At 74.3% G+C, this 56460-nt stretch carries 49 protein-coding genes and 1 pseudogene (2 of these 50 only partly in view); 33 read left to right on the top strand and 17 right to left on the bottom strand.

What is annotated here, in order from left to right; genetic code table 11:
• The 5 genes in view from CUT83_RS22050 to CUT83_RS22030 are tightly spaced (at most 50 nt apart) and all read left to right on the top strand, a layout consistent with a single transcriptional unit that may run on beyond the window.
• Nucleotides 1–643 carry the 3' portion of a S1 family peptidase gene (locus tag CUT83_RS22050; protein WP_101257552.1) on the top strand. The gene continues 1124 nt to the left of window position 1, outside the view, so 643 of the gene's 1767 nt are visible here — the last part of the coding sequence; its start codon lies beyond the left edge, outside the window; the stop codon is at nt 641–643.
• Entirely contained in the window at nt 640–3072 is a 2433-nt protein-coding gene (locus CUT83_RS22045; protein ID WP_158239045.1) for a serine/threonine-protein kinase, read from the top strand. Before CUT83_RS22050 ends, CUT83_RS22045 begins: the two co-directional genes overlap by 4 nt.
• On the top strand, nt 3069–4679 hold the full coding sequence (locus CUT83_RS22040; RefSeq protein WP_101257550.1) for a vWA domain-containing protein: 1611 nt from the start codon (nt 3069–3071) through the stop codon (nt 4677–4679). Before CUT83_RS22045 ends, CUT83_RS22040 begins: the two co-directional genes overlap by 4 nt.
• A complete protein-coding gene (locus CUT83_RS22035) occupies nt 4676–5659 on the top strand; it encodes a GlnX family signal transduction membrane protein (RefSeq protein WP_101257549.1) in 984 nt (327 codons plus the stop codon). Before CUT83_RS22040 ends, CUT83_RS22035 begins: the two co-directional genes overlap by 4 nt.
• Nucleotides 5660–5709: 50 nt before the next feature.
• Entirely contained in the window at nt 5710–7041 is a 1332-nt protein-coding gene (locus CUT83_RS22030) for an ABC transporter substrate-binding protein (RefSeq protein WP_194074728.1), read from the top strand.
• A gap of 39 nt (nt 7042–7080) precedes the next feature.
• On the opposite strand, the gene CUT83_RS22025 is transcribed toward CUT83_RS22030, so the two are convergent.
• Both CUT83_RS22025 and CUT83_RS22020 read right to left on the bottom strand, forming a co-directional pair.
• A complete protein-coding gene (locus tag CUT83_RS22025; RefSeq protein WP_101257610.1) occupies nt 7081–8286 on the bottom strand; it encodes an MAB_1171c family putative transporter in 1206 nt (401 codons plus the stop codon).
• Nucleotides 8283–8846 carry a hypothetical protein gene (locus CUT83_RS22020; RefSeq protein WP_101257609.1) on the bottom strand — a complete coding sequence of 188 codons (564 nt, stop codon included), beginning with the start codon at nt 8844–8846 and terminating at the stop codon, nt 8283–8285. Before CUT83_RS22020 ends, CUT83_RS22025 begins: the two co-directional genes overlap by 4 nt.
• Nucleotides 8847–9616: 770 nt before the next feature.
• Here CUT83_RS22020 and CUT83_RS22015 point away from each other — a divergent pair.
• The 8 genes from CUT83_RS22015 to CUT83_RS21980 all read left to right on the top strand — a co-directional run bounded on the left by CUT83_RS22015 (nt 9617) and on the right by CUT83_RS21980 (nt 19604).
• Nucleotides 9617–11890 (top strand): hypothetical protein, encoded by a 2274-nt coding sequence (locus CUT83_RS22015; protein WP_194074727.1) that lies wholly within the window; start codon nt 9617–9619, stop codon nt 11888–11890.
• Between the two features lie 57 nt (nt 11891–11947).
• Nucleotides 11948–13456, top strand: coding sequence for a GT4 family glycosyltransferase PelF (gene pelF, locus CUT83_RS22010; protein WP_101257548.1), 1509 nt, complete (start codon nt 11948–11950; stop codon nt 13454–13456).
• Nucleotides 13453–14979, top strand: a complete 1527-nt coding sequence (locus tag CUT83_RS22005) for a hypothetical protein (RefSeq protein WP_101257547.1) — start codon at nt 13453–13455, stop codon at nt 14977–14979. Before pelF ends, CUT83_RS22005 begins: the two co-directional genes overlap by 4 nt.
• A 59-nt stretch (nt 14980–15038) precedes the next feature.
• Complete coding sequence (locus CUT83_RS22000; RefSeq protein WP_101257546.1) at nt 15039–16094, top strand: SDR family NAD(P)-dependent oxidoreductase; 1056 nt, start codon at nt 15039–15041, stop codon at nt 16092–16094.
• 191 nt (nt 16095–16285) lie between these two features.
• Nucleotides 16286–16999, top strand: coding sequence for a nucleotidyltransferase family protein (locus tag CUT83_RS21995; RefSeq protein WP_101257545.1), 714 nt, complete (start codon nt 16286–16288; stop codon nt 16997–16999).
• A 9-nt stretch (nt 17000–17008) separates the two neighbouring features.
• Entirely contained in the window at nt 17009–17950 is a 942-nt protein-coding gene (locus CUT83_RS21990; protein ID WP_101257544.1) for an NAD-dependent epimerase/dehydratase family protein, read from the top strand.
• Nucleotides 17947–18708: a spherulation-specific family 4 protein gene (locus CUT83_RS21985; protein WP_101257608.1), complete on the top strand. Its 762-nt coding sequence runs from the start codon at nt 17947–17949 to the stop codon at nt 18706–18708. Before CUT83_RS21990 ends, CUT83_RS21985 begins: the two co-directional genes overlap by 4 nt.
• Complete coding sequence (locus CUT83_RS21980; RefSeq protein WP_240958253.1) at nt 18705–19604, top strand: endo alpha-1,4 polygalactosaminidase; 900 nt, start codon at nt 18705–18707, stop codon at nt 19602–19604. Before CUT83_RS21985 ends, CUT83_RS21980 begins: the two co-directional genes overlap by 4 nt.
• A gap of 32 nt (nt 19605–19636) precedes the next feature.
• Here the strand turns inward: CUT83_RS21980 and CUT83_RS21975 are convergent, their stop codons facing one another.
• On the bottom strand, nt 19637–21274 hold the full coding sequence (locus tag CUT83_RS21975; protein WP_101257543.1) for an acyl-CoA dehydrogenase family protein: 1638 nt from the start codon (nt 21272–21274) through the stop codon (nt 19637–19639).
• Between the two features lie 112 nt (nt 21275–21386).
• Between CUT83_RS21975 and CUT83_RS21970 the strand changes: the two genes are divergently transcribed.
• Complete coding sequence (locus tag CUT83_RS21970; RefSeq protein WP_101257542.1) at nt 21387–22196, top strand: PaaX family transcriptional regulator C-terminal domain-containing protein; 810 nt, start codon at nt 21387–21389, stop codon at nt 22194–22196.
• Between the two features lie 34 nt (nt 22197–22230).
• Here CUT83_RS21970 and CUT83_RS21965 read toward each other — a convergent pair whose 3' ends face one another.
• A complete protein-coding gene (locus CUT83_RS21965) occupies nt 22231–23178 on the bottom strand; it encodes a DUF3048 domain-containing protein (RefSeq protein WP_240958251.1) in 948 nt (315 codons plus the stop codon).
• Nucleotides 23179–23571: 393 nt separating this feature from the next.
• Here CUT83_RS21965 and CUT83_RS21960 point away from each other — a divergent pair, with 393 nt between their 5' ends.
• Together CUT83_RS21960 and CUT83_RS21955 are read left to right on the top strand one after the other, a co-directional pair.
• Nucleotides 23572–24456 carry a GNAT family N-acetyltransferase gene (locus CUT83_RS21960; protein WP_241524820.1) on the top strand — a complete coding sequence of 295 codons (885 nt, stop codon included), beginning with the start codon at nt 23572–23574 and terminating at the stop codon, nt 24454–24456.
• Between the two features lie 67 nt (nt 24457–24523).
• Nucleotides 24524–25474, top strand: a complete 951-nt coding sequence (locus CUT83_RS21955) for a lysophospholipid acyltransferase family protein (RefSeq protein WP_101257540.1) — start codon at nt 24524–24526, stop codon at nt 25472–25474.
• Here CUT83_RS21955 and CUT83_RS21950 read toward each other — a convergent pair.
• The 6 genes from CUT83_RS21950 to CUT83_RS21925 all read right to left on the bottom strand — a co-directional run bounded on the left by CUT83_RS21950 (nt 25456) and on the right by CUT83_RS21925 (nt 33041).
• Entirely contained in the window at nt 25456–26916 is a 1461-nt protein-coding gene (locus tag CUT83_RS21950; RefSeq protein WP_101257539.1) for a GH1 family beta-glucosidase, read from the bottom strand. The two genes, CUT83_RS21955 and CUT83_RS21950, sit on opposite strands and share 19 nt — an antisense overlap.
• Nucleotides 26913–27998: an ABC transporter ATP-binding protein gene (locus CUT83_RS21945; protein ID WP_101257538.1), complete on the bottom strand. Its 1086-nt coding sequence runs from the start codon at nt 27996–27998 to the stop codon at nt 26913–26915. The genes CUT83_RS21950 and CUT83_RS21945 overlap by 4 nt, the downstream gene beginning before the upstream one ends.
• The gene (locus CUT83_RS21940) at nt 27995–29020 is read right to left on the bottom strand and encodes an ABC transporter permease (RefSeq protein ID WP_101257537.1); all 1026 of its coding nucleotides are present in this window, start codon (nt 29018–29020) and stop codon (nt 27995–27997) included. Before CUT83_RS21940 ends, CUT83_RS21945 begins: the two co-directional genes overlap by 4 nt.
• A 3-nt stretch (nt 29021–29023) precedes the next feature.
• Nucleotides 29024–30004 carry an ABC transporter permease gene (locus tag CUT83_RS21935; protein ID WP_093849754.1) on the bottom strand — a complete coding sequence of 327 codons (981 nt, stop codon included), beginning with the start codon at nt 30002–30004 and terminating at the stop codon, nt 29024–29026.
• Nucleotides 30001–31197 (bottom strand): ABC transporter ATP-binding protein, encoded by a 1197-nt coding sequence (locus CUT83_RS21930; RefSeq protein WP_101257536.1) that lies wholly within the window; start codon nt 31195–31197, stop codon nt 30001–30003. Before CUT83_RS21930 ends, CUT83_RS21935 begins: the two co-directional genes overlap by 4 nt.
• 161 nt (nt 31198–31358) lie before the next feature.
• Nucleotides 31359–33041, bottom strand: coding sequence for an ABC transporter substrate-binding protein (locus CUT83_RS21925; protein ID WP_101257535.1), 1683 nt, complete (start codon nt 33039–33041; stop codon nt 31359–31361).
• Nucleotides 33042–33745: 704 nt separating this feature from the next.
• Here CUT83_RS21925 and CUT83_RS21920 point away from each other — a divergent pair.
• Nucleotides 33746–35008: a glycoside hydrolase family 16 protein gene (locus CUT83_RS21920; RefSeq protein WP_101257605.1), complete on the top strand. Its 1263-nt coding sequence runs from the start codon at nt 33746–33748 to the stop codon at nt 35006–35008.
• 52 nt (nt 35009–35060) lie between these two features.
• Here the strand turns inward: CUT83_RS21920 and CUT83_RS21915 are convergent, their stop codons facing one another.
• Nucleotides 35061–35393 (bottom strand): GNAT family N-acetyltransferase, encoded by a 333-nt coding sequence (locus tag CUT83_RS21915; protein ID WP_101257534.1) that lies wholly within the window; start codon nt 35391–35393, stop codon nt 35061–35063.
• Between the two features lie 173 nt (nt 35394–35566).
• Nucleotides 35567–35782, bottom strand: a complete 216-nt coding sequence (locus tag CUT83_RS21910; RefSeq protein WP_101257533.1) for a dodecin — start codon at nt 35780–35782, stop codon at nt 35567–35569.
• Between the two features lie 221 nt (nt 35783–36003).
• Here CUT83_RS21910 and CUT83_RS21905 point away from each other — a divergent pair, with 221 nt between their 5' ends.
• Both CUT83_RS21905 and CUT83_RS21900 read left to right on the top strand, forming a co-directional pair.
• Complete coding sequence (locus CUT83_RS21905; RefSeq protein ID WP_101257532.1) at nt 36004–37491, top strand: glycine hydroxymethyltransferase; 1488 nt, start codon at nt 36004–36006, stop codon at nt 37489–37491.
• Nucleotides 37492–37599: 108 nt separating this feature from the next.
• Nucleotides 37600–38313 (top strand): DUF1707 SHOCT-like domain-containing protein, encoded by a 714-nt coding sequence (locus tag CUT83_RS21900; RefSeq protein WP_101257531.1) that lies wholly within the window; start codon nt 37600–37602, stop codon nt 38311–38313.
• A 12-nt stretch (nt 38314–38325) separates the two neighbouring features.
• On the opposite strand, the gene CUT83_RS21895 is transcribed toward CUT83_RS21900, so the two are convergent.
• Nucleotides 38326–39780 carry a CoA transferase gene (locus CUT83_RS21895; protein WP_101257530.1) on the bottom strand — a complete coding sequence of 485 codons (1455 nt, stop codon included), beginning with the start codon at nt 39778–39780 and terminating at the stop codon, nt 38326–38328.
• Nucleotides 39781–39916: 136 nt separating this feature from the next.
• Here CUT83_RS21895 and mmpA point away from each other — a divergent pair, with 136 nt between their 5' ends.
• Complete coding sequence (mmpA, locus tag CUT83_RS30160) at nt 39917–40081, top strand: morphogenic membrane protein MmpA (RefSeq protein WP_158239044.1); 165 nt, start codon at nt 39917–39919, stop codon at nt 40079–40081.
• 37 nt (nt 40082–40118) lie between these two features.
• On the opposite strand, the gene CUT83_RS21890 is transcribed toward mmpA, so the two are convergent.
• Both CUT83_RS21890 and CUT83_RS21885 read right to left on the bottom strand, forming a co-directional pair.
• On the bottom strand, nt 40119–41309 hold the full coding sequence (locus CUT83_RS21890; protein WP_101257529.1) for a saccharopine dehydrogenase family protein: 1191 nt from the start codon (nt 41307–41309) through the stop codon (nt 40119–40121).
• Nucleotides 41310–41408: 99 nt separating this feature from the next.
• Complete coding sequence (locus CUT83_RS21885) at nt 41409–41903, bottom strand: DUF3515 family protein (protein WP_101257528.1); 495 nt, start codon at nt 41901–41903, stop codon at nt 41409–41411.
• Between the two features lie 95 nt (nt 41904–41998).
• Here CUT83_RS21885 and CUT83_RS21880 point away from each other — a divergent pair, with 95 nt between their 5' ends.
• The gene (locus tag CUT83_RS21880; RefSeq protein ID WP_101257527.1) at nt 41999–42415 is read left to right on the top strand and encodes an MmcQ/YjbR family DNA-binding protein; all 417 of its coding nucleotides are present in this window, start codon (nt 41999–42001) and stop codon (nt 42413–42415) included.
• A 75-nt stretch (nt 42416–42490) separates the two neighbouring features.
• Here CUT83_RS21880 and CUT83_RS31115 read toward each other — a convergent pair.
• Nucleotides 42491–42625: pseudogene (locus CUT83_RS31115) on the bottom strand (DUF397 domain-containing protein); the annotation flags it as partial.
• A gap of 114 nt (nt 42626–42739) precedes the next feature.
• On the opposite strand from CUT83_RS31115, the gene CUT83_RS29870 reads away from it, so the two are divergent.
• From CUT83_RS29870 to CUT83_RS21820, 12 genes are all read left to right on the top strand, one after another.
• Nucleotides 42740–42934, top strand: coding sequence for a hypothetical protein (locus CUT83_RS29870; protein ID WP_143688606.1), 195 nt, complete (start codon nt 42740–42742; stop codon nt 42932–42934).
• A 215-nt stretch (nt 42935–43149) separates the two neighbouring features.
• The gene (locus CUT83_RS21870) at nt 43150–44067 is read left to right on the top strand and encodes a ribokinase (RefSeq protein ID WP_101257525.1); all 918 of its coding nucleotides are present in this window, start codon (nt 43150–43152) and stop codon (nt 44065–44067) included.
• Entirely contained in the window at nt 44064–45065 is a 1002-nt protein-coding gene (locus tag CUT83_RS21865) for an ABC transporter permease (protein ID WP_101257524.1), read from the top strand. The genes CUT83_RS21870 and CUT83_RS21865 overlap by 4 nt, the downstream gene beginning before the upstream one ends.
• A gap of 102 nt (nt 45066–45167) precedes the next feature.
• Nucleotides 45168–46190 (top strand): sugar ABC transporter substrate-binding protein, encoded by a 1023-nt coding sequence (locus CUT83_RS21860; RefSeq protein WP_101257523.1) that lies wholly within the window; start codon nt 45168–45170, stop codon nt 46188–46190.
• Complete coding sequence (locus CUT83_RS21855) at nt 46190–47752, top strand: sugar ABC transporter ATP-binding protein (protein ID WP_101257522.1); 1563 nt, start codon at nt 46190–46192, stop codon at nt 47750–47752. The genes CUT83_RS21860 and CUT83_RS21855 overlap by 1 nt, the downstream gene beginning before the upstream one ends.
• A gap of 71 nt (nt 47753–47823) precedes the next feature.
• Entirely contained in the window at nt 47824–48279 is a 456-nt protein-coding gene (gene rbsD, locus CUT83_RS21850) for a D-ribose pyranase (protein WP_101257521.1), read from the top strand.
• A gap of 80 nt (nt 48280–48359) precedes the next feature.
• A complete protein-coding gene (gene deoC / locus CUT83_RS21845; RefSeq protein ID WP_101257520.1) occupies nt 48360–49076 on the top strand; it encodes a deoxyribose-phosphate aldolase in 717 nt (238 codons plus the stop codon).
• Between the two features lie 92 nt (nt 49077–49168).
• Entirely contained in the window at nt 49169–49927 is a 759-nt protein-coding gene (locus CUT83_RS21840) for a UTRA domain-containing protein (protein WP_101257604.1), read from the top strand.
• A gap of 243 nt (nt 49928–50170) precedes the next feature.
• Complete coding sequence (locus tag CUT83_RS21835; RefSeq protein WP_101257519.1) at nt 50171–51316, top strand: CaiB/BaiF CoA transferase family protein; 1146 nt, start codon at nt 50171–50173, stop codon at nt 51314–51316.
• Nucleotides 51313–52455 (top strand): acyl-CoA dehydrogenase family protein, encoded by a 1143-nt coding sequence (locus CUT83_RS21830; RefSeq protein ID WP_101257518.1) that lies wholly within the window; start codon nt 51313–51315, stop codon nt 52453–52455. The genes CUT83_RS21835 and CUT83_RS21830 overlap by 4 nt, the downstream gene beginning before the upstream one ends.
• A 46-nt stretch (nt 52456–52501) precedes the next feature.
• Nucleotides 52502–53728, top strand: coding sequence for an acetyl-CoA C-acetyltransferase (locus tag CUT83_RS21825; protein ID WP_101257517.1), 1227 nt, complete (start codon nt 52502–52504; stop codon nt 53726–53728).
• Nucleotides 53729–53818: 90 nt separating this feature from the next.
• Nucleotides 53819–56020 carry a 3-hydroxyacyl-CoA dehydrogenase NAD-binding domain-containing protein gene (locus tag CUT83_RS21820; protein WP_101257516.1) on the top strand — a complete coding sequence of 734 codons (2202 nt, stop codon included), beginning with the start codon at nt 53819–53821 and terminating at the stop codon, nt 56018–56020.
• Nucleotides 56021–56098: 78 nt separating this feature from the next.
• On the opposite strand, the gene CUT83_RS21815 is transcribed toward CUT83_RS21820, so the two are convergent.
• Nucleotides 56099–56460, bottom strand: partial view of a MerR family transcriptional regulator gene (locus tag CUT83_RS21815; RefSeq protein ID WP_101257515.1) — the 3' portion only. 361 nt of this gene lie beyond the right edge of the window; the window shows 362 of its 723 coding nt (coding positions 362–723); its start codon lies beyond the right edge, outside the window — the gene reads right to left on this strand; its stop codon occupies nt 56099–56101.

Below are 56460 nucleotides of genomic sequence, written 5' to 3'. Positions count from 1 at the left end.
GCTGCTGGTCTTCCACCGGACCGGCACCCGGATCGGCCGGCGGGCCGAGGAGGACCTGGCGCTGCGCCACCGCACGGGAGCCCTGGCGGGCCGGCTGGAGGCGCTCGACGCGCGCCTGCGGGACCTGGCCCGCGCCAGGGCGCGGCTGTCGGGGGTGGACTACCCCGGCCCGGCCGTGACCCGGCTGCACATGGACCTGGCCTGGCTGCGGCACGCCCACCGCACCGGCGCCGACCTGGACCGGTCCCGGCTTCCCGGGGCGCTGGAGGAGCTGCGGCACCGTACCGACCGGGCCGAGCGGGCGGTGGAGTCCGCGTGGGAGGCGGCCGAGCGGGGATACGGGCGGCGGGCGGAGCTGCGAGGGGAACTGCGGGCCTACCGGCGGCTGGCCGTCCAGCACGGCCGGATCGAGGACGTCGCGCTGGACCGGGAGTACCGGGCGGCCCACGACGCGCTGCACGCGGGCCCTTTCGAGGCGGAGATCGCGGCGCGGGCGGTGACCGGTTACACGGCCGCGGTCCGTCGTGCGCTGGGCTGGCCGCCGGAGGCGGGGGGCGCCGGGGCGGGCGGTGCCGAAACAGGCGGTGCCGAAGTGGACGGCCCGGAGGCGGGGGCCCGCGAGGCGGAGGGGGAGCGGCGGTGAGCGGGCGCGGCGCGGCGGGCCACCCGGGGCACCACACCGGCCACGGCACCGGCCACGGCGGACCGGCCGACGAGCGCCGCCGGCTGCTGGCCCTGCCCACGCTGCCGCCGCCCGGCGACCCGGCCTCCCTCGTCCTGACCGACCCCGTACCGCCCCTGGACGGCCGCCCCTGCGGCAAGTGCGGCAACCCGGTCGGTAGGCCCTACCGGGGCATGCCCGCCCGCCACGAGGGCTACTGCCCCCGCTGCGGCACCCGCTACTCGCTGCGCCCCCAGCTCGCGGAGGGGGAGCTGCTCGACGGCGGGCGCTACGAGGTGCGCGGCCCGCTGGCCCACGGCGGCCTGGGCTGGGTCTACCTGGCGGCCGACACCCGGCTGCGCGACCGCCCCATCGTCCTCAAGGGCGTGCTCAACCCGCACGACGACGAGGCGCGGGAGAGCATGCTGGAGGAACGCAACCAGATGATCGCCGTCGGCCACGAGTCCATCGTCCGCATCCTCGACTACGTGCACCACCGGCCCGGCGACGGCGGGATCGACGCCGACTACATCGTGATGGAGTACGTCGGAGGCAAGTCCCTCCAGGAGATCCTGGACGAGACCGCGCGGGGCCTGCGTCCGCTCGGCCCCGACGAGCCCCTGACCCTGGAACACGTCGCCCGCTACGGGTGCCAGATCCTGGACGCCCTGGCGGCACTGCACGAACAGGGCCTGGTGCACTGCGACATCAAGCCCGCCAACGTCATCCACCGCGGCACCCGCGTGGTCCTCATCGACCTGGGCGGCGCGCGGCGGCCGGACGGCTCCGCCCGCCGCGCCCCCGTCATCACCCCGGACTACGCGGCGCCGGAGGTGAGGGCCGGCGGCGGGCCCACCGTCGCGCACGACCTCCACACCGTCGGCCGGACCCTGGAGGAGCTGGCCGGGGCGGCCGTGGACGGTACCCCCGGCGCCCCCGGTACCCCCGGCGCCTCCGGCACTCCAAGTGGTCCCGGCACCGGGCTGGGGCACATCTCCTTCCACCGGCTGGTGGAGCGCGCCACCGACCGGGACCCCGCGCGCCGTTTCTCCTCCGCCGCCGAGATGTCCCTCCAACTGGAGGGAGTGCTGAGGGAGTTGCTGTCGCTGCGGACGGGACGTCCCCACAATCGGCCCTCCGATGTCTTCGAGCCCGCCCCCACCCTCCTGGACGCCGGCCTCGGCGCCGTGCCCGGACTGGAGAACTGGCTGGGCCGCCGGGCCAGGGACTACCGGCGTACCGTCACCGCACCCGCCCTGTGCCCGGGCCGGCCCACCCCCTCCGCCGTCGCCGCCGGACTGCCCGCCCCGCTGCCGCGCCCCGACGATCCGGCCGCGGTCCAGCTGCGCATGCCCGAACCGCCCGGTCCACGTGCGGTCGTACGGCAGCTGGAGAGGTTCCTGGGCGGGGACGGCCCGGGCACGAGCGCGGAGGTCCGGCTGCGGTTGTGCCGGGCCCATCTGGCGGCGCGGGAGGCCCTGCCACCAGAGCACACCAGGGACCGCGGCAGGGAACTGGACGGAGCGCGGCGGCATCTGCGCGAGGCGGAGGCGGCCCTGGGCGCGACGCCGGACGAGCGGCCCGCCCCGGACTGGCGCATCGCCTGGCACCGCGGCCTGCTCCACCTCGCAGGGGGCGAAGTGGAGCGGGCCGAGGGGCACTTCGCCGAGGTGTACGGCGCGCTGCCGGGCGAGTACGCCCCCAAGCTGGCGCTCGGCCACTGCGCCGAGCACCGCGGTGAACCGGAGCGGGCCGAACGCTTCTACCACGCGGTGTGGCGGCGCAACCCGCAGCAGGGCAGCGCCGCCTTCGGCCTGGCCCGGGTCCATCTGGCCCGGGGCGACCGCGAACGCGCCACCGAGGTGCTCGACGGGGTGACGCCCACCTCGCGGCACTACGAAGCCGCCCGGATCGCGGCGGTGCGCATCCGCGCCGCCCGGCTGGCGCCGGAGCCCGGGGGCCGGCCCGGCGGCCTGCCCGACTGGCGCGGCCTGGCCGCCGTACGGGAGGAGCTGCCCGCTCTGGAACTCGACGGCGGCGCGGGCGTCGGCCCCGAACGCACCCGGCTGACCGCCGAGATCCGCGAGTGGGCGCTGGACTGGATCCAGCGGGTCGCCGGCGGCGCGGGCGGCGGTGCGGACGACGAGGACGGCGGACGGGCGGAGGACCGCGCGCGCCTGGCGGAACTGACCGGCGAGCTGTTCGGCGGAGGCCCGGGCAGGCCGCCCACCGAGCGCGGACTGCGCACGCTGCTGTCGTGGTCCTTCCACGATATGGCCCGGCTGCCCGGCACCACCCCGGAGCAGCACGAACACCTCGAGGACTGCTCCAACGCGGTCTTCCCCCGCACCTGGTTCGTCCGCCCGTCCGGCCGGAAGAACCCCCGGACGAGCAGGGAGCCGGCCCGATGACCGACGCCGTGCGGGACCCCGCCACCGGGGCGGCGGGCGGAACGGTCCCCGGCCGCCCGCGCGTGGACATGACGGTGGAGACCGTCCACGAGCAGTACGTCCCCGGCCGAAGCGGCGCTCCCGGCGGCGGCCACGAGGTGCAGGTGATGGTGAGGATCCGGGTGCGGGGGCTGGAGGCCACCGCTCTGCGCCACCCCCCGGAGCGCTCCGAGGTGATCGTCATCGACTGCTCCGGCTCCATGGGACACCCTTCCGTGCAGAAGATCGCCGCCGCCCGCAGGGCGGCCGCGGCGGCGATCGAGATGCTCCCGGACGGCACCCACTTCGCCCTGGTCGCGGGCACGGACACGGCCCGCGTCGTCCACCCGCGGTGCGATCCGGCCTCGCCCGCCACCGTCGCGGCCTCGCCCGCCTCCCGGGCCGACGGAGCCCGCGCGGCCCTCACCCTGGAGGCCCACGGCGGTACCCGTATCTCCTCCTGGCTGTCGCTGGTCCACACACTGCTCACCGCGCGCCCCGGCACCGCCTTCCGGCACGCCCTGCTGCTGACCGACGGCGTGGACCAGCACGGCCGGGCCGGGGAGCTGCGGCGCGTCCTGGACGACTGCGCGGGCGAGTTCGAGTGCGACGCGCTCGGGATCGGCGAGGGCTGGGACGCCGAGCAGCTCAGGGAGATCGCCGACCGGCTGCGCGGGCGCGTCGAGGCGGTCGTCGACGACCCTCCGGACACCGACGGCCCCCGGGGCACCGGTGGCGGCGAGGGGCTCGGCGAGCAGCTCACCCGCCTCTTCCGGGAACTGGTCGGAGCCTCCACGCGCAGGAGGCTGTCCCGGCTCACCGTGGCCGTGCACACCGGCCCTCAGGCGTCGGTCGTCCTCTTCCGCCAGGTCAACCCGGCCGTGCTGGACCTGACCGGCACCGCCGTCCGCGACGGCGACCGGACGCTCCTGCCCACCGGGGCGTGGGGCGAGGAGACCCGCTGGTACGAACTGAGGCTGCGCGTGGACCCCGGCCACCCGTCCGTCCGCGAGACCGGGGAGGCACGGATAGCCTCCCTGGGGCTGGACGCCGACGCCGCCGCGGGCGTGGTGCTGCCGAGCGAGGAGCGGATCACCGTCCGGTGGGTCGGACAGGCGCCGCCGACCGATCTCGGCGTGGCCGGACGCCACTTCCGGCGCTACACCGAGCTGGAGGAGGCCACCCGCGCCGGCTGCGCCGCCCTGGGCCGGCACGACGTCCCCTCCGCCGAGCGGGAGCTGGGACGAGCGGTGCGCCTGGCGTACGAGCTGGGCGACGCCTCGCACCTGGCCCGGCTGCGCGCGCTGGTGACCGTGGAGAACGCCGCCGTCGGCCTGGTGCGCGTCCGCGACGCCGTCGACCCCGGCCATCTGCGGACGCTGATAGCCAGAAGCAGCCGCACCGCGCCCCCGCCCGGGGCGGGCGGCGGCGAGCCTCCGCCCCCGGGCGCACCCGGGGACGGCGCGCCCGGAGAGGCCGGCGCCGGGCACAGCGAGAAGCCGCCCGTGCGCTGCCCGCGGTGCGCCGCGTGGGTGCGCCCGGAGCGGTTCTGCGAGAGCTGCGGGCGCCCCCTGGGGGAGGACCGGTGATCGGCACCCGGTGGCTGCTGGTGCTCCAGCTGGTCTCGCTGGTGGTACTGGCCCTGCTCGCCGCGGCCGTGCTGTTCGCCGCGTACGACGACACCCACCGCCGCCCCGGCGCAGTCCGGGACCGGACGGCGCCGGCCGTGCTGGAGGTCGCCGCCGCCCGCGGCGCGCTGGTCAACGCCCACCTCGCCGCCCGCGACCACCTGGCCTCCGAGCTGGTCGACGGCACCGGCACCGACGAGGCGTACCGCACCTACATGGTGGCGGCCACCCAGAGCCTGTCGCAGATGGCCGACCGGCAGGTCGCGCAGGAGGAGGGCAAGCGGGAGCTGAGCACCGTCATCGCCCTGCTGATGGTCTACCAGGAGGCCATCGGCCGGGCGATCGAGCACGCGCAGGACGAGGCGCTGAGCCGGGCGTGGCGCGCGAGCGCCGACACCATCATCAACCGGGGGGAGACCGGCATCCTCGCGCGGCTCGACGGCCTCCAGCGCGACCAGCTCCGGCGGCTGGGGGAGCAGACGGAGTTCACCGAGGCCCGGCGGGAGCTGTGGTGGTGGGTGGAGAAGGCTCCGCTCGTGCCGCTGCTGGCGCTGGTCGTGGTGCAGTGGCAGCTCCAGCGGCGCTTCCCCCAGCGGCTGAACCCCTTCCTGCTGCTGGCCTGCGTCGTCCTGCTGGCCTCCTGGCTGCCGGTGCGGTGGGCCGCGGACACCCAGAAGGGTCTGGACGAGGCCCGCCGGGAGCTGGTGGCGGTCGCCGAGCCGCAGCAGGGGGCGAAGGCACGCGGTGAACTGCCCCGAGGGGAGCCGGAGGAGACCAGGGCCGCCATCACCGGCGCGCGCACCCGGGTCGAGGGGCTCCTGGACGAGACGTCCGGGAGCGGGCGGCGGGCCGGTCTCATACCGGCCGGGGGCGCCGCGGTCGCGCTGCTGTCCTGGGCCGGGCTGCAGCGGCACCTGAGCCAGTACAGGTTCCGGCCGTGAGGGGCGGGCGCGTGACGGGCGGACGTATGGGGCGCGCGTGTACGAGGAGCGTGCGCGGGGCGCGTACGGCCACGCTCGGCGCGCTGTCCCTGCTGCTGGCGCTGGCGGGCCCGGTGGGCTGCGCCGGGGACACCGCGGAGCCCCGCCGCACCCTGACCGTCCTCGGCCCGTGGACGGGGGCCGAGCAGCAGCCCTTCGAGGAACTGCTGGGCCTGTTCGAGGCCGAGCACGGGGTGTCCGTCGAGTACCAGGGCACCACGGCGAACCGCGAGGTCCTGCTCTCCGGCCTGCTGGCCGGCGACCCTCCCGACATCGCGGTCCTGCCCGTCCTCGGCGATCTGGTCGACTACGAGCGCGAGGGCTTCCTGGAGCCGCTGGAGAAGGGGGTCGTGGACGAGGAGGAGTACGACGGCGGGCCCTGGCTGGCACAGCCGGCCGGGATGGAGGAACGCCACTGGATTCCGGTGAAGGTCGATCTCAAGAGCATCGTCTGGTACCGCAAGGGCACGGAACCGGACCTCGTGCGCGCGGACGCGGACCGCTGGTGCGTCGGCATGGGCTCCGACGCCACCTCCGGCTGGCCCGGCAGCGACTGGATCGAGGACATCCTCCTCCAGAGGTCGGGCCCCGAGGTCTACGAGGACTGGGTGACCGGTGAGATGGCGTGGACGGACGGCCCCGTGGTGGAGGCGTGGGAGGTCTGGGGCGAGTTCATGTCCGGTGGCGGCGGAAGGGCGGCCCGCGAGGCGCTGGCCACCGACTACCGCGGCCCGGAGGGCGGCGACGGACTGCTCTTCGGCACGGGCCCGGGCGGCGGCTGCGACCTGGAGCACCAGGGCAGCTTCGCCCGCCACCTGTACGGCCCCAGGGCACCGGAGGCCGACTTCGTCCCCTCGCCCCGGCTGCTGCCCGGGGCCGCCGACCGCGACGGCCGCGACCGGGAGGTCTCCGCCGACTTCGCGGCGATGTTCCGCGAGAGCCCCGAGGCGCAGGACCTGATGCGCTTCCTGGCCTCCCGCAGGGCGCAGCGGGTCTGGGCGAAGGACGAACCGGCCTGGGCCAGGGGCGAGATCCCCTTCTTCTCCGCCCACGAGGACGTGGGTGAGGAGAGGTACCCCGCCGCCGGCGGCGGGGACACCGTCAGCCGCCGCATAGTGCGGGAACTGGAGGAAGCCCGGCGGCTCTGCCTGGACGCCTCGGACGTCATGCCGCCCATGATCCGCCGCGTCTTCCACGAGAAGGTCCTGGAATTCCTCGCCGACCCGGGGCAGGACCCCACCGGGCTGCTGGAGCGGATCCAGGAGGTCCAGGAGGAGTCCGGGCGGCAGTACGTCCAGCGGTTCCGGCGGAAGCCGGACCGGCTGGACCAGGTCTGCCGGTGACCGGCCGCCCCTTGTGCCGTCCACCTCGCCCCGGGCTCCTCACACCGCGCCCCGCCCGGCCTCCACCTCCCGCAGCGCCCGCGACAGCGCCAGCAGGCGCTCCACGTCGGCGTCCAGGTCGCCCTCGGCCGGTACGGCCACGGGCACCGCGCGGGTGGAGGCCGGACGGCCCGCGGCATGAGCCCTCAGCGCCTCTCGCAGCCGCCACGCGAGCCGTTCCTCCGGCGGCATCGCGCCACCGCCCCCGTCGCCGCCCCCTTCGCCGCCCCCGTAGCCTCCGCTGTCGCCGGGCGCGGCGAGGTAGGGGCTGATGCGGACCAGTCCGTCGCGGCACTCGATGACCCGCCGGTAGTAGCGGCGGTGCACCCCGCGCGGGCCCAGCGCGTCACGCCAGGGCCGCGCCGGCACCCGGTGCAGCGCGTCCTCGGGGAACCGCCGGTGCAGCGCCGTCCACAGCGGTTCCAGCCCGCGGTACGCCCGCAGGTGCCGCCACCACACGCGCAGTGCGGTCAGCCGCATCACCGCGGCCGGGTAGGTGACGCCGGCCAGGATCAGCACGATGCCCGGCAGCAGGAAGAACACCGCCGCGAACCAGCCCAGCGTCGTCTCCGCGGCGCCCGCGGTGTCCAGCGAGGCGGGCGCGCCGTCGCCCCCGGCCCAGCGCATCAGTACCGCCGGGACGAACAGGGCGTCGGCCACGACGATCGCGGCCATGCCGAGCGAGGTGATCCGCAGCCCGCGCGCCAGCCGGGGCTCGGCGACGCGCGCGTGGCGCCGGGACCACATCCAGCCCAGGGCGAAGCCGACGGCGAGATACAGGTCGGCCGTCACGAAGAACACCGCCACGCCGGTGACGGTGTGGTCCCGGGTGCGGGTGCCCTCGGGGGCGGCCGCCACCGCGGCGATGAGGACGGCCACCGCGCCCATCAGCGCCAGTGCGTACCAGCCGGCGCGTCTGCGGGCCCGTGCGGGCTCCAGCGCGGAGAAGAGGTAGAAGCAGACCATGCAGTTGACCGCGGTCAGCACCAGGATGTGCTGGATCAGCCGGGACGTCATGGGCGCCAGCCCCAGGAACACCTCCTCGCGGTCCGCGGCCAGCCCGAAGGGGTACGCCGCGGCCCAGCAGGCGATTAGCCCGGTCACCGCCCACAGCGGAACGTCGCGCGGCGCCCGCGCCAGCCGGCGGGCCATCCAGGCCAGCACCAGGAGCGAGCCCACTCCGTACAGGGTCAGCAGCAGGCTCACAGCCACCCCAGCCGGTCGCCGAGGGCGGCGCCGATACGCTCCGCGGCGGCTCCGGCGGACGACCGCGGGGCCACCTGGTCCAGCACCGAGGCCCACTCCAGGATGATCGTGGCCACCGTCTCGGCCTCCCGCTCCTGCGCGCTGTCGTAGGAGGTGCGCCGCAGCGCCCGCCGTACCGGGCCCGGGTCGAGGTCGAGGTCGGGGATCTCGCCGGGCGCGAGGTGCTCGGTGCCGCGGCGCAGCGCGGTCAGCAGCTCCTCCTCGTGGCGGTCGGGGCGGCCGCCGCCGTGGTCGGCCAGCATGTGGCCGAGTTCGTGCAGGACGATGTGGCGCTGGTGGGCGCCGCTGGTCTGCCGCTGGTAGACGATGTAGTCGGCCGCGGGGGCGCCGATCCACATGCCGAACGGGCCCGGAACGGGGATCGGGTGCGGCACGAGCCTCAGGGGCCTGCCGCGCCGCAGCTCCACGCGGCGGCAGAGTTCGGTCACGTCCAGGGGCGGCCGGATGCCCAGTTCGTTGAGCAGCCGTCTGCACCGCCGGCGCAGTTCCCGTTCCTTCACTGAGCGGTCCCCTCGTGCGTCGTGGGCGGTCGCGGCCGCGGCTCCGGTGGGGTGCGGGCCGTGCCGGAACCGGGCCGGAGTGGCGCCGGCCGTCCACCGGAAGTCCGGCACCGCATGCCGCCCACCCGTGCGCGATCCGGCCGGGACGGGCGACTGGCCGGCGGCAACGGCCGCTGCCGGCACAGAGGTTGGCAGGAAGAAGGGGGGAGAGTCCAGCGAAGGGGGTGATGCACCGTGCAGGTACCGGAGCCGGCCGGGCGAACCGGAATCAATGCCCCCATCGTCTCCGGAAGCGGACCGCTGGCATTCGGCCGACTTCCGGCGCCATGAATATCAGATACGCATATGCCCTATCGGGTGGGACGTCGCATCGACATTGGTCCACCCCAATGACGATGCAGCGTGCGGCACCGGCGCCGGGCTCCCGGGTGGCACCACGGGGGCGCACACGGACGATTGCGCTCCGGTGAATTCCGGTCACGGAAGGGCGAACGACGCCCGACGACTTGGCCCGGAGGCGTTCACACGGCCCGGGGATGGCGCACCATATCGGTGGGCGTCCGAAGCGCCGGGAAACTCCTGCGGGAGCCCGGCCGGGCCGGCCGCCCGCAGTGCCCGCCGTACGCCGTCCGGGGAGGGGAGCCCCGGGTACCGCGGCCACACCACAAGGGGAGTCAGTCCGCGCGGACACCGGCACCGCCGGGGCGTTCGCGCGCTTCGACACCGGGCGGCACCGCAGGCACGGGGCCGTCCTGGGGGGAGAACGTCCGATGAGGCATGCGATCCGTACCGCCGCGGCCTGCCTGGCCGCGGCCCTGCCGATGGTGCTCACGACGGCGCCGCCGGCCGCGGCGGAGGAACCCGCGCCCCGCATCGACCTGCGCGTCCTGGTCGTCGACGACGGCGGACCCGCCGTCGACGCGATCGCCGCGGCGCTGCGCGACGCGGGTACGCCCTACACCACCGTCGACCTCGCCGACGACGACCGGCCGACCGTGGACGAGGACTTCCTCGGCGACACCGTGGACGGCCGCCCGCGCGCCAGGTACCAGGGCGTGGTGCTGCCCAACGAGAACCCCTTCGGCGCCGGCTCGGCGGAGATGGCCGCACTCGCCGCGTACGAGGCGGAGTTCGGCATCCGGCAGGTGGACGCCTACACCTACGCCGGTCCCGCCGTGGGCCTGGACCCGGCGCAGGAGACGGGCTACGCCGGCCCCCTGGACGGCGAGACGGCGCAGGTCACGGAGGCGGGCAGGGACGGGCCGTTCGGCTACCTCGACGGGAAGGTGCCGTTCGAGGACAACGACCCGCAGGTGGACGAGAGTTACGGCTACCTGTCGGTGCCGCTCGCCGACCCGCCCGAGGGCGCCTCCTTCACCTCGTACGTCGACGCCCCCGTCCCGGGCGGTCAGGAGCGCGGCTCGCTGGTGGGCGAGTACACCCACGACGGCCGCAGCGAACTGGTCGTCACCTTCGTCTACAACCGCCACCAGCAGCAGTACCGGCTGCTGGCCCGCGGCATCGTCGCCTGGCTCACCCAGGGCGTCCACCTGGGCGTGGACCGCAACCACTTCGCCGTCCACGTCGACGACGTGTTCGCCGCCGACGACCGCTGGCACACCGAACTGAACTGCACCCCGGGCGACGTGGACTGCGGCGGGGCCGACGACGGGCTGGAGACCGACCCGATCCGGATGACCGAGGCGGACGCCGCGCACGCCGCCCAGTGGTCGGCCGACCGCGGCTTCACCCTGGACATGGCCTTCAACGGCGGCGGCAGCGACCTTCACCGCTCCGAGCACGGCTCCGATCCGCTCGCCGCCCGGATGCTCGCCGACCAGGCCTCGCACCGCTGGATCAACCACACCTACAACCACCTCTTCCTGGGCTGCGTCCAGGACGTGACCGTCGTGCCGTGGCGGTGCGCCACCGACGAGGAGGGGCAGACCCGCTGGGAGAGCCGGGCCCTGATCACCACCCAGATCGACAACAACCTCTCCTGGGCCGACCGCAACAACCTGGCCGTCGACGAGCGGGAACTGGTCACCGGCGAGCACTCCGGCCTGGTCACCCTGCCGCAGCAGCCGCAGGACAACCCCAACCTGGCCCCCTCGCTCACCACCACCGGGGTCACCTGGATCGCCTCCGACGCCTCCCGCGAGGCCGCCCAGCGCCCCCTCGGCCCCGCCCTGACCGTGCCCCGGTACCCGATGAACATCTTCTACAACGCCGGGCGCACCGCCGAGCAGGTCGACGAGTACAACTGGATCTACACCCGGCGCTCCGACGGCGGCAGCGGCCTGTGCGAGGACTCGCCGGCCACCACCACCTGCCTGGACGCCCCGCTGGACATCTCCACCGGCTACGAGTCCCACATCGTGCCCCTGGAGGCGCGGATCGCCCTGCGCCATGTGATGGGCAACGACCCGCGCCCGCACTTCATCCACCAGTCCAACCTCGCCGAGGACCGCATCGCCTACCCGGCCCTGGACCGGATCCTGGACGACTACGCGGACCTGTTCGCCGGGAACACCCCGATGGTCAGCCTGCCGATGAGGGACATCGGACAGGAGATGCGGCAGCGCGCGGCCTGGCGCGCGGCGCTGGACGCCGGGGAGATCACCGCCCACCGCACCGGCTCCACCGTGACCGTCGACGCCCCCGCCGGGCTGCACGTCCCCCTCACCGCACCGGAGGGGACCGTGCAGCGGCTCGACGGCCTCGACGACTCCGCCCCGGCCTTCGGCGAGCCCTACGCGGGCCTGCGCACCGGCTGGGCCGAGCCCGGCGGCGACGGGCGCACGGTCCTCGACCTGCCCGGCGCTCCCGGGGAACCCCAGGAGCCGGACGCCCCGCAGGAGCAGGACCCCCGCTGCCTTCCGGAACTGCTGAGCCTGCTGGACCTCCTCGGCCTCCTGGAGGAGGTCTGCGGACTGCTCACCCCGGACGCCCAGGGGTTCAGGGACCCCGCCGGGCAGACCGAGGTGCCCGCCGGAACCACGGACCCCGTGCCCTACGGCCCCGGGGACACCGCCGCGCGCTGACCCGCCCGTGACACCGGACCGCTCGTTTCCCCACCCTCCTGGAGACAACGAACCGCCATGCACAGGCAGCCGGCCGGACCGCGCTTCGGCACCCCCTCGGTGACCCTGCTCACCGAGGGCACCTATCCCCACAGCCACGGCGGAGTCAGCGTGTGGTGCGACCAGTTGGTCAACGGCATGCCCGACGTGGACTTCCGCGTCATCGCCGTCACCGGCACCGGGCGCGAACGCCCGGCCTGGCGGACGCCCGCCCACGTACGGCGGACGCACACCCTGCCGCTGTGGGGTCCGCCCCCGCCCGGCCGGGCCCCGCGCGGCCGGGAACTGCGCCGCTTCCTCACCGCACTGGAGGAATTCCTCCTCGCCCTCCTCGACCCCGAGTCCGAGGGACTGTTCCCCGCCGGACTCCACGCGATGGCCGGCTACGCCTCCCGGGGCGCCCTCTCGCCCGCCCTGCGCACCGAGGCCGCCGCCCGCGCCCTCGCCCGCCTGTGGAACCGGCCCCGCCTGACCACCGCCGCCGCCCGGCCGACCCTGCACGACGCGCTGACCGGCGTCGACCTGCTGGAGCACGCCCTGCGCCCGCTGGCCGCGCCCCCGGTCACCGACGGGGTCGCCCACGCGGTCAGCGGCGGACTGGCCACCCTGCCGGCCCTGGTGGCCCACCACCGCCACGGCGTACCGTTCCTGCTCACCGAGCACGGCGTCTACCTGCGCGAACGCTATCTGGGCAGCCGCGCCGAACCGTACCGCTGGCCGGTCAAGGCACTGCTGCTGGGCCTGTACCGGCTGCTGGCCGAGGAGGGCTACCGGTGCGCCGCGCTGGTCACCCCCGGCAACCGCTACAACCGGCGCTGGGAGGAGCACGGCGGCACCCCGCCGGAGCGAATACGCACCGTCTACAACGGCGTCGACCCCACCGCGTTCCCGCCCGCCGGACCCGAACCGGAGCAGCCGACGCTGAGCTGGGCCGGGCGCATCGACCCCATCAAGGACCTGGCCACCCTCATCCGGGCCTTCGCCCTGGTCAGAAAGGAGATCCCCGCCGCCCGGCTGCGGGTCTTCGGCGGCACCCCGCGCGGCGCGGAGGCGTACCGGGCGAGCATGGAGGCCCTCGCCGCCGAGCTGGGGGCGGCCGGGGGCGTGACCTTCGAAGGGCGCGTGGAGGACATCCGCGACGCCTACGCCGCCGGGAACGCGGTGATGCTCTCCAGCGTCAGCGAGGGCTTCCCCTTCACCCTGATCGAGGCCATGTCCTGCGGACGCGCCACCGTCTCCACGGACGTGGGCGGAGTGCGCGAGGCGGTGGGGGAGTGCGGGCTGGTCGTACCGCCGCGCGACCCGGAGGCCATGGCGCGTGCCGCGCTGCGGCTGCTGAGGGACCCCGGCGAGCGGGCGCGGATGGGCGAGGGCGCCCGGCTGCGGGTGATCGAGCAGTTCACCCTCCGGCAGACCATCAGCGCCTTCCGCGACATCTACCGCGAACTCGCCTTTCCCGGCAGGGAACCGGGAGCGCAGGCGCCGGCCATGGCACTGGCCGCGGGAGCCTCGGGAGGCGCCCGGTGAGCGGGACGCTCAGACTCGTCCCCGGCGCGCCCCCGCCACCGGGGTCACCCGGCCGCACCGCCCCGGCCGCCCGGAGCCGGCGGCGGCCGAGCTGGGCGGACGACCCGCTGGACACGCTGGCCGAGGAGCTGGCCGAGGTGTGCGCCGCGGCCGTCCACCCGGACGAGATCGCGGCCCATCTGGAGTCCGAGGGCCTGACCGGCGAGCAGATCCAGCGCCGCTACGGCCGCCGCGACACCTTCGAGGCCGCCGCCGAACTGTTCGCCCGGGTGCCGCGCGCCTTCCCCGAGCCCCCGCCCGCCCCCGACCCGTGGCGGGGAGATCCGGGCACCGCGCTGCTGCGCGGCCTGGTGTTCACCCTCCCCGGTCTCGGCTACGCGCTGGCCGCACCCTTCCTCACCGGGCCGCCGGACCGGCTCGGCCTCCCGGCCGGCACGGGCGCGCTGGCCGCCTCCGCGCTCGCGGCCTGGGCCTGGAACCAGGCGCTCGCCCACCGCGCGTACGCCGCCCTGGCGGCGGGCGGACGCGCGGCGGCGGGGCGGGTACTGCGGACGGGCGCACCGGCGGGGGTGCCCATCGCCCTGGCGGCGGCCCTGGCGGCCGCGGCGCCACTGCCGGCGCCCGGCGCCGCGCTGCTCTTCGCGGCGGGCCAGGCGGTCTACCTGGCGGCGGCCACCGTCCTGCTCGTCCTGGGCCGGGAACGGCTGCTGCTGCTCGCCCTGCTGCCCCTGGCACTCGGCGCGGCGGCGCTGCCGCTGCTGCCGCCGGAGGCCGTACCGGCGGCGGTGCAGGCGGTGGTGAGGGCCGCCCTGCCGGCCGTCGCCGTCTGCGCGGCGGTGGCGGCGGCGGCGCGCGAGACCGTACGGGCCGTACGCGAGGGGACGGGGGCGGGCGGCGCGGCGGCGGCCGGTGCGGCGGACGGCACGCTCCCCGCGCGGCGGGCGTCCGTGCCCTACGGACTCTTCGGCCTGGGCTGCGGGGTGCTGACCGCCCTGGCCGCCCTGGGCGGGACGCTGTGGCACGGCGCGGGCGCGGCTCCGGCCGGACCCGTGGTGGTCGCCCTCTCCCTCAGCATGGGCGCGGCCGAGTGGCTGCTGTACCGCTGCCGCTCCCTGGCGCTGGCCGCCCTCGCCCGCAGCTCCACCGCCGCCGGCCTGCGGTGGCGGGCAGCCGGGGCGCTGGGGCTGTGCCTGGCCGGCTACCTCGCCGCCCTGGCCGCCCTCGTCCTGGCCACCGCCGCGCTGTGGCCGGGCGGACCGCCCGCCGACCCCGCCCGGCTGCCGGCCGTCCTCGCCCTCGGCGCGGTGCTGTGGACCGGGCTGCTGCTCCAGGCCTTCGGCGCCGCCCGGACCCCGGCGGCGGTGACGGCGGCCGCCGCCGCGTTCTGCGCCGCCGCACCGCTGTGGCTCCACCCCGGACCGCCCGGGCCGGACACCGTCCTGGCGGCCGTCTGCGCCACCGCCGCCCTCGTCCTGCTCGCCACCGCCGCGGCACTGCTCGGCCGGATCACCACCCACCGCTGACCCGCCCGCACCACCGCTTCACAGCCGAACGTCGGCCCGGAAGGAAACGGAGCACGTCCATGAACACGCCCGCATCCGCAACCGCAACCACGCCCGAAACCACGCCCGCACCAGCCCCCGCCCCCCGGACGGCCGCGGTCACCGGCGCGGAGGGATTCATCGGATCGCACCTGGTCGAGGCGCTCGTCGCCGCCGGCCACCGGGTGCGCGCGATGGTCCAGTACAACTCCTTCTCCTCCTTCGGCTGGCTGGAGACCCTGCCGAAGGAGGTGCTGGAGGAGGTGGAGATCGTCCTCGGCGACGTCCGCGACCCCGGCTCGGTGAACGGACTGGTCAGGGGTGCCGAGGCCGTCTACCACCTGGCCGCTCTCATCGCGATCCCGTACTCCTACCGCGCCCCGCACAGCTATGTGGAGACCAACGTCACCGGCACCCTCAACGTGCTGGAGGCGGTGCGCCACCTGGAGATCCCGCGCCTGGTGCACACCTCCACCAGCGAGACCTACGGAACCGCGCGGACGGTGCCGATCACCGAGGACCATCCGATCAACACCCAGTCCCCGTACGCCGCGTCCAAGGCGGGCGGGGACCGGCTCGCCGACAGCTACCACGCCAGCTTCGGCACCCCCGTGGTCACCCTGCGGCCCTTCAACACCTACGGGCCGCGCCAGTCGATGCGCGCCGTCATCCCCACCGTGATCGGCCAGCTCGCCGCCGGGAAGCGCACCATCACCCTGGGCGACCTGCGCCCCACCCGCGACTTCACCTACGTGGAGGACACCGCCGCGGCCTTCCTGGCCGTCGGCACCGCACCCGCCGGGGCCGTCGTCGGGCGCACCCTCAACGCCGGTACCGGCGGCGAGATATCCGTCGGCGACCTGGTGGCTCTCATCGGCAAGCTCATGGACGCCGACGTCGAGGTCGCCCAGGACGAAAGCCGCGTGCGCCCCGCCGACTCCGAGGTGATGCGACTGGTCTGCGACGCCGGCCGGCTGCGGGCGGCCACCGGCTGGGCGCCGGCCCACAGCCTGGAGGAAGGACTGGCCCGCACGATCGAGTTCTTCCGCGACCCGGCCAACCTCGCCCGCTACAAGACCGACCTCTACAACGTCTGACCCGCCGCGGCGCCTGCCGCAGCACTCGCCGCAGCACTCGCCGCAGAGCCGCCGCACCCGTCACCGGGCCCGTCACCGCACCCGTCACCGGGCTCGTCACCGGGCTCCGCCACCCGTCACGTCCCGCCGTCCGTCGCACGCGATCCGTCACGCACGATCCGCCACCCGTCCCCACGGAGAGGACAGCACCGATGCACGCAGTCATCATGGCCGGAGGCAAGGGAGTCCGGCTCCGCCCGTACACCACGGCCCTGCCCAAGCCGCTGGTGCCCATCGGCGACCAGCACGCGATCCTGGAGATCGTGATGCGCCAGCTCGCCTCGGCCGGGTTCACCAGCTGCACCCTGGCCATCGGCCACCTGGGCCACATCATCCGCGCCTACGTCGGCGACGGCTCCCAGTGGGGCCTGCGCGTCGACTACACCACCGAGGACAGCCCGCTGGGCACCATGGGCCCGCTGCTGACGATGCTCGACCGGCTGCCCGAGCACTTCCTGGCGATGAACGGCGACATCCTCACCGACCTCGACTTCGGCGACGTGCTGCGCGGTCACCGGGACCGCGGGGCGCCGCTGACCATCGCCACCCATGTGCGCACCGTCTCCATCGACTTCGGCGTGCTGAGCACCGAGTCCGGGCGCGTCACCGGCTTCGCCGAGAAGCCCACCATGGACTACCGCGTCTCCATGGGCGTGTACGGCGTCTCGCGCGCAGCCCTGGCCCGCTACACGCCCGGACTGCCGCTGGGCTTCGACGAGGTGGTGCTCGACCTGCTGGCGGACGGCACCCCGCCGTACGCCTACGACTTCGGCGGCTACTGGCTCGACATCGGAAGACCCGACGACTACGACCGCGCCAACGCCGAGTTCACCGCCCGCCGCGGCCAGTTGATCAGGGGAGCGTGACCGGAGACCATGCGCGTACTCGTCCTGGGGGCCACCGGCTATCTGGGCGGGCACACCGCCGGGCACCTGCGCGCCCAGCCGGGCGTGCGGGTGCTCTGCGCGGGCCGCGCCGCGGGCGGGCCGGCCGGCCCACCCGCGGATCCGCCGGCCGGCCCGTCCGTGGCTCAGCCCGTGGACCTGACGGTGGACCTGGCCACCGCCGCCCCCGCCGAACTGGCCTCCCTGATCCGGCGGGCGCGCCCGGACGCCGTGGTCAACTGCGCGGGCGCCGTCGGCGGCGACGCCCTCCACCTCACCGGGGTCAACGCCCGCGGCCCGGCCGCGCTCTGCGCGGCCCTGCGCGAGGCCGCGCCGGGCGCCCGCCTGGTCCACCTCGGCTCGGCCGCCGAGTACGGGCCGGGAACCCCCGGCCACCCCCTGGCGGAGGACCACCCCACCCGCCCGGTGGGAATCTACGGCGCCGCCAAACTGGCCGGCACCCTGGCCGTCACCGGCTCCGGCCTGGACGCGGTGGTGCTGCGGGTGTTCAACCCCGTGGGCCCCGGCGCGCCGGCCGCCTCCCTGCCCGGGCGGCTCGCCGCCGAACTGCGCCGGGCCGGACCGGACGGGGTGGTGCGGGTCGGCGACCTCTCGGCGTACCGCGACTTCGTCGACCCCCGTGACATCGCCCGCGCCGCGACCGCCGCGGCCCTCGCCCCCGGGCCGCTGCCGCCGGTGCTCAACATCGCCGCGGGCGCCGCCCGCGCGGTGCGGGACGTGGCCGAGGGGCTGGCCGCGGCGGCCGGTTTCCGCGGCCGGATCGACGAGAAGGGCGCGGACTCGGCCCGCTCGGCCGCCGTCGCCTGGCAGCAGGCCGACATCACGGCCGCCGCCGGGACGCTGGGCTGGCGGCCCGGGTACACCCTGGAGGAGTCCCTGGCCGATCTGTGGGCGCGGGCGGCCGGCGCATGAGCGCGGGGCGCCCGGGGGGCACGGGGCGCCGGGGGAGTACCCCGGCGCCCGCCGCCGTACGGGGCTCACGGGACCGGGGCCGGGGCCGGGGCCATCTGCTCGTACCGCTGTACGTCCACCCGGCCGTCGACCCGGGGGCGTGGGAGGCGGCGGTCCGGGCCGCCGGGCGGCTGTACGCGGTGGTCGTCAACGCCGCCGACGGCCCCGGGCCGCGCCCCGACCCGGCCCTCGCCGCGGTGGCGGCCCGGCTGCGGGGCGCCGGGGTGCCGCTGCTGGGATACGTGGACACCGCCTACGGCGCGCGCCCGTGGCGCGCCGTGCTCCGCGACGTGCGCCGCCACCGCCGCTGGTACGGCACGGACGGGGCCTTCCTCGACCGCGCGGCGGCCGGCGCGGAGCACCTGCCACGCTACCGGCGCACGGTGCGGGCCGCCCGGCTGCTGGGTGCGTCCACCGTCGTCCTCAACCCCGGTGTCCACCCCGACCCCGGGTACGCGCACCTGGCCGACGTGCTGGTCACCTTCGAGGGGTGCTGGGAGGAGTACCGCCGCGCCGGTGCGCCCGCCTGGACCCGCGGCCATCCGCCGCACCGCTTCTGCCACCTGGTGTACGCCGTACCGGACCGCCTGGCCGCCGAGGCGGCCCGCACCGCCCACGAGCGCGGCGCGGCGGTGCACTGTGCGGTGCCGGGGGAGGGGGCCAACCCGTGGCGCTCGACGCCCCGGCCCGTGCTCGGCTGCGGGAGGATCACCCCGTGACCCGCTTCACGCCTCGCCGCACGATCCGCCGCCCGGCCGCCCGGCTGCTCTGTCTCCTCCTGCTGCTGTCCACGGCGGCCTGCTCGGACACCGCCGCACCGGACACCGCCGCACCGGACACCGCCGCACCGGACACCGCCGCACCGGACACCGCCGCGCCCGACCGGACACCGCCCGGCGACGCCTCACCGCAGCGGAACCGCTGGCGCCCGGCCCCCGGCACCACCTGGCAGTGGCAGCTCCAGGGCCGCATCGACCTCGACGTGGACGCCGAGGTCTTCGACATCGACGGCTTCGAGAACGGCGCGGACACCGTCGCCGCCCTCCACGCCCGCGGCCGGAAGGTGATCTGTTACCTCAACGCCGGCGCCTGGGAGGACTTCCGGCCCGACCGGGACGACTACCCGCCGCAGGCGCTGGGCCGGAACAACGGCTGGCCCGGCGAGCGCTGGGTGGACATCCGCCGCCTGGACGTCCTGCGCCCGATCCTGGCCGCCCGCGTCGACATGTGCGCCGAGAAGGGCTTCGACGCCGTCGAACCCGACCTCCTGGACGGCTACCGCAACGACACCGGCTTCCCCCTCACCGCCCGCGACCAGCTCGCGTTCAACCGCATGGTCGCCGGACTCGCCCACCGGCGCGGACTGTCGGTCGGCCTGAAGAACGACCTCGACCAGATCCCGCAGCTGGTCGACGACTTCGACTTCGCGGTCAACGAGGAGTGCGCCGAGTTCGGCGAGTGCGCGAAGCTGGCCCCGTTCACCGAGCGCGGCAAGGCCGTCTTCCACGCCGAATACGCGCTGAACACAGAGGAGTTCTGCGACACCTCGCGCCGCCTGGGCCTCAGCTCCATCCGCAAGCGCCTCCCCCTGGACACCTGGCGCCGCACCTGCTGACGAGCCGGCTCCCGGACGCGGCGGCCGCCCCGTCACCCGGTGCGGGCCCGGTCCAGGATCGCGCCCAGGTCCGCGCCCGCCGGGAGCGTGCCGAAGGCATGGCCCCACTGCCCGCCCAGCCGGGAGGCGCAGAACGCGTCGGCGACGGCCGGGTGGCTGTGGCGCACCAGCAGACTGCCCTGGAGGACGAGCGCCAGGCGCTCGGCGAAGGCGCGGGCGCGCAGCTGTGCGCCGACCGGGTCCTTCAGCTCCGGCAGCATGGCCCGCACTCCGGCGGCGGCCGCGTCCAGACGGGCGTCGGCGCCGGCGGCGGCGTCCACCTCCGCCAGGACGGCCTCCAGCCCGGCCGGCTCCCTGTCCAGCGCGCGCAGCACGTCCAGGGCGGCGACGTTGCCCGAGCCCTCCCAGATCGACAGCAGCGGCGCCTCGCGGTACAGGCGCGGCATGCCCGACTCCTCGACGTAGCCGTTGCCGCCCAGGCACTCCAGCGCCTCGGCGGCGTGCGCGCTGCCGCGCTTGCACACCCAGTACTTGGACACGGCCAGGGCCAGGCGGCGGAAGGCCGCCTCCCGCTCGTCCCCGGCGTGCGCGGCGTCCACGGCCGCCGCCAGCCGCAGCCCGAGGGTGGTGGCGGCCTCCGACTCGACCGCCAGGTCGGCCAGGACCGAGCGCATCAGCGGCTGCTCGGCCAGCCCGGCGCCGAAGGCCCGCCGGTGGGCGGTGTGGTGCAGAGCCTGCCGCAGCCCGGCGCGCATGCCGGCGGCCGTGCCCAGGACGCAGTCCAGGCGGGTCATGTTGACCATCTCCACGATGGTGCGCACCCCGCGGCCCGTCTCGCCGACCGGCCAGGCCACGGCCCGGTCGTACTCGACCTCGGAGGAGGCGTTGGAGCGGTTGCCCAGCTTGTCCTTCAGACGTTGCAGGTGCATGGCGTTGAGGGTGCCGTCGGGCAGCACGCGCGGCAGCAGGAAGCAGGTCAGGCCCTCGGGGGCCTGGGCCAGGACCAGGAAGACATCGCTCATCGGGGCGGAGGTGAACCACTTGTGGCCGGTGAGCCGGTAGGCGCCGTCGCCGTCGGGTACGGCCTCGGTGGTGTTGGCCCGCACGTCCGAGCCGCCCTGCTTCTCGGTCATCGACATGCCCGCGATCAGCCCGGACTTGCCCAGCGGGGGCCGCAGTCCGAAGTCGTAGGAGCGGGCGGTCAGCAGCGGTTCGTAGGCGGCGGCCAGCTCCGGCCGGGCGCGCAGCGCGGGGACGGCCGCGTACGTCATGGAGACCGGGCAGCCGTGCCCGGCCTCGGCCTGGGACCACAGGTAGAACTTGGCGGCGCGCACCAGATGGGCGCCGGGGCGGTCCTCGGCCCAGGGCGCGGCGTGCAGGCCGTGCTCGACGGCGGTGGCCATCAGACGGTGCCAGGCCGGGTGGAACTCCACCTCGTCCACGCGGTGGCCGTAGCGGTCGTGGGTGCGCAGGCGGGGCGGGACCTCCTCGGCCATCCGGGCCCAGTCCTGCACCTCCGGGGTGCCGGCCAGCGCGCCCAGCTCCCGCACCTGAGCCTCGCCCCACCGCGCGCCGTGGCGGCGCAGGGCCTCGAAAACGGCGGGATCGTCCGCGGCGGTGAAGCCGGTCAGCGGCGGGGGCTGGTTGATCACTTCATGGGTGGCGCTCACGGCGACCTCCGGCGGGGGCGGGGCGGGCGGCGGTGCCCGTACTCCGACATTACAGATCCTGTGCATGTGACGGAAGGCTGTAACAGCGGGGGAGGTTAGGATCGTACTGCCCATGAACAGCACAGACGCGACAGCCGGTCCGGACGAGACAGCCCGGACCGACGGAGCCGACGCCGTCCGGGAGCTCGCCCTGCGCCCCCTGACGGCCCGCTCGATCGTGCTCAGTACCCTGCTCGGCCACCACCCGCCCGCCCTGCCCGCCAGAGCCCTGGTGCGGGTCGGCGAACTCTTCGGGATCGCGGAGGGCACGGTACGGGTGGCGCTGTCGCGGATGGTCGCGGCCGGAGACCTGGCCCAGACCGCCGACGGCGCGTACGGCCTCACCGCGCGCCTGCTGGAGCGCCAGGCCCGCCAGGACGACAGCCGCGCGCCCCGCACCCGTAAGTGGCGCGGCGAATGGGAGATCGCCGTCGTCACCGCCGAACGCCGGGACGCGGCCGACCGGAGCGCCCTGCGCCGGGCCATGGCCGCCCTGCGCCTGGCCGAACTGCGCGAGGGCACCTGGCTGCGCCCCGCCAACCTGCTGCGGCCCCGGCCGCCCGTCGTCGCCGGGCAGTGCACCCTGCTGACCGGCGCCCCCGACGGGGACCCGGCCGAACTGGCCGCCGCGCTGTGGGACCTGGACGGCTGGGCGGCACGGGCCCGCGCCCTGGCCGCCGCCGCCGACGCCGCGGCGGAGGCCGGTGACCCGGCCCGGCGCTTCACGGTCTCGGCCGCCGTCCTGCGCCATCTGCTCGCCGACCCACTGCTCCCGGCCGCCCTGCTGCCCGGCGACTGGCCGGGCGCGGCGCTGCGCGCCCGCTACGACGCCTTCGAGGCCGACCTGCGCGCCGTCCTGCGGCGCCGCACCGCACCGGACTGACCGGCACGGCGGAGGCGGGGCCGGGCGGGGCGGCTCAGCGCGGGGCGAGCACCACCCACACCTGCCCCTCGGCGAAGTTCACCGGATCGCCCTCCGGCGTGGTGAACTCCGTGCCGCTCTCCGCCGACGGCCGCGACCAGCGCGCCTGGTACGCCCGGCCGCCGCGCAGCACCGTCGCCTCGCCGGAGCCGACCGTCTCCGAGTACGGGCTGACGCTGCCGCCGCTGTCCTTGAAACGGGAGTCGCGGACCACCACGCGCTGGACGACGACCGTGGGGGCCCCGAGCCGGTCGTTGTCGGCGGTGGTCGCCTCCTGACCGTCGATGGACACCAGCCAGCGGTCGTACTCGGCCGACCAGATGAAGTCGTACCGGACGCCCGGGAAGCGGACGGACTCCTCGGTGTCGGCCCGGCCGCCCCGGGGCGCCGCGCCGAAGCGGAAGCCGATGTCGGAGGCGCCGCTCACCCCGTCGGGGGCCTCGCGCAGGGCGGCCCGGGGGTCCAGGTACATGTTGTGCGGGGCGGAGCGGTCCGCGCTCCGCGAGTAGGCGCCGGGCGCCTCGCCGGGCGGCATCAGATGGAGCGGGGACGCCTCCAGCACCGGCACCAGCTTCGACTGCGCCCCGGAGTAGGCCAGCGCCGGCTCGCCGAACTGCCGCAGCAGTTCGATGTCGGACTCCCGGGCGCTGCGCACCGGGCCCACGGTGGGCGGCAGGTCGGAGGAGTACACGGCCAGCAGCCGGGTCAGTCCCGACTCGACCTGCTCCACATAGACGATGTCGGCCCGCCCCAGTCCCGTCTGGGGGCGTGCGGCCGCCACGTTGTCGATCTTCACGGCGAGCACCGGCGCCGAGGCGTCGGCCACGCTCTCACCGGTGAACGGGGAGCGGCCCTCCTGCTCCCCGTCGCCGTCTCCGGCTCCCGGGCAGCCCGTCAGCAGGGCGGCGCACGCGACCAGCGCCGCCAGTGCCCGGATCCGCACCCGTGCCCGTGCGGCCCGCCGCCCCGTGCTCCGTCCCGTACCCCGCCCCGTGCTCCGTCCGTTCTCCGCAGCCCCCGCCGCCCGCATCGTCCGCATCGCTCGCCGTCCCTCCGGCCGGGCGCCGCCGCGCCGCCTGGTGACCTCTCACTCCATCCCTTGACCGGGATGGGCGGTTTCATGTCCCCGCGCACCGCGAGGGTGACGGCGGCGCCGTCACCGGCCCGTACGCGCCGGGGGCGTGTGTTCAACCGGCGCACACCCCCGCTCCCCGGAGCGGACACGCGCAGTCCAGCCGGCCCGGCGAAGAAAGGGGGAGAGCCGGTCCCGCCGCACGGCGGGGCCGGTGATCCGCCGCCGCCCGGACCAGGAGGACCCGCCGTGTCCGCTTCCGCCGTGCCAGCCGTACCCGTGCCCGCCACCCTCCCCACCCTTCCCGGTGTCCCCGCCCAGCCCTCCGCACCCGCACCGGCCCCCGCACCGGCCCCAGCGCCGTCCTCCGCGCCCGGCGGCGACGGCTACACCGTCTCCCTCGCCCGGGACGAGGCGGACGTACGGGCCGCGCAGCGCCTGCGGTACGAGGTCTTCGCCGGGGAGCTGGGCGCCCGCCTGGCGGGCCCCGAACCGGGCCTGGACACCGACCCCTTCGACGCCTACTGCGACCACCTCCTGGTGCGGGAGCGGGCGACCGGGGAGGTGGTGGGCACCTACCGGCTGCTGCCGCCCGAGCGGGCGCGCGCGGCCGGACGGCTTTACGCCGAGGCCGAGTTCGAGCTGGACGGGCTGCTGGACGGCGCCGGCCTGCGCGGCGACCTGGTGGAGGCGGGCCGCTCCTGCGTCCACCCCGGCCACCGCGACGGCGCCGTCATCGCCCTGATGTGGGCGGGCATAGCCCGCTATCTGGAGCGCACCGGCCACAACTGGCTCGGCGGCTGCTGTTCCCTGCCGCTGGCCGACGGCGGGGCGACGGCCGCCGCCGTGTGGGCGGCGGTCGCCGAGCGGCACATGGCCCCCGCCGAGCACCGGGTGCGTCCCCGGCTGCCCTGGCGCGCCGGGAGCGCGCGGCCGGTGCCGGGCGCCACCGCCGGGACCGCCCCGCGCGCCGCCTCCCGCAGCGCGCTGCCGCCGCTGCTGCGCGGCTATCTGCGCCTGGGCGCCAAGGTCTGCGGGGAACCCGCCCACGACCCGGACTTCGGCGTCGCCGACCTGTACGTGCTGCTCTCGCTGCGCGACACCAACCCGCGCTATCTGCGCCACTTCCTCTCCCTTCTCCCGGCCTGACGGAACCGGCGGCGGAGAGGCCGGCGCAGGAGAGCGGGACAGGACGAGGAGAGGAGAGGGAGGAGCGATGGGCACACCGGACCGGGCGGACCCCGGGGCGGATCCGTGGTTCCCGTTCTCGCCGTGCACCGTGGCCGGCTGCCTGCCCCGCCGCCCGGCGGCCGCCGGGGCGGTGCGGCGGGCGGCGCGCTGGGCGGCCCTGGCCGCCGTCCTGCCGGCCGGGGTGGCGCTGTCACCGGTGGTGCGCCGCCTCGCCCCCGCCCGCCGCACGAGACTGCTGCGGTGGTGGTGCGGGGCGATCGCCGCCGCCCTGGGGGTGCGGGTCCGCGTCACGGGCCGGGCCGTCGCCGGGCCGGCGCTGGTGGTGGCCAACCACGTCTCCTGGCTGGACGTACCGCTGCTGGCCGCCGTGGCCCCCGGCCGGATGGTGGCCAAGCGGGAGGTCGGGCGGTATCCGCTGCTGGGACGGGCGGCCGCCCGCGGCGGCACCCTGTTCATCGACCGCGAGCGGTTGCGGTCCCTGCCGGGTACGGTCGCGGAGGTCGCCTCCGCCCTGCGCGCGGGCTCGACGGTGGTGGCCTTCCCCGAGGGCAGCACCCGGTGCGGCAGGGGGCGCGGGCCGTTCCGCGGGGCGCTGTTCCAGGCCGCGCTGGACGCCGGGGTCCCCGTGCAGCCGGTGGCGATCCGCTACCGGGCGCACGGCACGGCGCAGGGGGCGGGAGCCACGGACACGGCGGAGGCGGTGGACACGCGGGCCGCCTTCGTCGGCGACGACACACTGGCCGCCTCGCTGTACCGGGTGGCCGCCGCCCGGGGCCTGGTCGCCGAGGTGACCGTACTGCCGCCGCTGCCGCACGGCGCCCACCCAGACCGCCGCGCGCTGGCCGCCGCCGCGCGGGAGGCGGTGGAGGCGGTCCTGGGGGTGGAGACGGCCCCGGAGACGGGCGGGCGGGAGGTGGTGGCGGGCGCGGACCGCCGCCCGCCACCACCGCACGGACGTCAGCCCGCAGCGGCCTGACCCCCGTCGACCCGGTCCCCGTCGACCCGGCCCGCTGCCCGGCGGGTCAGCCGGATCGTGTCCCGGTACCACAGCCCGCTGTCCTTGACGGTCCGGCGCTGGGTTCCGTAGTCGACGTGGACCAGACCGAACCGCTTGGCGTACCCGTAGGCCCACTCGAAGTTGTCCATCAGCGACCAGGCGAAGTAGCCGCGCACATCCGCCCCGGCGCTCCGGGCCGCCGCCACCGCGCGGATGTGGCCGGCGAGATAGGCGGTGCGGTCGGCGTCGTGCACCGTGCCGTCGGCCTCCGGCTCGTCGTCGAAGGCGGCGCCGTTCTCGGTGATCACCGTCGGCAGCCCGTAGTCCTTCTGCAGCCGCACCAGCAGCTCGGTCAGGCGCTCGGGGACGATCTCCCAGTCCATCGCCGTGCGCGGCCGGCCCTGCGGGACGATCCGGGTCACCGGCAGCCCGTCCTGACCGGTCGTGGAGCCGTCCCCGGCGGTGCCGGAGAAGACGTGGCCGGTGTAGAAGTTGACGCCGAGCACGTCCAGCGGTGTGGAGATCACCTCCAGATCGCCGTCCTCCACGGGCAGGGTCACACCCCTGGCGGCCAGGTCCTCCACCACGTCCTGCGGATAGCGCCCGTGCACCAGCGGGTCCAGGTAGAGCCGGGTGCCCATCCCGTCGGCGCGGCGCGCGGCGGCCCGGTCGGCCTCGCCGTCGCTCGCCGGGGTGGCGGTGCCCAGGTTGAGGGTGATGCCCAGCTCCCCGGGGGCGTTCGCGGCGGCGCGCAGCCGCCGGGCTGCCAGACCGTGACCGAGCAGCAGATGGTGGACGGCCCGCATGGAGTCGCCGAAGTCGCGGCGGCCGGGCGCGTGCACCCCCTGGTCGTAGCCGAGCACCGCCGAGCACCACGGCTCGTTCAGCGTCGTCCAGTGCCGGACGCGGTCGCCGAGGGCGTCGTGGGCGATCTGGGCGTAGTCGGCGAACCGGTAGGCGGTGTCGCGCTCCGGCCAGCCGCCCGCGTCCTCCAGCTCCTGGGGCAGGTCCCAGTGGTAGAGGGTCACCCACGGGGTGACGCCGCGCTCCAGCAGCTCGTCGACCAGCCGGTCGTAGAAGGCGATGCCGCGCGGGTCGCCCTTCCCGCGCCCGCCCGGCTGGATGCGCGGCCACGCCAGCGAGAAGCGGTAGGTGTCCACACCCAGGGAGGCGATCAGCTCCACGTCCTGCGGCATCCGGTGGTAGTGGTCGCAGGCGGTGTCGCCGTTCTCGCCGCCGGCCACGGCTCCGGGCACACGGCAGAAGGTGTCCCAGATGGAGGGGGTGCGGCCGTCCTCGTCGACCGCGCCCTCGATCTGGTACGAGGAGGTGGCCACCCCCCAGCGGAAGTCCGCCGGCAGCCCGGCGACCGGCTCGGGCGCGGGGGTGGTCAGGGGGGATGTGGGAGTGGTGGCGGTCATGTTTCTCCGTCTCGGCGGTCGTCGTTCAGCCAGCAGGCGACGCTGCGGCCGGTGTCTGTGCCGTTACCGGCGTCGGTGGCGGTACCGGTGCCGGGCACGGGCGCGAGGTGGGGCGTTCGCAGGCCGCAGGGCTCGAAGGCCTTCGGGCAGCGCGGGTGGAAGGCGCAGCCGGACGGCATGGCCCTCAGGTCCGGCGGCGAGCCGGGTATGCCGGTCAGCTCACGGCGCGGGCCGTGCAGCGCGGGGAAGGAGTGCAGCAGCCCGTGGCTGTACGGGTGGCGGGGGTCGCGGTAGATCTCGGCGGCCCCGGCCTGCTCCACGACCCGGCCGCCGTACATGATGGCGATCCGGTCGGAGAACTCGATCAGCAGCGAGATGTCGTGGGTGATGAAGACGACCGAGAAGTCCAGCTCCTCGCGCAGCCGCACCAGCTGCCGCAGGATCTGGCGCTGCATCACCACGTCCAGCGCGGTGGTCGGTTCGTCCATGACGACGATCTCCGGCTCCAGGGCCAGCGCCATCGCGATCATCACCCGCTGCCGCATCCCGCCCGAGAGCTGGTGCGGGTAGGCGCCCAGCCGGTCGGGGGAGATGCCCACCAGCGACAAAAGCTCCCGCGCCCGCCCGGCGCGCTCGTCCCGGGACATCCGCGGCCGGTGGGCCTTCAGCACGTCGGTGAGCTGGGTGCGGACGGTGTGGACGGGGTTGAGGGAGTTCATCGCCCCCTGGAAGACGATGGAGACCTCCTGCCAGCGGAACGCCCGCAACTCCCGCGGGGCCATGGCCAGCACGTCCACCGGCTCCCCCTCGCGCGGGTGGTAGCGCACGTCCCCGCCGGTGATCACCCCGGGCGGGGAGAGCAGCCGGGTGACGGCGTAGGCCAGGGTGGATTTGCCCGAGCCGGACTCGCCGGCCAGGCCCAGCACCTCGCCGCGGCGCAGGGTCAGGTCCACGTCGTGCAGGGCCCGTACCGCGCCGTCCCCGACGCCGTAGTCGACGCACAGACCGCCGATCTCCAGCACGGGCGGCCGCGTCGCGGCGTGCGGCGGGGCGCTCACGGGGGAGGTGGCCGATGTGCTCATACGGTGGTCTCCTCGGTCTCGCGTGCCCCGCCCGCTTCCCTCGCGGACTTCGCCCCGCCGTGCGGGGCGCGGGCGACGGGGGTGAAGCCGACCCGCATCCGGGCCCCGCCGCGGACGCGGACGGCGGTGCGCAGCCTGGGGTTGACGAACTCGTCGATGCCGAAGTTGATCAGTGTCAGCGCCGTGCCCAGCAGCGCGATGCACAGTCCGGCGGGCACGAACCACCACCACGCGCCCTGGCCGAGGGCCTGGTTGCTCTGCGCCCAGAACAGGATGGTCCCCCAGTTCCAGTGGGAGATGTCGGCCACGCCGATGAAGGCCAGGGTGATCTCCGACAGCACCGCGAAGATCACCGTTCCGACGAATCCGGAGGCGATGACGGCGGTCAGGTTCGGCAGGATCTCGAAGACGATGATCCGCCAGGTCGACTCGCCCGTGGCCCGCGCGGCCTGTACGTAGTCCCGGGCGCGCAGCGACATGGTCTGCGCGCGCAGCACCCGCGCTCCCCAGGCCCACGCGGTGAGGCTGATGACCACGGCGATGATCACGTCGCCGGAGTCCGGCAGGAAGCTGGCGATGATGATGATCAGCGGCAGTCCGGGCAGGACGAGGAAGATGTTGGTGAGGGCTGAGAGCACCTCGTCGCCGATGCCGGACAGGAAGCCGGAGCTCACCCCGACCAGCACCGACAGCAGCGTCGCGAAGAAACCCGCGACGAAGCCCACCACGAGCACCCCGCGGGTGCCCACCAGCACCTGGGAGAAGATGTCCTGCCCGGTCTGCGTGGTGCCGAACGGATGTTCCAGGGAAGGCGGCTGGAGCACGTCGTCGCTCATCGCGGACGGGTCGTGGGGGGCCAGCCACTCGCCGGCGACGGCGAGCAGGACGAACAGGCCCAGGATCGCCAGCCCGGTGGCGGTCTTGCCGTTGCGCAGGAAGCGCAGCCGGTCGCGGCGGGCCGGGGGCGGGGCGGCGGGGACGGCGGTGGTGGCGGCAGCGCCTTCGGACGCCTGTACGGCCATGGGTCAGCCCTCCTTCCGGGTGCGCGGGTCGAGGATCATGTAGAGCAGGTCGGCCAGGAGGTTGGCGGCCAGCACGGCGAGGGTGATGATCAGGAAGACGCCCTGCATCAGCGGGTAGTCCTTGGCGCCGACGCCCTGGAAGAGGACGTAGCCGATGCCGGGATAGGAGAAGACCATCTCCACCAGCAGCGTGCCGCCGACGATGAAGCCCAGCGAGAGGGCGAAACCGGAGACGTTGGGCAGGATCGCGTTGCGGGCGGCGTAGGAGAACATCACCCGGCGCTCGGGCAGCCCCTTGGCCTGGGCGACCATCACGTAGTCCTCGGAGGAGACGGTCACCATCATGTTCCGCATCCCCAGCACCCAGCCGGCCATCGCGCTGAGCACGACCGTCACGCCCGGCAGCACCGCGTGGTACAGCGCGCTGGAGACGAACGCCCCGCTGAGGGAGGGCACCAGGGAGGCGTCGTAGCCGCCGGAGGCGGGGAAGAGCGGCCACTGCACGGCGAACACCGCGATGGCGATCAGCCCCAGCCAGAAGTAGGGGATGGCCGAGATGAAGGTGGTCACCGGCAGCAGCCCGTCCAGCCAGGAGCCGCGCTTCCAGCCGGCGAAGATGCCGATGCCGGTGCCGAGCAGGAAGCTGATCAGGGTCGTGGTGCCGACCAGGGCCAGTGTCCACGGCAGGCTCTGGGAGATGACCTCCGAGACGGGGGTGGGGAAGTAGGTGAACGACGTCCCCAGGTCCCCGCGGGCCAGGCCGGCCCAGTAGTCGGTGTACTGCTGCCACAGCGAGCGGTCCCGGTCGAGCCCGAAGAGGGCCTCCAGGGAGGCGATGGACTTGCTGGAGAGCTGACCCTGGTAGCGGGCGAGCAGCGACTGCACCGGATCGCCGGGCATCAGCCGGGGGATGAGGAAGTTGATGGTGATGGCCGCCCAGGCGGTCAGCAGGTAGAAGGCCAGGCGCTGGAGGACGAACTTCACGACGCGGCCCCCCGTCCGGTACCGGCGGCCGGGGCGTCACCGGTGGCCGGCGCGCTCCCGGTGGCCGGTACGTCCCCGGAGGTGTCGTACAGCCAGCAGGCCGCCCACTGGCCGCCGTCGAGGTCGAAGCGCGGCGGGGTCCGGTCGCGGCAGCGCTCCATCGCCAGCGGGCAGCGCGGGTGGAAGCGGCAGCCGGCGGGCGGCGAGATCAGGCTGGGCGGCTCGCTCGCCGAGGGGTCCGCGCCCTCCCCGCCGTCCCCGGTGACCGTACCGTCCTCACCGTCCCCGGTGACCCGGTCCGGGTCGGGGGCGGAGGCCAGCAGCAGCCGGGTGTAGGGGTGGGCGGGGCGCTGGGTGACGGTCTCGCTGTCGCCGCCCTCGACCATCCTCCCCGCGTACATCACCAGCGTCTCGTCCGCGAAGTAGCGGGCGGAGGCGATGTCGTGGGTGATGTAGAGGATGGCCAGGTCCAGCCGCTCCTTGAGGTCGCGCAGCAGGTTGAGCACGCCCAGGCGGATGGAGACGTCCAGCATGGAGACCGGCTCGTCGGCCAGCAGCACCCGCGGATCGGCGGCCATGGCGCGGGCGATGGCCACCCGCTGGCGCTGCCCGCCGGACAGCTCGTGCGGGAAGGCGTCCAGATAGCGGGAGGCCGGGGTGAGCTGCACCCGCTCCAGCAGCGCGGCCAGTGCCTCCTCCAGCTCCGCCGCGCCGCTGCCGGCCCGGCCGTGGATGCGCAGCGCGCGGGTGAGGTGGTAGCGCACGGTGTGCACCGGGTTGAGCGAGGCGAACGGGTCCTGGAAGATCAGCTGGACGTGCCGGCAGTACGCGCGGAACGCCCGCCCCCGCCCGGCCCGCGCCGCTCTGCCGTCCAGCCGTATCTCCCCGGCGGTCGCCGGATGGAGCTGGGCGAGCAGCCGGGCGACGGTGGACTTGCCCGACCCGGACTCGCCCACCAGCGCGGTCACCGAACCGCGGCGCAGCCGCAGCGACACGTCGTCCACCGCGTGGACGGCCCGGCGCTTCCCGCCCAGCAGCGCGCGGGCGCCGCGCCGCACGGGGAAGTGCTTGCTCACCCCCTCGGCCTCCAGCACCACGCGCCCGTCGTGTTCCGGGGCGGTGCCGGGCGCGGCGGTGCCGGGGGCTGGGCCGGGCGGTGGTGCGGCGTGTTCTTCGGAGCGTTCTTCGGGCATGGCTCTTCCTGTCGTCCCTGTGGTCGTGGCTGTCGGGCCGCCTGTGACGTGTACGCGGGGATGCCGGAGGCGCCGGACGGGGCCCGCCCCGCCGCGGTGCGGGGACGGGATGCGGTGTGCGGCGGGGCGGGGGTCGCCCGGCTTCCGGAGCCCGCGTGCCGTCAGGAGGCGGGGCGCAGATGCAGGACGACGTCCAGGGAGTTGGGCTGGGTGGGCTGCGGCGGCGCGTACGGGTCGGACTCCGAGGGCCAGCCGACCCAGTTGCGGGTGCTGTACTCGGCGCCGATGGGAGCGGCGGCGGTCGCGATGAGCGGCACTTCCTCGACCATGATCCGCTGGAGTTCGTTCAGCGACTCGGTGCGAGTGCCCTCGTCGCTCGCGTTCGCGTACTCCTTGAGCGCCTCGGTGGCCGCCTCGTCGCGGAAGCGGCCGAAGTTGCCGCCCGGGGAGGCCTTGCCGAGTGGCTGGTACAGCTCGCCGTCCATCACGTGCTGGTACATGTCGTACGGGGTGGCGCCGCTGTTGGTCCAGTGCAGGCTGGCGTCGAAGTCGCCCTCGTTCATCGCGGTGGTCCAGGCGTCGACGGTCTGGGTCCTCACCTTGGCCTCGATGCCGATCTTCTTGACGTTGTCCTTGATGATCGACAGGCCGGTGAGGTAGTCCGACCAGCCGGCCGGGTCGGTGAGCGTCATCGTCACCGGCTTGCCCGAGGGGTCCTTCAGGACGCCTCCGCCGAGGGTGTAACCGGCCTCCTTCAGCTCCTTCTTGGCGGCCTCGACGTCCACCTTCGGCTTCTCGCCCTTGTACTCGGGCGCGATGAAGGGCTCACCGGCGGGCAGCGGGATGCCCGTCACGCTCTCGATCTCCGGGTAGAGCGTGGCCTGCGCCCGGACGTGGATGGCCTCACGGTCGACGACGTGGTTGATCGCGCGGCGCAGCGCCGGGTCGTCGAAGGGCTTCTTCGCGGTGTTGAACCACAGGCCGTGGACGCCCAGCCCGGAGGGGAACCAGAGCTTGTGGTGCTCGGGGTCCTTGGCGACGTAGATCTTCTCGTAGTCGGGGGTGAAGACGAAGGACCACTCGCAGGTGCCGTTGGCCAGGGCCGTGGTCTGCGCGTTGTTGTCGTTGTAGGAGGTGTAGCGCAGCTCCTCGACCTTGGGCTCGTCCTGCCAGTAGGTGTCGCGGGCGGTGAGGGTGATCGTCTGCGGCGTGAAGGTCTTGAGCGTGTACGGGCCGGTGCCCACGGGCTTCTTGTTGGGCCAGGTCTCGGGGTTCTTCACCTCCGACCAGATGTGCTCGGGCACGACGAAGGTGGTCAGGATCTTGCTCTGGTTGACGAACTGCGGCTCGGGGAAGGTCAGTTCGACGGTGTCGCCCTCGCGGCTGATGCCGTCGTAGGGGATGGCGTTGGTGTTGAGCGCCTCGTTCTCCTTCAGTAGCCGGAAGGTGAACTCCACGTCCTTCGCGCTGAACTCCTTCCCGTCGGACCAGGTGGGCCCGTCCTGCACGGTCAGAGTGAGCTTCCGGTAGTTGTCCGACCACTTCCACTCGCTGGCCAGCCAGGGCTTGCCCTCCTCGGCGGGGCGGACGCCGTTCACCATCACCAGCGGCTCGTAGATCATGTGGCGGTAGCCCAGGGAGGCGCCCGCGGAGGTGCCCAGGAACGGGTTGCTGTTGTCGGTCTGCGGGCCGTTGGGCATGCCGACGGTGAGCACGCCCTTGTCGCCCTTGGCCTGCGGGCCGCCCGCGCCGGGGGCGCCCGCTGTGCAGCCGGCGAGCAGGGCGGTGGCGGCGAGGGCCACCGCGACGGCGGTTTTGGTCCGGGCCGCGCTCGTGGTTCTCATGGTGTCTCCTCCTGGGCCTTTCCTGTTCGGTCGCGAGGGGTGAGGGAGTTGTCGCTCGCGGTTCTGAGAGCGCTCTCAGATCGGTTGCGCCTCCATCTCTGAGAGCGCTCTCATCGGTGTTCCGGGGTGGTGCTGGACGGGGGTGTGGGGCTTCTGGGGGCGGGGACCGGGCCGGGTGCCGAAGCTCCGTCCGGGAGGTCGCCGCCGATCGGCCTGGCGGGGCTCGACTTGGTGGGGCTCGGTTCGGCGGCACCGGTTCCGGGACCGGTGCCGGGCATGGGCACGGAGTCAAACGGCAGCGGGCAAGGGCGTCAAGACTTCACGCCAAAATTGGATGTCACTGTTTGAGAACGCTCTCAAGAGCGCTCTCTTGTTCACTTCTTGAAGTTGATTGGTCTCGTCCAAGCCCTTGACGGCCGGCTTTCCCCAGGAGTTGACTCACTGCCCGAACCAAGCCTGGAACGCGGGCGGTTGGCGCGCCGAGCGCTGCCCGCCCCTTCCCGTCCGCACCGCGCCCTCACCGTGTACGAGGCGGCCCCGCGCTCTACGGCCCGTATGCGGAGGGAGCGGCCCCCACCGCCGGATCCTCCGGACGACAGACGGATGTGATGGTCATGCACCTGACAGCCTCCCAGGCCCCCCACGACCCTCCCCGCGGCGAGAGGCCCCGGCGCCGCCGCTCCCGCCGCCGGGCTTCGGCGGCGATGCTGCTGACACTGGCCGCGACCCTGGCGGTCACCGGCACCGCGGCCGCCGGCCCGGCGGGCGAGACCGCCCGGAAGACCGCACAGGAGACCGCGCAGAGGGCCGAAGCGGCCCCGGCGGCGGTGCTGTTCGAGGAGAACTTCGACGGACCCGCCGGATCGGCGGTCGACGGCCGCAGATGGCAGCTGGAGACCGGCGACAACAGCGGCAACAACCACGAGCGGCAGTACTACACCCCGGGCAACGCCAACGCCGCGCTCGACGGCAACGGCAACCTGGTGATCACCGCCCGCAAGGAGAACCCGGGCGACTACCAGTGCTGGTACGGCCGCTGCGAGTACACCTCGGCCCGGATGAACACCGCCGGGAAGTTCACCACCACCTACGGCCACGTCGAGGCCCGGATGAAGCTCCCGCGCGGCCAGGGCATGTGGCCGGCGTTCTGGATGCTCGGCCACGACATCGGCAGCGTCGGATGGCCCGACAGCGGCGAGATCGACATCATGGAGAACGTCGGGTACGAGCCAGGCACCGTGCACGGCACCCTGCACGGCCCCGGCTACTCCGGCGGCGAGGGCATCGGCGCCGGCTACACCCTTCCCGGCGGCCGGGCGTTCGCCGACGACTTCCACACCTTCGCCGTCGACTGGTCCCCGAACTCCATCACCTGGTCGGTCGACGGCCAGGTCTACCAGCGCCGCACTCCGGCCGACCTGGGCGGCGACCGCTGGGTGTTCGACAAGCCGTTCTTCCTGATCCTCAACCTCGCGGTGGGCGGCGACTGGCCGGGCCTGCCGGACTCGAGCACCGTCTTCCCGCAGAAACTCGTCGTCGACCACGTCCGCGTCACCAGCGGCGGCGACAGCGGCGGCGGGGGAGAGCGCACCGGCACCATCACCGGCCTGGCGGGCAAGTGCCTGGACGTGGCCTGGGCGGACACCGCCAACGGCACCCCGGTGCAGATCCACGACTGCAACGGCAACGCCGCCCAGCGGTGGACCGTCGGCACGGACGGCACCATACGGGCGCTCGGCAAGTGCCTGGACGTCTCCGGCGCGGGCACGGCCGACGGCACCCCCGTCCAGATCTGGGACTGCAACGGCACGGCCGCCCAGCAGTGGGTCGTCACCGAGGCCCGGGACATCGTCAACCCGAACGCCGACAAGTGCCTGGACGTGAAGGACAACAACTCCGCCAACGGCACCAAGACGCAGATCTGGACCTGCTCGGGCAACGCCAACCAGAAGTGGGACACCCCCTGACCCCGGTCCCGTCCGGGCCCTGAGGGGTGCCCGGCGGGCGGCGCCGAGCGCGCTACCCGCCGGTCTCCCCGCCCTCCCCGGCCTCCTCCACGACGAGGTCCCGGTACTCGGGGTGCATGACGATCCACTGCTCGACGAAGGAGCAGGCCGGCCGGATGCGCAGGCCGCGCCGCCGCGCGTCGTCCAGCGCGGCCCGCACCAGCCGGTCGCCGATGCCCCGGCCGCGGAAGGGCCGGGACACCACCACCCGCGGATAGGTCACCAGGTCGTCGTCGCGTACGTAGTCGGCGAAGCCGGTGAGGGTCGCGCCGATCCTGGCCTCGAACCGGCCGTGGGCCGGGGCGTCGGTGATCGTGACCTGGCTGTTGGTGGCTGCCGTGGGCATACTGCGTTCCTCTCGGAATGACCGAATCGCCCAGAAGGTGGTAATGGGGCATCCTTCCGGGCGTCCGAGTGCCACACGGCGGCGTTCCTATCCCTCCCGCCCCGGCAGGACGGGTGAAACCGGGCGGGAGGTGTACTCCGGCGGGCGCTTACCGCGGCGGCCCCACTCCTCGCCTACGCCTCGCCCTCCAGGCGGAACCCGACCTTCAGCCCCACCTGGTAGTGCTCGATCCCGCCGTCCGAGATGTTGCCGCGCACCTGCGTCACCTCGAACCAGTCCAGGTTCCGCAGCGTCTCCGAGGCCCGGGTGATCCCGTTGCGGATCGCCTGGTCGACGCCCTCGTGCGAGGTGCCGACGATCTCGGTCACACGGTAGGTGTGGCTGGACATGGTGCCTCCTGCGAAGGGTGGGGCGATCGGTTCTCGTCTCCACCGTGCCCCAGGGACGGGCCGTCCGCGAGTGCTAGGCTCCGGGCGGGCCGTGACTGGCGCGTAGGGATGGGATCGACCATCGGGGAGCGGCCCGCGCACCGGGCGTACGAGCCCGCCGCGCCGAAGAGCCGCGCGCCTGGGCCGCCCGCACCGTCTTCGAGGACGTCAAGGAGGGGCCCATGGCCACCGCACCCGACCCGCGCACCCCCCGGAACACGGCGAGCGCCGCCGACACAGCCGCCACCGCGTCGACCGCCTTCAGCGGCGCCCTGGACGTGATCCGCGCCGTGGAGCCGCGCGTCGCCGACGCCATCGGCGCCGAGATCACCGACCAGCGCGCCTCCCTCAAACTGATCGCCAGCGAGAACTACGCCTCCCCGGCCGTGCTGCTGGCCATGGGCAACTGGCTCAGCGACAAGTACGCCGAGGGCACCGTCGGCCGCCGCTTCTACGCCGGATGCCGCAACGTCGACACCGTCGAGGCGCTGGCCGCCGAGCACGCCCGCGAGCTGTTCGGCGCCGACCACGCCTACGTCCAGCCGCACTCGGGCATCGACGCCAACCTCGTCGCCTTCTGGTCCGTGCTGGCCCAGCGCGTGGAGAGCCCCGCCCTGGAGCGGGCCGGGGCCAGGCACGTCAACGACCTGACCGAGCAGGACTGGGAGGAGCTGCGGCGCGCGCTGGGCGACCAGCGGATGCTGGGCATGTCCCTGGACGCCGGCGGCCACCTCACCCACGGCTTCCGCCCCAACATCTCCGGCAAGATGTTCGCCCAGCGCAGCTACGGCACCGACCCGGCCACCGGCCTGCTGGACTACGACGCGGTGCGCGCCGCCGCCCGCGAGTTCCGCCCCCTCATCCTGATCGCCGGCTACTCCGCCTACCCGCGGAAGGTGAACTTCCGGATCATGCGGGAGATCGCAGAGGAGGTCGGCGCCACCCTGATGGTCGACATGGCCCACTTCGCCGGACTGGTCGCCGGCAAGGTCTTCACCGGCGACTTCGACCCCGTACCGCACGCCCACATCGTCACCACCACCACCCACAAGTCCCTGCGCGGCCCGCGCGGCGGCATGGTGCTGTGCGACGAGGCGCTGGCCGAGCACGTGGACCGCGGCTGCCCCATGGTGCTGGGCGGCCCGCTGCCCCACGTCATGGCCGCCAAGGCCGTGGCGCTGGCCGAGGCCCGGCAGCCGTCCTTCCGCACCTACGCCCGGCAGGTGGTGGACAACGCCTCCGCCCTCGCCGAGGGCCTGATGCGCCGCGGCGCACGACTGGTCACCGGCGGCACCGACAACCACCTGGCCCTGGTGGACGTCACCGGCTACGGCCTCACCGGCCGCCAGGCCGAGGACGCGCTGCTGGACGCCGGTATCGTCACCAACCGCAACGCCGTGCCGCGCGACCCCAACGGCGCCTGGTACACCTCCGGCATCCGCATCGGCACCCCGGCCCTGACCACGCGCGGCCTGGGCACGGCCGAGATGGACGAGGTCGCCGACCTGATCCACACCACCCTCACCGCCGCCGAGCCGGGCACCACCGCGGCCGGAGCCCCCTCCAGGGCCCGGTACCTGCTGGAGCCCAAGGTCGCCGAGGCCGTCGCCGGACGCGCCGCCGACCTGCTGGCCGGGCACCCGCTCTACCCCGGAATCGACCTGGCCTGAGGCCCGACGGCCTTGACGGTCCGACGACCGGCCGGGCCCGACGACCGGCCGGGCCCGACGACCGGCCGGGCCCGACGACCGGCCGGGCCCGGCCGGTAGCCTGCCGCCATGACCGACGATCTGCCCGAGATGAGGGCCTCCGACGCCGACCGGGAGCGTGTGGCCGAGGTGCTGCGAGAGGCGGTGGCCGAGGGGCGCCTCGACATGGAGGAGTTCCAGGACCGGCTGGACTCCGCCTACGCCGCGCGCACCCAGGGCGAGCTGGCGCCGCTGGTCAGGGATCTGCCCCGGGCCACCGAAGCGGCCGGCCCGGCCGAGCCCGCCCGGGCCGGCCGCGGCTGGGCCGGCCGCTTCGGCGGCAGCGCCACCTCCCGCGGCGCAGTGGCGATCATGAGCGGCTTCGTGCGCAAGGGGCCGTGGACCGCGCCCCGCCGCTTCACCTGCTTCGCCTTCTGGGGCGGTGGGGAGATCGACCTGCGCGAGGCGTACTTCGAGGACCGCGAGGTGGAGATCCGCTGCTTCGCGATCATGGGCGGCGTCAACGTGATCGTCCCGGACGACGCCGAGGTCGACGTACGCGGCATCGGCGTCATGGGCGGCTTCGACCACAGCGCCGCGGGCCGGGGCGAGCCGGACGCGCCGCGCGTGGTGGTCAGCGGCTTCGCCTTCTGGGGCGGCGTCGGGGTGGAGCGCAAACGCAGGCGCGCGGAGCGCCGGGAGCGCAAGCGCCTGGAGGACGGCCACGGGTACGGGCACGAGCACGGTCACGGCCACACGTACGGCCACGGCCACGACCGGAGACGTGACGAACGGGACGACTGACCCGCCGCCCCCTCACACCCACACCGGCTCGTCCCCGCCCGGCCGCCCCGGCGGCCGGGACCAGCCCTCCGGCCCGCCGTCGTAGGCCACCGGGGAGACGGCGTGGCGCAGCCGGCCCAGCGGGCCGACCGTCTCGTCGAGCCAGTCGGCCGGGTCGTACGGCTCCCGCACCTCCTCCGGCTCCTCCGGTTCCTTCGCCCCCTCCAGTTCGTGCTGCAGCCAGTGCGCCGTCCGCGCCAGCGCGAGCCGTACGAGCCGCGAACCCCCGCCGTCGCGCTGGTCGGTGAGTGAGCGCAGCACGGCGGCGGCCAGCAGATAGCCCGTACCGTGGTCCAGGGCCTGCGCGGGCAGCACACCCGGCCCGCCGCCCGGCCCGCCCTCGGTCACGGCGATGCCGCTCGCGGCCTGCACCAGGCTGTCGAACCCCCGCCTGCCGCCCCACGGACCGACACCCGACCCGCCCCAGGCGCTCAGCTGAGCCACCACCACACCCGGCCGCCGCCCCGTCAGCTCCCCGGCCGACAGCCCGAAGCGGTCCAGCGCGCCGGGACGGTAGCCGGTGACCACCACATGGGCCTTCCCCAGCAACTCCTCGAAGGAGGCCCGGCCGGAGCGGGACGCCAGGTCCAGCAGCGCCGACCGCTTGCCGAACCCGGTGTCGGAGTGCGCGTCCGCGCTCTCGGGCAGACGCGGCGAGTCGATCCGCAGCACGTCGGCACCCAGCAGGGCGAGAGTGCGGGTGGCCACGGGACCGGCGATGACACGGGTGAGATCCAGTACCCGCAGCCCGGCACCGGCACCGGCACCGGCGCCGGAATCCGGGCCGGGGGAGGGCAGCGGCAGCGCCGGCGCGTCGTCCAGCCGCTCCATGCCCGCCAGCGGGAGCCGGGCCACGGCCGTGCCCTGCGGATGCGCCGACCACTGCCCGGGAGCGCGCACGGCGACGGCCAGACCGCCCGCCGCGTACACCGCCTCCTCGACCTCCTCCGCCCGGCGCTCCGCCAGCACGCCGGCGACGGCGGCGACGAGCGCCTCGTCGCCACCCGTGTCCGGCACACCGAGCGCGGACAGCAACCGGGCCCGGTGATGCGGGTAGTTGGCGTGGGTGCGCAGCCAACCGCCGTCGGTGCGCCAGAAACGCGACAGCGGCGCGAACGTGGACGGCGCGCGCCCGTCGATCCGCAGATGACGCTCGCTGACGAACGCGGTGGCCACCGCCCCGTCGTCCACCCCGACCCCGGGCACGGCCGTCCCCGCACCCCCCGTGGCGGAGCGGGCCCCGAACTCGGCCGCCGCCAGCGCGCACACCGCCACGGTGGAGCGCGCCAGTTCCCGCACCGGCAGCCGGGCCGGCAGCACACCGCCGGAGCCGTCGGGGCAGGTACGGGGGACGAACCGGACACGCTCGCACAGGACGGAGTCACCGCCGAGTGCGGCCCACAGCCGGGCCCAAGACCGTTGATCCATGGGCGCATTGTGCCCGCAGTCCCGTCCGTCCGCACGGAGACCGCGTTGTCAGTACCCGCAACTAGCTTGATCCCCGACGCGGATGAGTACGCGTACGGATGTTTGGGAGCCCTGGTCGGACGGCACCCTGAAAGGCATGGAGCGGATCATGGAGAACGTGCACGGAACCACCGAAATGGCCCCTTCCCTGGCCTCGGACCTCGGGCGCGGCCCAGCCCTGGCGCTCACCCTGGCGGGCACGCTCGCCGTGGGCTGGGTGATAGCCATGCTCTACGTCATAGCCTCCTGGGTGACGGGCTGAGCGCCCGCCACCCGGCTCCCCGGCCCCTGCGGAACGCTCAGCGGCCCTCCGACGAGGAGACCACCCGGAAGCCAACCCCGGCCCGCACCAGCCGGCCGGTCAGCGCGTCCCCCATCGCCACGGCCGTGGTGACCTGGCCCGAGGCCTGCGGCAGGTCGTCCAGCGCCAGACAGAGCGCCGACTCGGCCAGCATCTTCGCCGTCTCGTCGTAGCCCGGATCGCCGCCGGACACCTCCGTCACCACCCGGCGCCCGCCGCCCTCCCCGAAGAAGCGGACCTTGAACCAGCTCTCCGCCCGCTTTCGCGGACTCGGCCCGTCCCCCGGCGCCAGCCGGGCCGACAGCGCACGGCGTACGGCCGGAAGCTGGGCGGCGGCGAAGAGCGCCCCCGCCCCGGCCATGCCGCCCACCGCCACGGGCAGCGTGCGGACGGCGGCGTAGTGGCGGTAGCGGAAGTCGGGGCCGTAACGCTCCAGTGCGGCCGCCGACCGTGCCACGACCTGCGGATCGACCGTCGGCAGCGGCACCGCCCACACCCCCGCCTTCCCGCTGCGGCGCGGCCGGTCCAGCGGCGCGCTGACCCGGCGCCCGGCCGGACGGGACTCCACCCGCCGCCGCTCCCGCGCCGCGGCCCGCATCTGCCGTCCCCGCGAGAACGCCGTCAGCGCGGAGGCGAACGTACCCCCGGAGAAGGCAGCCGACGCCCGCACATAGCCGTCGATCCGCAGCGGCACCCCCTCGGGGAGGCGCTCGACGGTGTACAGCACACCCAGGTCGTGCGGCACCGAGTCGAAACCGCAGGCGTGCACCAGCCGCGCACCGGTACGGCGGGCCCGGTCGTGGTGGCGCAGATACATCATGTCGACGAACTCCGGCTCGCCGGTCAGGTCGGCGTAGTCCGTCCCGGCCTCGGCGCACGCGGCCACCAGCGGCTCCCCGTACTCGACGTACGGGCCGACGGTGGTGGCCACCACCGCGGCGCTCTCGGCCACCGCGCGCAGCGAGCCGGAATCGGTGACGTCGGCGTGCAGCAGCGGCAGTTCGGCGCAGGCCGGGTCGATCTCAGCCAGCCGCTCGCGCAGTCGCAGCAGCTTGTCGCGGTTGCGCCCGGCCAGCGCCCAGCGGCAGTCACCGGGGGCGTGGGCGGCCAGGTACTCGGCCGTCAGCCCGCCGGTGAAACCGGTCGCGCCGAACAGCACCACGTCGTACTCACGGTCGTCGCGGGGCACTCCTGACCTCCTGGGGGTGAGGGGAACGGGCGGGACAGGATCACCTGCCGTCGCCCGACCCTACGGCGAGGACACGGGCGAACGCGCGAAGGGGCGCGGTCACGGCAACTCGCCGGGGCTGAGGCACTTCGACTTCCGGGGGATGTCCCTGACCGAACGGTTCATGTCGACCAGCACGTCCCCGGCGTGTCCGGGGGCGTCCTCGATGGTCACCTCCACGGCCGGGGTGCGCCCGTACGTCGTGAGGACCTGGACGCCGTCGGTCTCCAGCCTGCCCTCGTCGAGCACCCAGTCGACACCGCTGACGTTCATGCACAGATCGGGCGTCGGCGGCATCGGCTCGACTCCGCACCGCAGAACCACCGACGCCTCTCCCCACGATGCGGTGCCGGCCCCCGTGTCCCCGTCGCGCTGCCATGACAGGACTTCCTCGGGCGCCCCGGACACCACATCCGCGCAGAGCGGGTCACCGGAGAACGGGCCGGAGCGAACCGAATGGCCGGGGGAGAGCAGGGGATGTCCGGAGCAGGAGACCGCCGCCGCGACGGCGACGGCACCGAGGAGTAAGAGGCGGCTTCTTCTCTGTTTCCTCATCCTGGATTCCTTCGGGCTCCGCCTGTGCGCGGAGCGGGAGCGAGAGGGGCCGGAGAACCGGACCGGCTGTCGGTGCCCGACCCTACGCTGGGATCATGAGCGACCGGACGAGGGGGCGCGGGGAGCGCGGCGACGCGCGGGCGGTACGGGAGCGGGTGCGCGAGTTCGCCCTCGAACTGCCCGGCGCGTACGAGGACTTCCCCTGGGGCGATTCCGTGGTCAAGGTCAACCGGAAGATCTTCGTCTTCCTCAGACCCGACGGCAGCGACGACGACCACCCGCCCACCGTCACCGTCAAACTCACCGACCCCGGGGCCCACGCCCACGCGATGTCCGCCCCCGGCGCCGTCCCCACCGGCTACGGACTCGGCCGGGCGGGCTGGGTGACCATCCCGCTGGGCGAGCCGGAGGCACCGGACGCGGAGCTGCTGCGGGACTGGGTCGAGGAGAGCTACCGCACCATCGCGCCGAAGCGACTGGTGACGGAGCTCGACGCGCGAACGACCGGCTGACGGCCCGCCGCCGTCCCGAGCGGAACGCCTCGCACCGGACGCGTTCCGGTGCGAGGCGTTCGGCTGCGTGAGCGGTCAGCTCCGGGCCGCGTGGGCGAGGAAACCGCTCCACGCTTCCGGGGCGACGGTGAGCTGCGGGCCGTCCTTGTCCTTGGAGTCCCGCACATGGACAGTGCCGGGGCAGGAGGCGACCTCGACGCAGTCATCGCCGGGCCCCCTGCCGTGCGGCGGCCGTGCCGTGAGCGCCCCCGCCGCGGGTTCCGCGGCCTTCCTGCGCCCGGCCGTCCGAGGGGAGTTGGGTTCATGTCCGGTTCGGGAGGATCGATGCGTGCCACAGGTCCGTGGGGAGGTTTCCTCCTGGCTCTCGGGTCCCTCTATCTGCTGATCGCGGTGGTCCTCCTGCTGGGAGGAGCATCGGCGGGGCAGGCGTGGGGGACGCCCGCGGCCGTTCTCGTCGGGCCTGCTCTAGGGGTGGGTGTGGTCCGCTACCGCAGGACGCGGGCCGGCCGGACCCGCTGAGGCCGAGGACGGCAGTCCGTACGGCTGCCTCGAAGGAGTTCGGGACCTCGGGCTCCAGGCGTCGGCGGCATCGGCGGCAGGTGCTGCCCGAAGCCGGGCGGATGACACGGAAACGTAACGGACGTTCACTTCTCGGCAACCTATTGACTAGGGACATCCCTGTACCTACGCTCGCGCTTGTTCATGGTTGTTCACATACAAAGCGTGGTGCGTCGATGAAGATCGCAGTTGTCGGAAGCTATGGGGCCGGCCTCACCATGCGGGTCCCGAAGGCGCCCGCGGCGGGCGAGACCGTGTCGGGCGGCGTGTTCGCCCCCGGCCCCGGCGGCAAGGGGAGCAACCAGGCCGTGGGCGCCGCCCGGCTGGGCGCCGAGGTCTGTCTGCTGACCGCCGTGGGCGACGACGACTTCGGCCGCGCCGCGCGCGAGCTGTGGCGCCGTGAGGGCGTCGAGTCCGGGCACGTGCTGACGGCCCGTGCGCCCACGATGGTCGGCTTCATCCTGGTCGAGCCGTCCGGCGAGAACCGCATCGCCATCGCCCCGGGGGCCCTGGACGAACTGGACGCGGCGGCCGTCGAGCCGTTCCGCGCCGAGATCGCCTCGGCCGACGTCCTCGTCGTCTCGATGGAGATCCCCGAGGAGGCCGTCGTGGCCGCGCTGCGCGCGGGCCGCGAGACCGGCACCACGACCCTGCTCAACCCGGCGCCCGCCCGCCCGCTGCCCGAGGACGCCTGGCCGCTGATCGACGTGATCACACCGAACCAGACCGAGGCCCCCGTACTCCTGGGCCTCGGCGACGAGCACGGGCTCGGGGACGAGGACCTCGTCCGGGCCCTGTGCGAGCGCACCGGAGGCGCGGCCGTCCTCACCCGGGGCGGCGAGGGCGCGCTGATCGCCCGGGGCTCCGGCGTGACGCGGGTGCCGCCCCACCCGGCCGGCACGGTCGTCGACACCACGGGCGCGGGCGACTCCTTCACCGCGGCGCTGGCGGTCGCCCTCGGAGAGGGGCGGGACCTGCGGCAGGCGGCGGAGTTCGCCGCCGCGGCGGGCGCCCACACCGTCACGATCGCCGGCGTCATCCCCGCCCTGCCCACCAGAGACCGGCTGAACGCCTGGATTGGAAACACCCCATGACCTCGACCACCGCACCGGCGCGGGAGTTCTCCCTCCCGCTGCGCAGACTGCTCCACGCCCGTGAGTCCGGTGTCTTCGCCGCTCTCGTGCTGCTCTTCCTGCTGGGCACCGTCCTCTCGCCGAGCTTCGCCCAGTCCGACAACCTGCTCTCGGTCGGACAGCAGATCGCGCAGATCGGCATCATGGCCGTCGGCGCCACGTTCGTCATCCTCAACGGCGAGATCGACCTGTCGGTGGGGTCCACCTACGCGCTGTCGGCGATCTCGACCGGAATGCTGATCTCGGACGGCTGGAGCTGGCACCTGGCGATGGGCGCCGGACTCGCCGTGGGAGCGCTGGCCGGGCTGCTCAACGGGCTGGCCGTCGTGGTGCTCGGCGTGCCGTCGTTCATCGTCACCCTCGGCACGCTCAGCGTCTTCCGCGGCGTCGCCCTGCTGATCTCCGACGGCGCCCCGATCTCCCTCAGCTCCTCCCAGCCCGGGGTCGCGGAGTTCAATCTCCTGGGTCAGGGGCGGTTGTTCGGCCTGATACCGATGCAGTTCGTCTTCTTCGTCGCCGTCGCCGCCGTCGGGGTGGTGCTGCTGTCCCGCTCGCGCTTCGGCTTCAACACCTACGCCGTCGGCGGCAACCAGGAGGCCGCCCGGCTGGTCGGCGTCAACGTCAAGCGGGTCAAGCTGACCGCGTTCGTCCTCTCCGGCTTCGCCGCCGGCCTCGCCGGTGTGCTCGGCCTGTCCTTCCTCTCCTATGTGCAGGGCGTCACCGGCCAGGGGCTGGAGCTGACGGTGATCTCCGCCGTCATCATCGGCGGCGCGGCCCTGTTCGGCGGCTCCGGAACCATGTGGGGCACCGTCATCGGCGTCGCCTTCATCGGCCTGCTCCAGAACATCCTCAACATCAACGGGATCTCCTCCTTCTGGCAGACCGTCGTCACCGGTCTGGTGATCGTCGCCGCCGTCGCGGCCGACACCTGGCAGCGCAGGCGCAAGACCCGGGCCTGAGCGCCCGGCCACCGCGCCCCGGGGCACGCCCGCGCACCCGCGCACCCGCGCACCCGCGCACCCGAACACCCAGACACCCCCGAACACCGCCAAGGAACGCCCATGTCTGCTCGTACTCTCCTCAGGGGCCTCGCCGCCGCGACGGCCGCCGCCGCCACCCTCACCCTCAGCGCGTGCGGCGCCGTCGCCCCCGCCGACTCCGGCGGCTCCGAGGACGGCTCCTTCGAACTCGCCTCCCACATCCAGCAGCGCATCGACGACGGCGAGCCGATGCGGATCAAGCTCAGCTACCACGACCCGTCCCTGGCCTTCGCCACGCCGATCGGCGCGGGCATGGAGAAGGCGGGCGAGGAACTGGGGGCCGACGTCGCCCTCATCGGCCCCACCGGCGGCGACGCCGCCCAGCAGGTGTCCGAGATACAGACGCTGATCCAGCAGGAGGCCGTGGACGGCCTCGCCGTCTCCTCCGCCTCCAGCGACGCCCTGAAGCCGGTCATCGCCCAGGCCTACGACGCGGGCATCCCGATCATCTCCTTCAACACCGACAACCCCGACTCCAAGCAGATGGGCTTCGTCGGCCAGGACCTCAAGGGCTCGGGCAAGGCCCAGGCCGAGCGGCTGCTGGAGGAGCTGGACGGGACGAACGAGGGCAAGGTCGTCGTCTTCTCCGTGGACACCGGGGCCGGCTGGTCGCACGACCGGTTCGGCGGCTTCAAGGAGGGGCTGGACGGCAGCGGCCTGGAGATCGTCGGGCCGGTGAACGTCGGCAACGAGCCCAGCGCCGCCTACAACACCGTCGAGTCCACCATGTCCGGCCAGTCCGGTGTCGTGGCGGTCGCCGGACTGGACTGCTGCTCGACGACCGCCGCCGCCAAGTGGGTGGCGCAGTCCGGCGACGCCGGTGACATCACCATGGGCGGCTTCGACCTCCTCACCCGGACGGCCGAGTACATCGACGAGGGGGTGCTGGACTTCACCATCAGCCAGAACCCCTCCGAGCAGGGCTACCAGGCCGTGAAGGTGCTGCACGACTTCCTCACCGAGGGCACCGAGATCGAGGGCGTGGACACCGGAGCCCAGTTCATCACCCAGGACAACCTCGACGAAGCGACCGTGGAGGACTGATGACCGCCACCTCCCGCGAGACCGCCCGGGCCACCGCCTCCCGCGCCGCCCCCCGCGAGACCGCCCCGGCCGTCGGCGTCCGCGGCCTGTCCCGCAACTTCGGCCCGGTGCGCGCCCTCACCGACGTCTCCTTCGACGTCCCCGCGGGCGAGGTCACCGCACTGCTCGGCGAGAACGGGGCCGGCAAGTCGACCCTGCTCAAGATCCTGGCCGGCCTCCAGCCGCCCAGCGAGGGCGGCGTCACCGTGTTCGGCGAGGAGGTCACCTCCTTCGACCCGAGCACCATGCTCGGCCGGCACGGCGTCGCGATCGTCCCCCAGGAGCTGTCGCTGCTGCCCGACCGCAGTGTCGCCGAGAACGTCCTCAGCGGCGTCGAGCCGGGCAGCCGCTGGTTCCCCTCCCGGCGCCGGATGCTGGAGCGCACCGCCGAGCTCCTGGCCGGGCTGGACCTCCGGCTGGACCCGGCCGCCCCCGTGCGGTCGCTGGACCTGGCCACCCAGCAGCTCGTCGTGGTGGCCCGCTCCGTCGCCCGGGGCTGCCGCGTGCTGATCCTGGACGAGCCGACGGCGATGCTCACCCCGGCCGAGGCCGAGCGGCTGTTCGCGCTGATGGCCAGGCTCAAGGCGGACGGGACGACCATGCTCTACGTCTCGCACCGCATGCCCGAGGTCTTCCGGCTGGCCGACCGTATCGAGGTGCTGCGGGACGGCGCCCACGTCGCCTCCTGGCGCACCGACGAGACCACCCCCGACCGGGCGGTCGCCGCCATGGTCGGCCGGGAGCTGGGCCGGCTCACCCGCCGGGCGGAGCGCTCCGTCCGGCCCGCCGGGGAACCCGCCCTGCGGGTGCGGGAGTTGAGCGGACGGCGGCACACCGGCGTCTCCTTCGACCTGCGCCCCGGCGAGATCCTGGGCGTGGCCGGGCTGCCCGACTCCGGCCGGGTGGAGATGCTGCACAACATCTTCGGCGGCGAGAAGGGGACCGGCGGCACGGTGGAGCTGCTGGGCAGCCCCTACGAGCGGCGCGACCCCATCGCCAGCGTCGGGCGCCGCCTGGCGTTCGTCCCCGGCGAGCGCCGCGCCCAGGGTCTGCTGACCACCATGAGCGTCGGCGAGAACGTCGGCGCGCTGATGACCAGGCCGCTCAGCCGCCTCGGCCTCGTACGCCGCCGGGCCCTGGACCGGCGGGCCGCCGAACAGGCGAGGAGGCTGCGGGTCAAGACCGCCACCATGGGCCAGCCCATCACCAGCCTCTCCGGCGGAAACCAGCAAAAAGCCGTACTCGGCCGCTGGCTGGCGATCGACCCGGGGGTGCTGATCCTCGACGAGCCCACGCGCGGCGTGGACGTCGGGGCCAAGGCCGAGATCTACGAGCAGCTCTTCGAACTGGCCCAGAAGGGCCTGGCGATCCTGTGCTCCTCCTCCGACCTGCCCGAACTGCTCACCCTGACCGACCGGATCGCGGTGATGAGCGAGGGCCGCCTGGTCGGCACCGTCGAGGCCGCGGAGGCGACCGAGGAATCGGTCATGGCACTGGCCACCGGAGCGGTGCCGGCCGCCTGACCTCGGCCTGACCCCCGCCCGTCCCGTCCGGTCCCCCACACCTCTCACACCCTTTCGGAAAGGACCCCGTCATGAAGCGCTCCGGCATCCTCAACGCCGAACTGAGCGGAGCCCTGGCCACGCTCGGCCACACCGACCTGCTGATGGTCGTGGACGCCGGCTTCCCCGTCCCCCGCGGCGCGCACCGCATCGACCTCGCCATCGCCGAGAATCTGCCGGACCTGCGGACCGTGCTCGGCCTGATCGCCGACGAACTGGTCGTCGAGGGCGTGGTGCGCGCCGAGGACGTCCCGTCCAACAACCCGCTGCTCGACCAGTGGCTGCGCGAGCGCTTCGCCGACGCGGAGTTCACCACTCGCCCGCACGCCGAGGTGCTCGGCGAACTGGCCCACCGGGCCAAGGTCGTCGTGCGCACCGGGGCCTTCGAACCGTGGGGCAACATCGGCCTGTTCTGCGGCGTCGACGTTCCCCGGTGGTTCGGCGGGGAGGGCGTCGTCGTCCCGGACCACTACGCGTCCAAGCTCTGACCTCCGCGGCGGCCCGCCCGCCGCGCCGACCCACGCCACCCATCAGCCCTCACCACGGCTTCCAGCACAGGAGACCCCGCATGTCCGACACCACCGCCGCGGCCACCGCCGAACCGGCACTCAGCCCGGCCGAGATGGCGCCCTACATCCAGCACACCAGAATCGACCCGGACGCCACCCGCGACGACATGGTCGCCCACGCCCGGGAAGCGGTCGCCCACGGCTTCAACGCCGCGATGGTGCCCGCCTCCTGGGTCCCCGTCGTGGCCGCCGAACTGCGCGGCACCGGGGTCGAGGTGGCCTCGGCCCTGGACTTCCCGACCGTCGGCGTCATGACCAGCGCGGGCAAGGCGGCCGAGGCCGCCGAGATCGCCCGTCTGGGCGCGACGCAGCTCGACATCGGCGTGCAGATCGGCTGGCTCAAGAGCGGTATGCACGACGAGTTCCGGGAGGACATCGCCGGCGTCGTACGGGCCTCGGGCCTGCCGGTCAAGGTCATGCTGGAGCTGCCGCTGCTCACCGACGCGGAGAAGGAGGCCGCCGTCGAACTGGCCATGGAGGCGGGCGCGGCCTACCTGAAGAACGCCAGCAGCGGGCAGATCGAGACCGCGAATCCGACGAGTGTTCGCTACCTTGTCGACCGGGCACGGGACGGCGTTCGGGTGAAGGCCTCCGGGTCCATCAAGAGCTACCGTCAGGGCCTGGAACTCCTGCGTGCCGGGGCCTCGCTGCTCGGCACCAGCGCCGGAGTGGCGATCGTCACCGACGCCGCCGACGATTCGACCACCAGCTACTGACGGCCGGGCCGCCGCCGTGCCCGGCCCGCCCCGTGCGGGCGGGCGGGGCACGGCGGCCGCACATTTCGCAACCGGAGAGGAGACGCGTGACCGTGACGGCCGACGAGGGAGGTCTTCCGGACATCAGGCGCAACGTTCCCACCGCGATCCACGCCCAGATCTCGGAGCACATCCGGCTGCGCATCGCCGGCGGCGAGTGGCCGCCGCACTACCGCCTCAAGAGCGAGCCCGAACTGGCCCAGGAGTTCGGTGTCAGCCGCGGCACCGTGCGCAGGGCCCTGGCGACCCTCATCGAGGAGGGGCTGCTGCGGCAGGTGCGCGGACGCGGGACGTTCGTCACCTCCACGGTGATCGAGCCGGCCATCGCCCAGAAGCTCAGCACCCTGTCGGAGGACTTCGCCAGCCAGGGCGTCGTCACCTCCACCGAGGTGCGCGAGAGCTCCCTGATCACCCCGCCCCGGCCGGTCGCCGCCCTGCTGGACGTGACTCCCGGTACGCAGGTGCTGCGCCTGGTGCGGGTGCGCAGCACCGAGGAGGGGCCGGTCGCCCTGCTGTTCAACTTCGTGCGGACCGACCTCGCGCCCGGCGTCGAGAAGGTGGACTTCACGGCCTCCAGCCTCTTCGGAGCCCTGGAGGGCGCCTACGGCCTGAAGATCGCCTCGGCCCGCCGCACCTTCAGCGCGGAGGCCGCCTCGGGGGAGGTCGCGCAGGCCCTGTCGCTGGCCGAGGGCACTCCCGTGCAGTACCTCCAGCAGGTCACCTATCTCGCCGACGATCGTCCGGTGGAGTACTCGGACGTGTGGATCCACAGCGGCCGCCTGCGTGTCACCTCCGTGCTGCAGCGCAGGTGAGAACGGTCGCGCGCCCGTTGCGCCCCGTACGCCGAAGGCCCGTCCCCGAGAGGGGGACGGGCCTTCGGCGTACGGGCTCTCCGGTGCGGCCGGGCGACGGTGCGGGCACGGGGCACGGGCACAGCGTTCCGCGTGCGCCCCCGTGAGGGCTTGTGGAAAGTGGAACGTGTTCTTAGCATCGCCGGTGTTACATCATTGGTGTCATACGGTCGCGGCGCGGCGGCCCGGACGGTTGGAGACCGGATGGCAGCGGCAGGCACGGGCCCCGGCCCGCTGGCCGGAGTGCGGGTGGTGGAGCTGGCGGGCATCGGCCCCGGCCCGTTCGCCGGGATGCTCCTGGCCGACCTCGGCGCCGACGTCGTCCGCGTCGACCGGCCCGGCGGGCAGCCCCTGGGCATCGACCCCGCCCGCGACGTCACCGGCCGCAACAAGCGCTCGGTGGTGATCGACCTCAAGTCCGACGGCGGCCCCGACGCCGTACTCGGCCTGGCCGAACGTGCCGACGTGCTGATCGAGGGCTGGCGCCCCGGCGTCGCCGAACGCCTGGGCGTCGGCCCCGGGCCGTGTCTGGCCCGCAACCCGAAACTGGTCTACGGGCGGATGACCGGCTGGGGCCAGGACGGCCCCCTGGCCGCGAACGCCGGACACGACATCGGCTACACCGCCGTCACCGGCGCGCTGGGCATGATCGGCCCGGCCGGCGAACCGCCCGCCATCCCCGCCAACCTGCTGGGCGACTACGCCGGCGGTTCCCTCTACCTCGTCGTCGGCGTCCTCGCCGCCCTCCACCACGCCCGTACCGAGGACGGGAGCGGGCAGGTCGTGGACGCCGCCATCGTGGACGGCACCAGCCATCTGACCGCGATGATCCACGGCATGCTGGCCGCCGGGGCCTGGCAGGACCGCCGGGGCGCCAATCTGCTGGACGGCGGCTGCCCCTTCTACGGGGTCTACGAGACCGCCGACGGCGGCTGGATGGCGGTCGGCGCACTGGAGCGCCCGTTCTACGAGGAGTTCGCCCGCCTGCTCGGCCTGGACGAGCGGACCGCCGCCGACCGTGACGACCCCGCCCGCTGGGAGAAGCTGCGCCGGGCCGTCGCCGCCCGCTTCCGCACCCGCACCCGCCAGGAGTGGACGGAGGTCTTCGACGGCACCGACGCCTGCGTCGCCCCCGTGCTCTCCCTGCGCGAGGCCCCCGCCCACCCCCATCTGGCCGCCCGCGGCACCTACACCGAACACGCGGGGGCCGTCCAGCCCGCCCCCGCCCCCCGCTTCTCCACCACCCCCGGCGCGCTGCGCCGCCCGCCCGCCGTCCCCGGCGCGGACGCCGCCGAGGTGGCCCGCGACTGGGACCTGCCCGCACTGATGCCCGAGGAGGGCTCACGATGAAGCGGAAGATCTTCACCGAGGACCACGAGGCCTTCCGGCAGACGGTCCGGGCCTTCCTGGAGCGGGAGGTGCTGCCGCACTACGAGCGCTGGGAACGCGAGGGCGCCGTCGACCGCGAGGTGTGGCGCGCCGCCGGACGCCAGGGCCTGCTGGGGGTGGCCGTCCCCGAGGAGTACGGCGGCGGCGGGCAGGACGACTTCCGCTACGGCGCCGTACTGGCCGAGGAGTTCACCAGGGCCGGCACGCCCGGCCTGGCGATCGGCCTGCACAACGACATCATCGGCCCGTATCTGACCTCCCTGGCCACCGAGGAGCAGAAGAAGCGCTGGCTGCCCGGCTTCTGCTCCGGCGATACGATCACCGCCATCGCCATGACCGAGCCCGGCGCGGGATCCGACCTCCAGGGCATCCGCACCACGGCCGAGGACCGCGGCGACCACTGGGTGCTCAACGGCTCCAAGACCTTCATCTCCAACGGCATCCTGGCCGATCTGGTGATCGTCGTCGCCAGGACGACCCCCGAGGGCGGCGCCAAGGGGCTGAGCCTGCTGGTCGTCGAGCGCGGCATGGCCGGCTTCGAACGCGGCCGCAACCTCGACAAGATCGGCCAGAAGTCCCAGGACACCGCCGAGCTGTTCTTCCACGACGTACGCGTGCCCAGGGAGAACCTGCTGGGCGAGCTCAACGGCGCCTTCGTCCACCTGATGACGCAGCTCGCCCAGGAGCGGCTGGCCATCGCGGTGGCCGGCGTCGCCGGCGCCGAGCACCTCCTGGAGATCACCCGCGAGTACGTCACGGGGCGCGAGGCGTTCGGCCGGCCGCTCGCCCGGCTCCAGCACGTACGCTTCGAAGTGGCGGAGATGGCCACCGAGTGCGCCGTCACCCGCGCCTTCGTCGACCGCTGCATCGAGGAGCACGTCAGCGGCGGGCTGGACGCCGTCCACGCCTCGATGGCCAAGTGGTGGGCGACCGAACTGCAAAAACGCACCGCCGACCGCTGCCTCCAGCTCCACGGCGGCTACGGCTACATGAGCGAGTACCCCGTCGCCAGGGCGTTCACCGACGGGCGCATCCAGACCATCTACGGCGGCACGACCGAGATCATGAAGGAGATCATCGGCCGTTCCCTGCTCTCCTGATCTCCTGATCTCCTGACCCACCCCTTTCCGGAAGGCATCTTCGACCGTGACGACCCACGCGAGCAACGACGCGTACATCTACGACGCCATCCGCACCCCGCGCGGGCGCGGCAAGGCCGGTGGCGCCCTGCACGGCACCAAGCCGATCGACCTGGTCGTCGGCCTGATCCACGAGCTGCGCCGCCGCTTCCCCGGCCTGGACCCGGCCGCCATCGACGACATCGTGCTCGGCGTCGTCACCCCCCTGGGCGACCAGGGCGCCGACATCGCCCGCACCGCCGCCATCGCCGCCGGACTGCCCGACACCGTCGCCGGCGTCCAGGAGAACCGCTTCTGCGCCTCGGGCCTGGAGGCCGTCAACATGGCCGCCGCCAAGGTCCGCTCCGGCTGGGAGGACCTGGTCCTGGCCGGCGGCGTGGAGTCGATGTCGCGGGTGCCGATGGGCTCCGACGGCGGCGCCTGGGCCATGGACCCGATGACCAGCTTCGAGACCGCCTTCGTCCCCCAGGGCATCGGCGCCGACCTCATCGCCACCATCGAGGGCTTCTCCCGCCGCGACGTGGACGAGTACGCCGCGATGTCGCAGGAGCGCGCGGCCACCGCCTGGAAGGAGGGCCGCTTCGACCGCTCGGTCGTCCCCGTCACCGACCGCAACGGCCTGGTCGTCCTCGACCGCGACGAGCACATGCGCCCGGGCACCACGGCCGACTCCCTCGCCTCCCTCAAGCCCTCCTTCGCCACCATCGGCGAGGCGGGCGGCTTCGACGCGGTGGCGCTGCAGAAGTACCACTGGGTGGAGGAGATCGACCACGTCCACCACGCGGGCAACTCCTCCGGCATCGTGGACGGCTCCGCGCTGGTGGCCGTCGGCAGCCGCGAGACCGGCGAGCGTTACGGCCTCACCCCCCGCGCCCGGATCGTCTCGGCCGCCGTCTCCGGCTCCGAGCCGACCATCATGCTCACCGGCCCGGCGCCCGCCTCCCGCAAGGCGCTGGCCAAGGCGGGGCTGACCGTCGACGACCTGGACCTGGTGGAGATCAACGAGGCGTTCGCGGCCGTCGTCCTGCGCTTCGTGCGCGACATGGGCCTGCCCATGGGGAAGGTCAACGTCAACGGCGGCGCCATCGCCATGGGCCACCCGCTGGGCGCCACCGGCGCGATGATCCTGGGAACCCTCGTCGACGAGCTGGAGCGCCGCGATCTGCGCTACGGCCTGGCCACCCTCTGCGTCGGCGGCGGCATGGGCATCGCCACCGTCGTCGAACGGCTCTGACCGGCCCCGACCGGCCCCGCGCCCGCTCCGGGCGGCGCGCAAACCGAACCTCCCGACGCAGCCAGACCTCAACGGAGACCGAAACCCACCATGGCAGCCCCCGCAACCCCCTCCACCATCCGCTGGGAACAGGACGACACCGGTGTCGTCACCCTCACCCTGGACGACCCGACCCAGTCCGCCAACACCATGAACGCCGCGTTCGCCGCCTCGCTCGCCGAGGTCGCCGACCGCCTGGAGGCCGAGCGCGAGAGCGTCCGCGGCGTCATCGTCACCTCCGCCAAGAAGACCTTCTTCGCCGGCGGTGACCTCAACGACCTGCTGGCGGTGCGGCCCGAGCAGGCCCGCGAGCTCTACGAGCGCGGCATGGCCATGAAGCGCAACCTGCGCCGCGTCGAGACCCTCGGCATCCCCGTCGTCGCCGCCGTCAACGGCGCGGCCCTCGGCGGCGGCCTGGAGATCGCGCTGGCCTGCCACCACCGCGTCGCACTCGACACCCCGGGTTCGAAGATCGGCCTGCCCGAGGCCACCCTCGGCCTGCTGCCCGGCGGCGGGGGAGTGGTGCGCACCGTGCGGCTGCTGGGCATCACCGACGCCCTGCTGAACGTCCTGCTCCAGGGGAGGCAGTACCGCCCCCGCCAGGCCATGGACAAGGGCCTGGTCCACGAGGTCGCCGACACTCCCGAGGAGATGCTGGAAAAGGCGCGGGCGTTCATCGACGCCAACCCCGCCTCCGCCCAGCCCTGGGACGTCAAGGGGTACAAGATCCCCGGCGGCACCCCCGCCCACCCGAAGTTCGCCGCCAACCTCCCGGCCTTCCCCGCCAACCTCGCCAAGCAGCTCGGCGGCGCCCCCTACCCGGCCCAGCGCAACATCCTGGCCGCGGCCGTCGAGGGCGCCCAGGTCGACTTCGAGACCGCCCAGGCCATCGAGTCGCGCTACTTCACCGAGCTGGCGACCGGGCAGACCGCCAAGAACATGATCCAGGCGTTCTTCTTCGACCTCCAGGCCGTCAACTCCGGCCGCAGCCGCCCCCGGGGCGTCGAGCCCCGCAAGGTGAGCAAGGTCGCCGTGCTCGGCGCCGGCATGATGGGCGCGGGCATCGCCTACGCCTGCGCGAAGGCCGGCATCGAGGTCGTGCTCAAGGACGTGAGCGCCGAGGCCGCCGAGAAGGGCAAGGCGTACTCCGCCGGTCTGCTGGACAAGGCGCTGGCCAAGGGCCGCACCACGCCCGAGAAGCGCGACGCGCTGCTGGCCCGCATCACCCCCACCGCCGAGGCCGCCGACCTCGCCGGATGCGACGCGGTGATCGAGGCCGTCTTCGAGGACACCGCCCTCAAGCACAAGGTGTACGCCGAGATCCAGGACGTCGTCGCCCCCGACGCGCTGCTGTGCTCCAACACCTCCACCATCCCGATCACCTCGCTGGCCGAGGGCGTCAAGCGGCAGCGGGACTTCATCGGACTGCACTTCTTCTCGCCCGTCGACAAGATGCCGCTGGTGGAGATCATCCGCGGCGAGCACACCGGCGACGAGGCCACCGCCCGCGCCTTCGACCTGGTGCGGCAGATCAACAAGACCCCGATCGTGGTGGGCGACTCGCGCGGCTTCTTCACCTCCCGCGTGATCGGCCGGTTCATCAACGAGGGCGTGGCGCTCGTCGCCGAGGGCGTGGACCCGGCCTCCGTGGAGCAGGCCGCCGCCCAGGCCGGCTACCCCGCCAAGGTGCTCTCCCTGATGGACGAGCTGACCCTGACCCTGCCCAGGAAGATCCGGAACGAGGCGCGGCGCGCGGTGGAGGCCGCGGGCGGCACCTGGGAGCCGCACCCGGCCGACGCGGTCATCGACCGCATGGTCGACGAGTTCGGCCGCACCGGCCGCAGCGGCGGCGCCGGCTTCTACGAGTACGACGCCGACGGCCGCCGCGCCGGCCTGTGGCCGGGGCTGCGCGAGCACTTCACCCGCGCGGGCGCGGCCGTGCCCTTCGAGGACATGAAGGAGCGGATGCTCTTCTCCGAGGCGCTCGACAGTGTGCGCTGCCTGGAAGAGGGCGTGCTGACCTCGGTCGCCGACGCCAACATCGGCTCCATCCTGGGCATCGGCTTCCCCGGCTGGACCGGCGGCGTCCTCCAGTACATCAACGGCTACGAGGGCGGCCTGCCCGGCTTCGCCGCCCGCGCCCGCGAGCTCCAGGCGCTCTACGGCGACCGGTTCGCGCCGCCCGCGCTGCTGGTGGAGAAGGCGGAGAAGGGCGAGACCTTCACCGACACGCCCGACACGCCCGCCGCGTAGGCCCCGGCCGGGCGGGGGACGCGTCCCCCGCCCGGTGCGCTCCGGGCGCGTCCCGTACCGTCCCGCGCCGCGCGCGGGTCACCCCTCGTCGGGGAAGGACGCCTTCAGTTCCTCGCGCATGGAGCGCTGGAAGGCGGTCACCAGCGCCTGCACGATCATGGGCTGCATATGGGCCGACAGCGTCCGCATCGTCTCCACCTGCTCGGGGTCGGACTCCCGCCGCCGGTAGGGCTCCCAGACCTCCTCCTTGAACATCCTGCTCAGCTCGCGGGCCGCCTCGCGGCTGTGCTCCAGGACCACCTCGCGCGCCGCCAGCAGCGTCTTCAGCGAGACGGGCACCTCCAGCAGCCGCACTCCCAGGTGCAGGATCACCGGGTCGATCCGGAAGACGTCCGGGTCACCGGTCCGGGCCAGGACGTTCATCGCCGCCAGCCGGTCGA

Source organism: Streptomyces barkulensis (genome assembly GCF_002843305.1).
GTDB classification, from domain to species: Bacteria; Actinomycetota; Actinomycetes; order Streptomycetales; family Streptomycetaceae; genus Streptomyces; species Streptomyces barkulensis.
This window is presented reverse-complemented; position numbering and strand designations above follow the sequence as displayed.

What these genes read in the sequence shown, in the direction of transcription:
- CUT83_RS22015 (WP_194074727.1), top strand. Translation starts at nt 9,617, where the DNA reads ATGAGGCATGCGATCCGTACCGCCGCGGCCTGCCTGGCCGCGGCCCTG.
- CUT83_RS21835 (WP_101257519.1), top strand. Translation starts at nt 50,171, where the DNA reads ATGGCAGCGGCAGGCACGGGCCCCGGCCCGCTGGCCGGAGTGCGGGTG.
- CUT83_RS21880 (WP_101257527.1), top strand. Translation starts at nt 41,999, where the DNA reads ATGAGCGACCGGACGAGGGGGCGCGGGGAGCGCGGCGACGCGCGGGCG.
- mmpA (WP_158239044.1), top strand. Translation starts at nt 39,917, where the DNA reads ATGGAGCGGATCATGGAGAACGTGCACGGAACCACCGAAATGGCCCCT.
- CUT83_RS21910 (WP_101257533.1), bottom strand. Translation starts at nt 35,782, where the DNA reads ATGTCCAGCCACACCTACCGTGTGACCGAGATCGTCGGCACCTCGCAC.
- CUT83_RS21930 (WP_101257536.1), bottom strand. Translation starts at nt 31,197, where the DNA reads ATGCCCGAAGAACGCTCCGAAGAACACGCCGCACCACCGCCCGGCCCA.
- CUT83_RS21820 (WP_101257516.1), top strand. Translation starts at nt 53,819, where the DNA reads ATGGCAGCCCCCGCAACCCCCTCCACCATCCGCTGGGAACAGGACGAC.
- CUT83_RS21900 (WP_101257531.1), top strand. Translation starts at nt 37,600, where the DNA reads ATGACCGACGATCTGCCCGAGATGAGGGCCTCCGACGCCGACCGGGAG.
- CUT83_RS21985 (WP_101257608.1), top strand. Translation starts at nt 17,947, where the DNA reads ATGAGCGCGGGGCGCCCGGGGGGCACGGGGCGCCGGGGGAGTACCCCG.
- CUT83_RS21990 (WP_101257544.1), top strand. Translation starts at nt 17,009, where the DNA reads ATGCGCGTACTCGTCCTGGGGGCCACCGGCTATCTGGGCGGGCACACC.
- CUT83_RS21920 (WP_101257605.1), top strand. Translation starts at nt 33,746, where the DNA reads ATGCTGCTGACACTGGCCGCGACCCTGGCGGTCACCGGCACCGCGGCC.
- deoC (WP_101257520.1), top strand. Translation starts at nt 48,360, where the DNA reads ATGTCCGACACCACCGCCGCGGCCACCGCCGAACCGGCACTCAGCCCG.
- CUT83_RS21895 (WP_101257530.1), bottom strand. Translation starts at nt 39,780, where the DNA reads ATGGATCAACGGTCTTGGGCCCGGCTGTGGGCCGCACTCGGCGGTGAC.
- CUT83_RS21885 (WP_101257528.1), bottom strand. Translation starts at nt 41,903, where the DNA reads ATGAGGAAACAGAGAAGAAGCCGCCTCTTACTCCTCGGTGCCGTCGCC.
- CUT83_RS29870 (WP_143688606.1), top strand. Translation starts at nt 42,740, where the DNA reads ATGCGTGCCACAGGTCCGTGGGGAGGTTTCCTCCTGGCTCTCGGGTCC.
- CUT83_RS21865 (WP_101257524.1), top strand. Translation starts at nt 44,064, where the DNA reads ATGACCTCGACCACCGCACCGGCGCGGGAGTTCTCCCTCCCGCTGCGC.
- CUT83_RS21830 (WP_101257518.1), top strand. Translation starts at nt 51,313, where the DNA reads ATGAAGCGGAAGATCTTCACCGAGGACCACGAGGCCTTCCGGCAGACG.
- CUT83_RS22040 (WP_101257550.1), top strand. Translation starts at nt 3,069, where the DNA reads ATGACCGACGCCGTGCGGGACCCCGCCACCGGGGCGGCGGGCGGAACG.
- CUT83_RS21995 (WP_101257545.1), top strand. Translation starts at nt 16,286, where the DNA reads ATGCACGCAGTCATCATGGCCGGAGGCAAGGGAGTCCGGCTCCGCCCG.
- CUT83_RS21905 (WP_101257532.1), top strand. Translation starts at nt 36,004, where the DNA reads ATGGCCACCGCACCCGACCCGCGCACCCCCCGGAACACGGCGAGCGCC.
- rbsD (WP_101257521.1), top strand. Translation starts at nt 47,824, where the DNA reads ATGAAGCGCTCCGGCATCCTCAACGCCGAACTGAGCGGAGCCCTGGCC.
- CUT83_RS21950 (WP_101257539.1), bottom strand. Translation starts at nt 26,916, where the DNA reads ATGACCGCCACCACTCCCACATCCCCCCTGACCACCCCCGCGCCCGAG.
- CUT83_RS21925 (WP_101257535.1), bottom strand. Translation starts at nt 33,041, where the DNA reads ATGAGAACCACGAGCGCGGCCCGGACCAAAACCGCCGTCGCGGTGGCC.
- CUT83_RS21945 (WP_101257538.1), bottom strand. Translation starts at nt 27,998, where the DNA reads ATGAGCACATCGGCCACCTCCCCCGTGAGCGCCCCGCCGCACGCCGCG.
- CUT83_RS21970 (WP_101257542.1), top strand. Translation starts at nt 21,387, where the DNA reads ATGAACAGCACAGACGCGACAGCCGGTCCGGACGAGACAGCCCGGACC.
- CUT83_RS21855 (WP_101257522.1), top strand. Translation starts at nt 46,190, where the DNA reads ATGACCGCCACCTCCCGCGAGACCGCCCGGGCCACCGCCTCCCGCGCC.
- CUT83_RS21940 (WP_101257537.1), bottom strand. Translation starts at nt 29,020, where the DNA reads ATGGCCGTACAGGCGTCCGAAGGCGCTGCCGCCACCACCGCCGTCCCC.
- CUT83_RS21915 (WP_101257534.1), bottom strand. Translation starts at nt 35,393, where the DNA reads ATGCCCACGGCAGCCACCAACAGCCAGGTCACGATCACCGACGCCCCG.
- CUT83_RS21870 (WP_101257525.1), top strand. Translation starts at nt 43,150, where the DNA reads ATGAAGATCGCAGTTGTCGGAAGCTATGGGGCCGGCCTCACCATGCGG.
- CUT83_RS22000 (WP_101257546.1), top strand. Translation starts at nt 15,039, where the DNA reads ATGAACACGCCCGCATCCGCAACCGCAACCACGCCCGAAACCACGCCC.
- CUT83_RS21860 (WP_101257523.1), top strand. Translation starts at nt 45,168, where the DNA reads ATGTCTGCTCGTACTCTCCTCAGGGGCCTCGCCGCCGCGACGGCCGCC.
- pelF (WP_101257548.1), top strand. Translation starts at nt 11,948, where the DNA reads ATGCACAGGCAGCCGGCCGGACCGCGCTTCGGCACCCCCTCGGTGACC.
- CUT83_RS21955 (WP_101257540.1), top strand. Translation starts at nt 24,524, where the DNA reads ATGGGCACACCGGACCGGGCGGACCCCGGGGCGGATCCGTGGTTCCCG.